A 57,671-nucleotide genomic window follows, 5' to 3' on the forward strand; every position below is an offset into this window, starting at 1 on the left:
TTAAGCGAAGCCGATTATCGTGCTTTATTGGTGTATCAGTTGGGTGCAACCAAAGCGCTCTGCGACTTAGTGGGTGTGTCATTAGACTACGTAAAACCGCATGGTGCGTTATATAACCAAGCCGCCATTGATGAAGACTTATCAGATATTTTGGTGAGCGAAATCAAACGATTTGATCCAAGCCTAAAGGTCATGGGTTTGTCCGGCGGATATTTGGTTAAATCAGCCAAGAAGCATGGTTTAGAAGCTATATCAGAAGTGTTTGCCGATAGAAACTATGAAAAAGACGGCTCATTGGTCTCTCGTAGCAAAGACAACGCCCTGATAACCGACACAGGCGATGCGGTCAAGCATGTGCTGCAGATGATCACTGAAGGGACGGTCACCAGTGTCTGTGGCCAAACTGTCCCCGTAGAAGCGCAAAGTATTTGCCTACATGGTGATGGTGAACACGCTATTTTATTTGCACAAGAAATCAAGAAACAACTAGAGCTCAAAGGTATCACTATATCTGCCTAATAAATATCCGCCTCCTAATCATTTGATTAAATAATCCCATACAGCACAAGGATGTTTATGAGTACCCTAAAAAAACACAATACCGCCATTTTAGGCGCGGCCTTTCTGATGGCCACATCAGCCGTAGGGCCAGGATTTTTGACCCAAACTGCCACATTCACCGAAAGCCTCATGGCAAGTTTCGGTTTCGTTATCTTAATATCTATTGTTATGGACATCGGCGTCCAGCTTAACGTTTGGCGAGTAGTTGCTGTCTCTAAAAAACGTGCACAGGAAATCGCCAACTTGGTGTTTCCTGGTGTCGGTTACTTGCTCGCTTTCTTAATCATTGCGGGTGGTCTGGCTTTCAATATTGGTAATATTGGCGGTGCAGGGCTTGGTATGCAGTCCATGTTCAACATGTCGCCTATCACAGGCGCTCTGATCAGTGGTGTGATTGCCGTAGCCATATTTCTAGGCCGAGAAACGGGGCCCATGATGGATAAGTTCGCTCAGTTAATGGGCTTTATCCTGATTGTATTGGTCATTTATGTGGTCTTTAAATCTGATCCGCCATTAGCAGAAGCCGTCAGCAAAACCATCATGCCTGACAAAATCGATGCAGTGGCTATCGTGACGCTAGTCGGCGGTACGGTTGGCGGTTATATTACTTTCTCAGGTGCGCATCGCTTATTAGAAGCAGGCGTCAGCGGAGAAGAGAATTTAAAATCAGTGACCAGAAGCTCGGTCTCTGGCATTTTGATTGCCTCTGTGATTCGCGTGTTTTTATTCCTTGCAGTATTAGGCGTGGTATCTCAAGGCTTTGCATTGGATCCCGCCAACCCAGCCATGTCACCGTTTCAGTACATTTTAGGAAATGCGGGTAAAGTTATTTTTGGTATGGTGATTTGGGCGGCTTCTGTGACCTCGGTGATTGGTGCTGCTTATACCTCTGTGTCTTTTATGACCAACTTCCATCCATTTATTGAAAAGCACAAACGCTACTTCATTATTGGTTTCATTGTGATCTCAACAATGGTGTTTGCCACTATCGGTAAACCGGCCCAAGTATTGGTATTGGTCGGTACGTTAAATGGTTTGGTATTACCTATCGCTATGGTCATCATTTTGATTGCCGCCTATAGAAAAAATATCGTTGGCAATTATAAGCATCCTATTTGGATTGCCGTATTTGGCTGGATCATCGCCATCGTCATGAGTATTTTGAGCGTCATGACCATTGCTAAATACCTTGGCATGAGCTAAACACTAATTTAAGGAATGTATGATGGATATAGAGCAAATAGCACGTGTGGTCAAACTGGTTGAAAGCAGTCAGCTGCATGAAGTCACGATTGCAGACAATGGGCAGTCTATTACGGTGGTTAATAATCTAGGTGCGCAGAATAATGTTAGCGCTAATCCTATAGAAGCCACGCCTACTCATGAGACTGAGCAGACTGGTAGTGATGTCTTGCAAGTAGGTGCCACTTACGTAGGGCAGGTCTACTTAAGTGAAGACGATGCAACAGACAACTTGATCAAAGAAGGCGACCATATTCAAAAAGGTCAGACCATTTGCTTCATTGATGAATTGACCCGTTTGCAGCCAGTAATTAGCAATAAAGAAGGTGTTGTCACGGCTGTCTTGGTTGAAAGTGGCCAGAACGTTGAATACGGACAGCCTATTTTTGAGTTAGCCCGTCGTTAAAGACCGTCAACGTGGTTTTGGTTAAATCAAAATATAAACCCTTTAAGCGTCATCTGTCGCTTAAAGGGTTTTTTATGTGCTGAGTATTATCATCGCTTGCGCAATATTTTATCGCTAACTCTGTGAAAACTGAATTTTTTACGGAAATCGTGGTTTAATAAGGTGTTAAATACGTATTTAATTACTTGTTTACAAAGGTAATTATTGGGTTATGTAATATACGCCGTTTTGAGGTGCTATTATGCCCCAAAATAATGTTCAATACGCTGTTACACATGATCAATATTCGAGAGGGGTTTAAGTTTGGAATCTTTTTATACCAAGGAAGATGGTGAGATTTATTATTACAAGCTTCGCGAAAAAAGCGGACCTGACACAATTTACGTATCAAAGCTTGTTGAATCTAAAAACAGTGTAACGGGAGAGCAAAACAGTCGACGGGTAATCCGTAAAGTATTTGGTGAGTCTGAGTCAAGCGAAATTGTTCGTGTGAAAGGTGAATTTATTCTCAGAAGTTCACCAACTGGGAGAGATCAGATTAAAGTTATTGTTCATGAAAATGACAATAATCGTCTCGGTTTCGTTCTTCAGAAGTTTAGAGGAGATACAGGGAACCCAACGAAAGAAACAAGCTTCAGCTTTTATGACAACGAATTCCATGAGCTATTAGAGTTTCTTAATCTTGTAAGATTTATCGACTTATCTAATACAAATAACTTCAAGCAAAGCCTATCTAACCTTAGAGATAAAATTCTAGTTAATAAAGAAGATAAAGAACTATTAGATTCATTTTTGCACCTTGATGGTGAACATCGCATTAACTTTCTCGAAAAAATGCGTGACAGTTCACTTACTAAACAGGATTTGGATATCCTAACCGGAAGAAAGGATGGACTAAGGCTTTTTCATCAGAAGCTATATATCGACAAAGATTGGAATGAGGCTCAATGGCAAGGATTCTTCACAGAAAACACTTGGATATTCGGTTATGGTCTCGATTATAGGTTTCTTTCTATTTTACAGAAAGAGGCTGCTGTATCTGGTGTTGATGTAGATGGGAAAAATACAGTAAATAGTGACTTTCTTATGGGAAGTACTGATTTTACAGTGCTTGTTGAGCTTAAAAGACCTGACACCTTGCTATTTGAACTAGGAAAGAACAGGTCGCATAGCTGGAGACTATCTCAATATCTAGTTCATGCAGTGTCACAAATATTGGCTCAGAAAGCAGCTTGGGAAATAAAGTCTCCGGTTACAAATTATGATCATCAGGGTTTCCCTATTCATCAAAAAACAAGTGATCCTAAAGCGATTCTAATTATAGGCCGGAAGGATGAGGTTTCTGGAAATCCTAGAGATTATGAAATCAAAATGAAAACATTTGAGTTGTACCGAAGAGATTCAAGAAATGTTGAAATACTCACTTATGATGAGTTATATGAGAGAGCATATTATATAGTTCATCAAGAGTTACCAAAAAATACATAACAAGGGCGTACAGTTTGACAGCTTACTACGCAGTTGATGCCAGTGCTAACGTCCGCTTCGGGCATTAAGCTGACCGTCAATACTTGAACAGTATGCATACTCACTTCTCTTTTAATGATGTGAGAAAATAACATAACCGAGAACGTTTTCATGGAGAAGTGCTCGTTAAAAGCTCTATTTGGCTTGCCCAAGATCCTCTAGGATAGCGCAATCTGCATTATCATCGCCTGCACAGTTATCAAAAGAATTCTGTAGCGAATTGACCATCTCCTGCAATTGAGTGATTTTTTGGTTTAACGTTTCGATATGCTCTTGTGTCAACTGCTTAACATCCGCGCTCTGACGGCTGGCATTTTTGCGCAGATATAGTAACTCTTTCATTTGCTTGGATGAGAACCCCAAGTCACGAGAATGTTTTAAAAAGCATAAGTCGTCTATATCGTCTTTAGAATACAAGCGATAACCTGAGTTCGAGCGATTTACGGTTTCTAGCAAGCCAATCTGCTCATAGTAGCGAATCATTTTGGTAGAGATGCCTGATTGCTTTGATGCTTGACCAATATTCATATTTATCATCCTAACTTAAAAAGGGACTTAAATAACAAAAGGGTTTAAATAACCTGTGTATTTAAACCCTATATGGATATCCTTTACGATTCTACATTCACTCTGTAGCGGTTTAGTAGTTCGCTGACTATGCTCTAAAGTACTTGAGGCGTAATGCATTACCCAGTACGAAAACAGAAGACAGTGCCATGGCGCCTGCCGCAAAAATAGGTGAGAGCAGGATACCAAAGGCGGGATACAAGACACCTGCGGCAATCGGAATCAAGGCGACATTATAAATAAATGCCCAAGCCAGATTTTGTCTGATATTACTGATAGTGGCTTTGCTCAATGCAATCGCGGTAGGCACGCCTTGCAGACTACCTGACATTAGCACCACTTCAGCCGCCTCAATCGCCACATCTGTGCCTGTACCAATGGCCAATCCAACATCGGATTGAGCCAATGCAGGGGCATCATTGATACCATCACCAACAAATGCCACTCGGCCATATTGCTCTTGCAACTGGCGTATTGCATCCACTTTTCCTTCGGGTAATACTTCTGCCACTACCTGATCGATATTTAATGTTGCGGCAATCGCTTGGGCGGTATGGCGATTATCGCCTGTAATCATGGCTACTTTTAAGCCCAACTGATGTAGTGCGGCGATGGCGGCATGAGTCGTCTCTTTAATAGGGTCGGCAACGGCAATGATAGCGGCCAATTGCTGATCAATCGATACATAGAGTGGGGTTTTACCTTCTTGACCCAAACGTAGCGCATCTTGTGCAAAAGGCGCGACATCAAGCCCCAATTGTTGCATATAACGATCCGCCCCAATGTGAATCACTTGTCCTGCCACGTTTGCTTGAATGCCCAAACCTGTCATCGCTTCAAAGTCAGCGATAGGTAGCAGCTGAATATTCTGTTGTTCTGCAGCTTGAACAATAGCTAAGCCAATGGGATGCTCAGACTTTGCTTCAACCGATGCCACCACACGTAAGACCTGTTCTTTCTCAAACCCTTGTTGGACTTGGAAATCCGTTAACGTAGGTTTGCCTTCAGTCAATGTGCCTGTTTTATCAACGGCAACCACGCTCACATCCTGAAGCATTTGTAGCGCTTCACCTTTACGGAATAGCACACCTAACTCTGCACCACGACCCGTACCGACCATAATAGAGGTGGGAGTGGCCAATCCCATTGCACAAGGGCAAGCCACAATGAGCACGGCAACCGCATTGATTAAGCCGAAGGTCAAGGCAGGGTCAGGGCCAAAAATTAACCAAACTATAAAGGTCAATGCTGATAAAAACATCACCGCTGGTACAAACCACATGGTGACTTTATCCACCAATGCTTGAATCGGTAATTTAGAGCCTTGGGCTTGTTCTACCATACGAATGATTTGTGCCAATACAGAATCTTCACCAATGGCCGTTGCTCGAATATTCACAGTGCCGTTTTGATTGATAGTACCACCGACCACTTGATCGCCTGCTTGTTTTTTCACAGGGACAGGTTCACCCGTAATCATAGATTCATCAATATAACTGTGACCGTCGACGACTTCGCCATCGATAGGCACACGCTCGCCTGGACGAATCTCAACTATCATTTGTGCGGTGACGTCTTCTACAGGGACTTCAATGACTTTGCCATCTTGTTGTACACGGGCCGTCTTTGCCTGCATGCCTACTAAATGCTGAATGGCTTGAGAAGTACGACCTTTAGCCTTTGCTTCAAAATAACGACCTAATAAAATCAAGCTTACAATCATGGCAGCGGCTTCGTAATAAACGTGCACCGTGCCTTCAGGTAACGCTTGCGGGATAAAGGTCGCTATGAGAGAAAAGCCATATGCTGCGATGGTACCAATCGCCACTAGCGAATTCATATCTGGCGCAAAACGCAATAAGGCTGGCACGCCTTTTTGATAAAAGCGTCGGCCTGGAAAGAGTAGTACCAATGTGGTCAAAACAAACTGTATCAGCCAACTTTGTTGAGTGCCGAGGTTATTCACCACCCACATATGAAAGGCGGGAATCATATGCGAGCCCATTGCGAGAATGAATACGGGCAGTGACAACAGTGCAGAAAGCCCTAAATCTCGTTTAAGCTGATTTTGCTCTGAGGCTTTTTTATCTTGTCGATCACTTTGATCTTGTTCTACCAGTTTGGCCTCGTAGCCCGCTTTTTTAACGGCATCAATCAATTCACTTGTTTGTATTTGAGCATCGCCTTTAATCCAAGCGCGTTCAGTCGCAAGGTTTACCGTAGCTTGTTGCACGCCAGCGACTTTGGCCAAGGATTTTTCTACTCGTCCAACGCAAGAGGCACAGCTCATGCCTTCTATAGATAGCTCGATAGGCTTGGTTTCAGTCACCTTATAACCTGCGCGCTCTACCGCTTTGTTTAACTGGGCAACATCTAAGGGCTGCGATGAATAAACAGTCGCCTGTTCAGTGGCAAGATTTACCTCGGCATTTTCAACGTGTTCAATATTTTTCAATTGTTTTTCGATACGCCCAACACAAGAGGCGCAACTCATGCCTTCAATGCTCAGCACTTTATGATAAATAGGGGCTTTAGTATTTTTTGTTTTCATAACAACCTCTGTCGTTTTTAATTCTATTTTTAATCTATAGTGACAGCATATAGGTTGACATCATGGTAAGGTCAAGCGTATTTCTATAATACTTTCAAAACATTACTCCTGAACCGTGTTGTGATGATGAAGTAAAGGTGCGGAAGGTTAAAATGAGAGGAGTGGTAGATAACAAAGAAAGGTATTGCCGATAACTTATCTCATGGAAACAAGGGCGGTTCCCTAGTGAAGATTTGAATACTTGGCTGTGTAAATGTAGTGAGCTTTTCGATGTTGAATCGCATTACTGCTACTTGTATTAAATAATTTAGCAGGTAGCCTGATAGGTACTACACTAGTAGTCACCGTAATTCATTTTCAAGAGCAATAAAAATGAGTAGCTTAGTCAATTATGATAAAAACATATCCATTCAGCTTGCACCAGTTTCTTATAATGAGTTTGGCGTAATGTGCAGCTTGGAAGTAAAAGCAGAGCTGATATGCTTGGATTTTAAAAATGTTAATGAAGTAAATAGATATATGTCATATGAGAATATAACTTATCTGAAAAAACAACTTACAAAGCTGGATAATTTAGATCAGTTTGAAGATGAGGATGAACTAGTCTTTTCTATCTATCCTATTGATATGTTCTTTACTATGGATATCTTTAAATCAAATGACTACTTGTTGTTTATCAAGCTAAGAGTGCCTGTTGGAGTTTATACAAACGGTAAAATTACAGGATATGACTTTGGTTTGGATTTTTCCGTTAGGGCAAGTGCTTTTAAATTATTTTTAGAGGATTTTCTCAATGAATGCCAAGAAATTTCGATTTCTTAATAATCTATCTGTAAGTGAGGTGTACTTATGGCGAAACAATCATGTGCTTTCACTGGTTTGGTGCGCTATACAGGCATCAAACTATATTATGAAAATTTTCCAAGTCAACTTCTACGAGATTAACGACATGGGTCAGATGTAAGGATAGTTATAATGAAATATATCAAACACTTTGTAAATTCTTATGGAGAGCATACTTGGGATTTTACGTATTACTATCATGAAGTAGTTCCTAAGATCCTTAAACGTAGGGAGGATTTGAGCCCGATTTTATCAAGTGATTTAAACGGAATAGATAATAGAGAGAAGACGCTTAATAAGGGCATAATCAAGACGATTTATTATGATTTAGAAAATGATAGGATTTCGTTGAAGATCGAGCAAAGACAAGGCAAAGATTTAATAGAAATCATCTATTCCGATATTGTGAATGTTAATATCAATTGTTGTATATTACCAATCACAATAATGGTACATGAAGTAGACGTAACGCCTGATAGTAATATCATACATTCACTATTTTTATTAGGTGATACAGAAATAGTTTTTGAATGCAAAAAAATAGAATTAAAGACTATACGTCTTGAAAAAGTCACAAGTTAAGCTAAAAATTAACCGCACTGTCTAATTGATTATGTCAATATCAAAGCATATATTTTGGGTTCAACTCATCAAAATATATAGCAAGAAACTTTGACTATACCCCAGCGGAACCAGCTATTTCACCCTTCAAACCTATTAACAGACTACTTAAAGCAGACTGTTAACATGGAATCACTTAAAAAATCCTAATAACCATGGGGGTTTTCTCTATGCAAAACATTAAGAAGCAGACCACAATATCGAGCCTAGACTTTAATAATCTACGCAAACTCATGGATGCCTTAATTAATCTAAAAAAAATTGATGATCTAGATTCTCTTGATGCAGATTACAGTTTTGAATGGCAAGAAGATGCCAACGAGATGATTGATAGTATCAATAAGTATGTAGAGCAAACGTTAGCTAGCCTAGAGGCGGAGAGCTACCAAAATGCCCACTGTAGTCTGACTTCTTTGAAAATACGCCTACAGGATTTAAATGGCACAATAAATGAAATCACTAACGATACTATCTTACTGCACTGTGATGATAAAGAATTCACTTGGCCACCATTGAATGAAGATTGTCGCCTTCTTGAGTGATGGCGCGAGCACTAATACTCTAAACAATCCTTAATTGAACGTTTCTCAAATTGTGAAGCGTCCTTAGATAATTATTTATTAATATTCTAAATTCATAGCATCACCTCATAACTCGTACTACGTCCTGAGGCATCAGATTTTTTTAACATGCCTTTTTCTACCAAGTCATTAATGTCTCTTAATGCCGTATCAGCCGAGCACTTGGTTATCGTTGCCCATTTTTTGGTGGTCAGTTTGCCATAAAAACTCGTTAGTAAGGTATTAAGCATAGCTACTTGTCTTGTGTTTAGAGCTTGTTGACGGTGTGTCTGCCAAAACTTTGCTTTGCTGATAATCTTATTGGTTGTGGTCTGAGCAGATAGCAGTGCTTGCTCTAGCGTCTGTAGAAACCAAGTTAGCCACTCAGTCACATCCGAGTCGCCTTTTTGTGTGCGCTCTAGTATTTTATAATAGTCATTGCGCTGCTGGAGTATCTGAGCCGACATACTATAGAAACGCTGCTGACTATTATCACTTTGCGCTAGCACCCGCTCAGTGATGGCACGAGTTAAGCGGCCATTGCCATCATCGAAAGGGTGCAAGGTGACAAACCACAAATGAGCGATACCTGCTTTGATTACCAGATCTAAATTGTCTTGCTCATCTGCTGCTGTATTGAACCATAACAAGAAACGCTCTAACTCTATAGGCAGCCTCTCAGCACTTGGCGCTACAAAATGAATCTGTTCGCGCCCATAGCCGCCAGATACCACTTGCATAGGGCCTTTTCTGTCATCACGGATTTCTCCTGTGTTAATACGATATAGACCGCTATATCCTGTTGGAAACAAAGCGTGATGCCATCCCAGCAAATCAGTCAGAGTCAGCGGCGATTGATAGCCATAGGTAGCGGCAAGCATCATCTCAACGATCGCATCAATCTCACGCGTCGCGGCTGGCATGTCACTAGTATCTATACCCAAGTGACGCGCGACAGAGGAGCGTACCTGCTCATTATTCAGCGTTTCACCTTCAATCTCAGACGTTTTAACCACTTCAAGCGTCACCGCATCCAACTGTGCTTCAACGTTTAACTCAAACCCTAGTGTCGATAGCTGCCCGAGCAGATGGCCTTGTAATATACGCACACGGCTAACCAATGGCAGCAACTGTTTATCTGACCAGTGCCACTGTGTCCAATCTGATCGCTCATGGTTGTATGTTACATATTTCATAACTTTCTCATAGATGCGGTGATTAATAATGCTATTCAATGCATATTATGCGGAGATTATCACGGTTATTCAATGCATTTAGGATAAAGTAAGACGAATATAGGTCAAATACACTGCTTATGTTTACACCATGCAAAGCATTGATGCAAAAAACTCAGTAAGGTTATCAATAACCTTGAAATAGGGTAGGATAAATGACTAAGAATAAGATAAACTGCCTCCGCGAGCGTTGACTCGGTTCAGCGCATTTCAGATTGAGCAGCGATATCTCATTACTAGAAAGCAAAACCCCAATAATAAAGAACGTTGATAGCAGTGACAGAGTCAGCTGTCATAAGCATTTTTGCTAGACTAATTATGAATGAACACTTTATATAAGACCATTGATATTAAGGCACATCACTATGGAAGACGCACCAAACACGATAGAACAAAGACCCGTATTCATGCCCAAAGTCAACAGTGACAATTTGGTAAAAACAGACATGGTTATGTTTGAGCGGCATGTGGGATTTGCGAGCAGACAAAAGAAAAAGTCCATCAATGACCTACAACAAGTCATTCGCAAAAAGTATGGATTTAAGCAAGTACTCGAGCTCTCTAGCAAGTCTGGCAATAAACTAAGTTTTCCGCTAAGCCCGTTCAGCTTACAGATTACAGATGAGCATGATGGCAATCCATACAGTGTCGAAAATGCCTTTCAAGCCAGCATGATATTTGAAGATGGTGGTCCTTATCTTGATTTGCTAACAGTAGCGCCAAGACAAGCCCGCAAAGATGAGCGACTCACGACATCAGGTGAGCTCATTGGCTATAATTATTTTGGTATGGAGTGGGGCGTAGAGCCATTGACGACGTTTTATGACTGGCTGTACGTGAATGCTCTAAAGCAAAACCCTCAGCTACATGAGGAAGTGATTCAATATCAAGGGTTCACTGATATTACTTTTAATCCTAAAAAATCCATCCATAGTGCGGCGTATGCGTTAGCGTTATTTGTGGCGCTGCATAAACGAGAGTTGCTCGAAAATATTGAGGATCCGATGACATTTTATGATTTATGCAACGGTTTCAAAGTCAGTAATACTGAGCATCTATTGGAAGATGGTTGGGTTTAATAGTTAGACTACTGCATCCGTTAGTAGTTAGTAGGCATTAGATAGCAGGCAGATATAATAAAAGAGCACAGAAGATATTCTGTGCTCTTTTTTCGTTTATCAATTCAACATTCGCGCTAATTTCCCCTCGTTTGACGGCCATTTATTTTATTTTTGTCTCTATTTTTGGAATGAGAACACACCCTAACATATCGAAAAAACCAATAAGTAGGGGTTGACAGAAAATAATCAGAGGTAGATACTACGCCTCATTAATAATAATGATTATCATTTACATTATTATTCAATATCAATAAGTAGTATTTTAAGAAGTAAACATCAACACTTACTTTTGAATGTTTATCCAAGACGACTGACAATAATAAGGCTGAAGCTATGGACACGATCCTTTTAGACAAACCACTTGATAACGAATGCTACTTACACCGTCAAGAACAATTTGAATCAAAGGTTCGTAGTTATCCACGTAAGCTACCCTTTGCGATTCAATCTGCTAAAGGGGCGTGGATTACCGATGTTGAAGGTAATGAGTATATCGACTGCCTATCAGGTGCTGGCACGCTGGCACTTGGGCACAACCATCCCGTAGTCATAGAAAGCATTAAAGCGCTATTAGACAGTAATTTACCGATGCATACATTGGACATTACCACCCCGTTAAAAGATAAATTCAGCGAGTTCATGTACAAACTGCTCGCTACCAATAGCGATGAGTATTGCTTGCAGTTTTGTGGCCCGACGGGTGCTGATGCGGTAGAAGCGGCTATTAAATTGGCCAAACAAGTCACGGGTCGTTCAGGTGTTGTAAGCTTCAGCGGTGGCTATCATGGCATGACACATGGCGCGCTGGCTGTTACGGGAAACTTGGCACCTAAACAAGGTATCGAAGGTCTGATGAGCTCGGTGCAATTCTTGCCTTATCCCAATATGTACCGCTGCGCGTTTGGCTTGCCTTTTGAGCAAAGTATCCACGCCCATATGCGCTATTTTGAAAATTTCTTAAAAGATGTAGAGAGCGGTGTGGTAAAACCGGCCGCGGTCATTTTAGAAGTCATACAAGGAGAAGGCGGTGTCAACCCTGCGCCAATAGAGTGGCTGAAGCATGTGCGCCGAGTGACAAAAGAGCTTGGCATTATGCTGATCATCGATGAAGTGCAAACAGGGTTTTGCCGCACAGGACGTTGGTTCGCCTATCAATACGCTGATATTGATCCCGATATGATTGTGATGTCAAAAGCAATCGGTGGTGGTCTGCCACTTGCGGTATTGGGTATCAAAAAACAATACGATGTATGGCAGGCGGGCAATCATTCTGGCACGTTTAGAGGCAACCAATTAGCCATGGCGACTGGCCTTGCCACTCTCAATTATTTAAAAGACAACGACGTTGCTGATTATGTTTTAGAAATAGGCACGTGGTTTATGGCGCAGTTAAAGCTACGCCAACAGCGCTATCCGAAAATAGGTCAAGTCAGAGGGCGTGGTCTCATGATTGGCATAGAAATCGTCAATCCCAGCTTACCTAAACAAAATGACGGTAGCTATCCAGCAGACAGTGATGTGGCTGCCAAAATTCAACAAGCGTGTTTTAAACATGGATTGGTGATTGAAAAAGGCGGGCGCGGTGGCACAGTACTCCGACTATTACCACCCCTTAATATAACCAAAGATGAGCTGCAGCAAGTCTTGCAGAGGCTTGATATGGCGCTAGAAGACAATCAATAGTCTTGCCAGCGCTTTAGCATGATTCACACATTTATAAAAAACTCTGATAACGACTCTAATAACGACTCTAATAATAAGTCACTTATTTGCGATTTATACCATCGTAGAATAAACAAGTGAGGACATTTTGCATTTATTAAACCAGCAAAGCAGTGAGCAATATGTCACGCATATGCAAAAAACCAGCGCTGTCATAAAACAGTGGCTAGACGACAATAACGTGTATTTGGGCGGCACGCCGCAACAAGTGCAAGCGACCAATGCCTTTAGCATCCGTGAGCAAGGCCGAGACATCGACACGATACTCGCTGATATTCAAAGTAAGTTTTTACCCAGTTGTGTGTCGACGGCCAATGCGAATTGCTTAGCCCACTTGCATCCGCCCACACTAGTCATCGGTCAGATTGCTGAGATGATTATCGCGGCCACCAACCAAAGTATGGACTCGTGGAATCAAAGCCCAGCAGCGACTTATATCGAAAAAGACTTAATCCATTGGCTGTGTCAACGTTGTGGGTTCGATGACATCTCTGGTGCCCTCTTTGATGAACAGACAGTCCATAACGCTGGTGGCGTCTTTACCAGTGGTGGTACGCAAAGTAATCTAATGGGTTTACTGCTGGCACGCAATCGATTCTATAAGGCTAAGGGCGTTGATGTGCAAAAGGATGGCCTGATGGGTCAGTCTGTTGGCAAAATCCTGTGCTCAGACCAAGCGCACTTTTCTATCGAAAAAAACGCCGCGCTACTAGGTTTAGGTCAAAAATCTGTCATTAAAGTAGCGACCGATGCATCAGGCGCCATGCTGATGTCTGACTTACAACATCAGATAGATAAGCTGGGTGCTGACAATGTGATGGCCATCATCGCAACGGCTGGCACCACCGACTTGGGTGCTATTGATCCTCTAATGACTATAGGCAAGATCTGTCGTGATTCACAGATATGGCTACATGTCGATGCAGCATGGGGCGGGGCATTGCTATTATCACAGCGCTATCAACACTTGATTGAGGGTCTGAATCAGGCTGACTCTATCACCTTAGATTTTCACAAACATTTCTTCTTACCGATTAGCTGTGGTGCTTTTCTCTTACGAGACAATCGAAATTTCGAGAGTATTCGCCATCATAGCGAATATCTAAACTCTGCTGATGACGAACAAGACAATATCCCAAACTTGGTGACGTACTCTTTACAGACCACACGCCGATTCGATGCCTTAAAACTGTGGATGGCGCTGGACTTACTGGGAACGGATGACTATGCAGCCTTGATTGATAATTGTTTGGATACTGCTAAGCAAGCGGCACAGCTGATTGATGCAAATGAAAATTTTGTACTGGTACATGAGCCTATTATCAGCAGTGTTTTATTTTACTTTACACCCAAAGATACCACTCTATCTGATGAGCAACTCGCACAGCTTAATCGTCACATTGCTCAAGCATTATTGGTCAATAATATTGCCAATGTGGCCACCACCCAGTTTGAGCAGCGCCTTTGCCTTAAATTCACCATTCTAAATCCCAATACCCAAATCAATGATATTGCAGACATCATTGAGCAGATGGCTATTGCTGGTTTTAACCGACTCAATTCTGACAACCTGAACGTTGATGGGAAAAAATAACATGATGCAGCATAAAACGCTTGATCGTCTCACACTACAAAATCTAATCAATGCTTACTGTTTTGAGACTGGGCACGGCGATATTATTGCCGTAGAGCAGCAGGATGATATACAGAAGCAGGCCTCACAAAACAAGCCTCTATTAGTGCTAATGCTATTGCCTTCGAACACGGTAATGGTCGTACCTGTCGACAGAGTGAGCCAATTGGGTCAACATCGTTTGGCGGGCACGCCGCTTATATTGAATAAGCAGGTAAGCATACGATCAGAATCAAAATTAGACACGCAACTGGACGACCCTTTGCAAAACAGCCGATGGATAAAATCATCTGCTATGAGTCTAGCGTCTTTGATTATTGAAGACATTGTGCATCGTTATAAAGACAAAGCGACGCTAGATGCCAATGGCGTATTAAAGCGCTGGATTGAGAGTTATGAAGGGCTACAGACTATCTTAGAGCACCGCAATGATGAGATTGATGACATCGTTGACTATCAGCAAGATTTTATTCAAACCGAACAAAACCTTATTTACGGTCATGCCATGCATCCTACACCCAAAGGCCGTGCCGGCTTTTATGGTGCCGAGTGGGCGAGGTATGCGCCCGAGACCAGTAGCAAAACCCAGTTGCATTATTGGCTAGTGCACCCCAGCTGTATTACGGAAGAATTCGTAGATGGCGAGAGTATTACCACAGCGCTCAAATCAAAGCTACAAGCTGATATGAGTGGCTATCAGCAGCAACTTGTGGATGAGCATCCCGACTATAAGCTGTTGCCATTGCACCCTTGGCAAGCAAGGTTTTTGCAGCAGCAGCCGTGGTATCAAAAGCTGCTAGAACAAGGCCAATTGTTTGATTTGGGTGATCTTGGTTGGTATCTGCATCCAACGACATCAGTACGCACACTGTCTGCCTTTGATGCGCCTTGGATGTTTAAACTGTCGTTGTCTGTGGCGATTACCAATTCTGTGCGGATTAACCTGCCCAAAGAATGCAAACGCGGTATGCATGCCTGCCGAATATGGCGTAGCGACTATGGTACTCAGCTCAAAACTCAGTATCCTACGATTGCCGTATTGAATGACCCTGCTTGGATCGCCTTACGTATTGATGGAAAAATCATTGATGAAACCATCTGTATCTTACGTGACAATCCTTTTACAGAGGATACGCAAGTCACCAATCTTGCCAGCTTAAGCCAAGACCATCCAACCCGTCTCACCAACCGTTTAGAGACATTGTTTAAGTCTATCCATAAACAGACAGATGAGCCTTTAGAACAGGTGGCTGTCCAGTGGTTTGACACTTATTTACAAGTTGGTTTTATACCGCTGGTTCATATGTATTATCAGCATGGTATTGGGTTTGAGGTACATCAGCAGAACAGTCTCATCGAGCTAAAAGATGGCTATCCTACTAAGTTTTGGGCCAGAGATAATCAAGGGTTTGGTTATATTGCTGAGTATGCCACGCCGCTCATTGATGCTTACCCCGAGCTTATTAGCGAAGGAGAGTGCGTCATTCCAGAAGACTTTGCCGACTCAAGATTTGCCTATTATTTAGTTGGTAACAGTATATTTGGCTTAATCACTGCCATTGCTCGTACTCAACTTGTAAGTGAGGATGCATTAATCACGACGTTTAAAGAGTGTTTAATGGCATTAGAGCAACAATACCCGCATCGTTCATTATTTGACTTGCTATTACGTAGCCCTACATTGCCGTTCAAGGGCAATCTACTCACCAGACTCTATGCGCTCGATGAGCTGACCGCACCTGTTGAGACCCAGTCTATTTATGTCGATATCCCAAACCCCATGGTGATGTAGCAAATCATATTGTGACGGCAAAGATAAGCACACAATAGAAATTAGGGTTCGATAGAGACGAACACCAGAATTAACGTAACTACCAAATCACTAAGGGGCGACCGTGTTAGATATTATTGGGATTGGCATAGGGCCGTTTAATTTAAGTTTGGCGGCATTACTGACAAAGACCGACGTAACCGCCAAGTTTTTTGAGCAAAAGGCTGAGTTTAATTGGCATAAAGGCATGATATTGCCGAGCACCACACTGCAAGTGCCTTTTATGGCAGACTTGGTGACGATGATAGACCCAACCAGTCCATATTCTTTTTTGAATTATTTGCATACTCAGCAGCGATTGCTTAAGTTTTACTTTTTAGAAGAGTTTAAAATTTATCGTAAAGAGTATAACCACTATTGCCAATGGGTAGCAGAGCAGCTAGATAGTCTGAATTTTGATGCGGCAGTGATCGACGTGGCGTTTAACGACAGTAATGATGGATTTGTTGTGACCGTCTGTGAACAGGGCATCCAAAACACCTATCATGCTAAAAACTTAGTCATAGGAACGGGCACACAGGCCATGCTACCACCATCGTTGCAAGACATTGCCAAACAAGCACCTAACCGCTGTATGCACACCGCCCATTTTGCAGATAATTTTGACTTGGATAGCCTCAATGCTAGTAGCCTTGATGTGAATAGCACCAAGGCTGAAGGAAAACTGACTAAAGTGTTGGTGTTGGGGTCTGGGCAGTCTTCAGCAGAGGTATATCGAACCTTATTCAATCAGCAGTTTGATGGCGATGATAGCACTGATGACAATCCTAAGTTTCAGTTAGATTGGATGACTCGCTCGGCAGGGTTTTTCCCTATGGAGTACTCCCCATTAGGCTTAGAGCATTTTAGCCCTGCGTATACAGATTACTTTTATCATTTAGACTCAGCAACCAAGCCACAAGTCACTGCCAAGCAAGATCTGCTTTATAAAGGCATGGGCTTTGAGACCATAAAGGGTATTTATCATCGTCTCTATGAGCGCAGTATCACTAATCAAGATCTGCATTCGACGTTGCTGTCCAATTGTGAAGTTGTTGAGGCAACTCTGACAACAATGCTAGAAGTGCCAGAGCCGACAGACACTATAAAACTGGTAGGTAGACAGCGTGAACAGAATCAACCGTTTACTGCTGAGTATGACTGTGTGATTGCTGGTACAGGCTATCGTTACGGTCTGCCTGAGTGTTTAAACACGATACTGCCTAGCATCGCACATGATGAGTTTGAGCAGCCAATCATTGATCGAGACTATGTGCTGAAATATGTGCTGACACATCAAAAAGATATCGCGACTGATGGCAAGATTTTCGTACAAAACCAGGAGGTGCATACCCATGGTGTTGGCGCACCAGACTTGGGGCTAGGCGCTTATAGAGCAGGATGCATCATCAATCAGCTAACAGGTGAGCAGACTTACGATACCGAGGCCTTAAAAGTGTTTCAAAAATTTGGCGCGTAGTGTTTTATAAAACTTATATTTAACAGAAACGATATTAATCATCTAACAAAATAATAATTAGGAGGAAGTCATGCCAACCATCACCCAGAACCTACCTGACACTTTTAGTATTGAAGCTTATCAAAAGACGTTTGCATTGAGACCTGTCAACTATCCAGAAGATATGCCATTGCTGTATAAGTGGATGCATGCTGAGCATGTGGTTGATCAGTGGCAACTACATCTCCCAATGCCGCAGCTAAAAACACACTTTGAAAAAATGCTGGCTGATGATCATCAGCGTCTCTACCTTATAATTTGTGACGATAAGCCGATTGGCTATACAGAGATTTATGAAACAGCTCGTGATCGGTTGTCTCATTATTACAAAGCCAAGGAGACGGACATGGGCTGGCATATTTTGCTTGGCGATCCAGCGGTGGTTGGTAAGGGCTATCTAAAGCCAACAGGTATGATGATTACCAAGTTTATATTTGAGCATACTGAGGCCAAAAAAATCGTGGGTGAGCCTGATAGCAAGGTTGAGGTATATCAGTGGGTGGCCGATAGCTTTGCCTATAGAGTGCAACGTCTGATTGAGATGCCAGAAAAGACCGCCGCCTTGTATTTTTGCAATCGCGATGAGTTTTTAGAATCTAGAGGTTATCTCAGTTTTTATGGTGCCACTGCTTAATGAGCAACACATCTATAAATAAGGCATCTACTAATGAATCGCCTACAAACGAAGCCTCGAATAGTAGTGGTAATAGCTTTACCGGCAAACAGGTACAGCAGGTATTACTGACATTACTACTCGGCGGTACGGTCGTCAGCTTTAGCAATAGCGCGCTTAATCCGGCTATTCCTGTCTTTATGTCGGTGTTTGATGTCGACATTGTGATGGGCGGCTGGGTGCTAAATGCGTATGTATTGGCCATGAGTGTGGGGCTGATGCTAAGCGGCTACTTAAACAAAAAGTTCCCTTTTAAACATGTTTATTTGGCGGCAATTTTTGGGTTTATGTTGGGCTCAGCCATTGGCATGCTGGCATCTAGTATGAGCTTTGTTATCATTGCCAGAGCCATACAAGGGCTGAGTGGTGGTCTGATTATTCCACTATCTATTGGTATGCTGTATCAGATTTATCCGCAGCAGCAGCATGGCAGAGTAATGGCGCTATGGGGCATTGTTATTATGATGTCGTTGGCGTTTGGCCCTTTGGTAGGGGCTTATTTGGTTGAGCAGTTTGCGTGGTGGACACTGTTTGCCATTACCTTGCCACTCAGTGCGGCAGTCATGGCGATGGTATGGCGGCTAATACCCGATATACGCTCACATGATAAAAGAAGCCCTTTCGATACCATCGGGTTTGTCAGTTTACTCATTTGGCTGCTGGCTATGATGGTTTGGCTGAGCACGCTGAAAATAGATTTTACTGGTGGGTTACTCAGCAGTGACGGCTTATTACAGATAGCCACATTGGGTTTATTGTCTGTCGGATTTTTACTGTCTGCGATGGTTTGGTGGGCATATGAGCGTCGTCAGCGTCACCCGTTATTGAACGTGCGCTTGTTTAACAATAAAACCTATTTGCACAGTAATATCATTAGCATTAGCCAAACAGTCGGTTTGATGCTGTGTCTCTTGTTATTACCCGTGTTGATACAAGATGTGATGGGTGAGAGTGCGTTATGGACAGGCATTGTCCTGATGGTCGCGACGCTCGTGGCCAGTATCACCACGCATTACGCTGGCAAGAAGGTAGATAAGCAAGGTGCCAGAGGGATTGGCATCGTGGGCATTGGGATTAGCGCTCTATCTACCTTGATGCTGGCATGGTGCTTGTATCAGCCCACGCTTTGGCTATTAATGCTAATTATGAGTGTGCGAGGTATTGGGGTAGGTTTGGCGTATCTGCCGACCACGACGGTTGGTTTTAGTAGTTTACCCAAAGAATCAGTCACTGAAGGTGCCGCACTTAATAATATCAGTCGCCGCATCATCTCTACCATATTTATCACGCTGTCCACCATTTATATAGACAGTCGAGGTGCGCAGTTATTAGCAGCAGGCAGTAGCCAAGGTATGGCGAGCGCGATCCAAGAAATATTGGTAGTAATCGCGGTGCTTTTATTGCTCACGATTCCTTCAGCGTGCAAATTACCACGATCCCCATAAATAAATACCCCGTATAGGGGTTTACTTTAACTTATTAACGTAAATAATTATCATTCGCTTTGAATTTATACTTTTATTTGATTCGATTCGATTTTTAGACAGGAAGCTTATATCTATGACCAATAATCTAGCAAACTCTACCAAAAACAATAATAGCCATCATAGTGCTGACGTCACTTGTGCGACTAAACCGTGGCAAGTGCCTGTAGATTCTAAAATCATGGCACGCGCTGAGCAACGAGTGATTAAGCAATTGCTACAGGCATTGTTATATGAAAATATCATTGATTTTAAATTTGAGAGTGCTAGCAACACTCATGAAAGTACTGGTAACGAGACGCTGCTGAATTTTGTCATACAAGCAAGTGATGATGTCCGTTATACCGCGCAAGGTTATATTCATTACAGTTTTGACATCATCCGTTTAAATGACTTGAATGTGCAGCGAGTGGTTAATGGTGTTGCCCAAGACGCCATTCTTGAGCATGTAATCAGTGATATCTTGCTCAATATTGAAGGTGCAGAGCTCAAAGACAGCTTTATCAAAGAGCTGCGCCATACCTTAGTGAACGAAATACAAGCTCAGATACTGGCTTCTAATATACCTGTGCCTATTGATACGCTCACTTATGAGCAACTCGAAGGCTATTTGACGGCAGGGCATCCTTATCATCCGTGTTTTAAGTCTCGTATTGGTTTTGATTTGCAAGATAACTATGACTATGGCCCAGAGTTTGAGCAAAATATCGGCGTGGTGTGGTTGGCGGTCAAAAAAGAGCTACTGGCGAGCAATACCACTACCGGCATCGATATAAATGAATGGGTAAAAGGCTATGTAGGTGCTGATGAATTTGATGCACTCAATGCCAAACTCATAGAAGTACTTGCAATCGAAAATAAGCAAGACGAAGGTACGGCTAATAATTATTGTCTGATACCTGCGCATCCTTGGCAATGGCAAAATACCTTAATTCAAGCATTACAACCATTGATTGCCACGCAAGAAGTTATCTACTTAGGTAGTGCAGGTCATCAATATCGTGCTCAGCAGTCCATTCGCTCACTGACGATGCTTGGTAATGCTGACGCCAGTAATAATAAAGCCTACTTAAAGCTGAGTATGCACCTGATTAATACCTCAAGCACGCGAATACTAGCAAAGCATACCGTGATGAATGCGGCTGTTGTCACTACTTGGTTAAATAAACTTATTGCAGATGACAAGACCGCTCAAGCACTACCCATTGCATTTTTAGGTGAGACCGTTGGCGTTAGTTTAGACCATGAGGTGCTACGCACACGTGGCTACCAGCATCCAAATATGTATGGCGGGCTAGCTGCGATTTGGCGAGAAAACGTCAGTCAGTATCTATCAGAAGGGCAAACCGCATTTCCGCTCAATGGTGTCAGCTATGTCAATGCTGATGGCTCGCATCTGATAGCACCTTGGCTTGATAAATATGGCGTAGAGACATGGATTGCGCAGTTAATTAAGGTCACTGTCACTCCTTTATTACATGTCTTATTTGGTTATGGTGTGGCATTAGAGTGCCATGCGCAAAACATCGTCTTGGTACATGAAAATGGCTATCCCATAAAAATATTATTAAAAGATTTGCATGACGGGGTTCGCTATTCACCCACGCACTTAACCCAACAACACTTGCGTCCGGATTTTTATAGCTTGCCGCCTGCACATGCAGCCTTAAATAGAGGCTCATTCATCGAGACCGAAGATACCGATGGCATTCGGGATATGACGGTTGCTTGCTTGTTTTTTGTGGCGTTGTCAGATATTGCGATTTTTATGCAGACGCATCATAACTATACTGAAGTGGCGTTTTGGCAACAGGTTGCTGACTGCGTGACTGACTATCAAACCTCTCATCCAGAGCATCAAGTACGGTTCGACTTGTTTGATGTATTCGCTGAACAAACGCGCATTGAGTCATTGGCTAAGCGCCGATTATTCGGAGACAAAGCATTCCCGATTAAATACATCAATAACCCATTGTTTAAAAGTCAGGGGTAAGACGATGCATACATTATTCCCTGTGCAAGCTTCTGCGAAAAACAGCCACCTTGATGCAAACCCTGAGCCAGATATAGAGGCCATTCAATGGTCGCTGATTAGTCATTTGGTAGAGTGCTTTCTATTAGAGCAGTGGGTGGATGAGCATTTTATTCAAGTGACAACTACCACTGAGTACTTGGCAAATCATCAGACGACTCAAGCTCAAAATGTACGTCAATCTTTAAAAATGCTATCAGAGCAATATCGAGATTTCTTTGACCAAAATAACCCGTTAATGGTGATGCAAGTTGACCAAGATAGACAGTTATTACTACTGGTCGAGCCTGCTTATTCTTCACCATGGCGACTATCTAAATCCTGTTTGCCTGTCATACACAGTGTCAATGACAGTCGTAATAACAACTTTAATAACGATCTTAATAGCATCCTCAATAACAAGCATCACAAAGATAGCGCTTTGCTCAAGCCAGTAAGCTCAGCACAGCACTTGTTAGACATCTTTTTATTAATGATGGATAGTGCCACGTTGTCTGATGTCGGTGTCTTAAAGCTAAAAGAGAGCTTAGAGGCTTCTTTTATAGCTCAGAAACAATCAGCAACTGCAAATATCGCGACTACAGTATGTCAGCATACGCATTGGCATCAAACCTTGATTGCAGCGGAGCAGTGGGCCTCGCTCATGGATCGTCCTTTTCATCCATTGGCAAAAGGTAAATTGGGCTTTACTGCACAAGAATATAAACGCTATATGGCAGAGTTTAACCAGCCCATTACGCTGGTATGGGTCGCCATTGCCAAAAGCCATGTCATGGTGGCAGAGCATATTCAAGACACAACAACGCAAAATCCAGCGAAATATCTTTTGGATACTACGCAGCAGCAGAAATTGATGCGAGAGCTAGACGATAAAGGTATTACGCAGACGCACATTGCGATGCCCGTACACCCTTGGCAAATGACTCATGTGGTTGATGACATATATGCCGACGATCTTGCCAATGGCACAGTTGTCGCCCTGACTTTTGATGCACTCATCACTTATGCCAGCTCATCCATGCGCAGTATGTTAATTGATGCTGATACGCCAAATAGCATTAAGCTGCCTATAGGTGTGTACGCACTAAACTCAAAACGCTACTTGCCAGCCCTCAAGCTGATCAATGGTGAAAAAAACCAAGCCATATTGATGCAGGCAAGAACGTTAGACCCTGTACTATCAGCACAGTTACGGTTATGGGATGAGCGCCTATGGTGGGGCTATATGTCTCCGTCTCATTTGCATGATAAAAGCGCTATCAATCCGCAATTTTATCAAGAAAAACCCACGCATTTAGGCGCGATGCTACGTCAACCGCCAGCAGATCTTTGTGACGATACGATTCGACTGTTACCAATGGCAAGCTTGGGTATGTTGGTATATCAGCAAGGTGTCAGTCATCATGTTTTTGATGGGATTGTTCAGGAGGGTATTCATAGTACTAGCCAAAACAGTGCTCAAGAAAGCGCGCCACAGAACAAAAAACTCGCTGTCATAGCGTGTTTTAAAAATCTTTGTGACGTATTTTTGGGGACGATGCTGCGCTGCTTACGCCTAGGGTTTGCGCCTGAGATGCATGGACAGAATATAGTCATCGTATTAAGGGATAATCGTTTTACCAGTCTGTTACTACGTGACCATGATTCCGTACGCATCCATCTACCATGGCTGGCACGTTATCAAATAGCAGATCCTGAGTATTTAAGCCCGCCAGATTTTAAAAACCGTCTATATCGAGAGACGCCGCAAGCGCTGATATTTTATCTACAGTCGCTAGGGTTGTTAGTTAATCTTCGGGCGATTATTGAGTCATTGGTTGAGCACTATCATATCAATGAAGAGACTCTGTGGCACGAGGCAATGGCCAGCATCGAGGAGTCCTTAGTGACTATCGATTTTGATGATGATCAGCGTCAGATACTTCGTGATGAGCTATTAAGCAATTCACATTATCCGCATAAAACATTGCTATTGCCTGTGATTGGGCGTGGTTCTGATCCTCATGGCAGCATGCCAGCTGGTGAAAGCAAAACAATAAATCCGTTTATGCGTGTTAAGAAAAGCCGCTAGCCCATTAATCCATTTAACTAATAGCTACTTAGCAATACGACAAAGGTGATCGAAAAAGTAGTCACGAGCTAAAAGTATGATAGTGAGAACATAATGAATGACATCGATATTCACGACCTTATAGATAGCTATAAAGAGATAGGTACTTCAACTATTGGTCATCTGACTGAGGAAGGGTATTTACCAGATATAAAACCACTTAATCCTTGCGCAAATACCATAGTCGGCCGAGTGTTAACAGTGCAACTAACCTCGGACAACACGGATGTGATCAATCAGGCATTGATTCAAGCAGCGCCTAATGATGTGTTATGTATTGATGCTCAAGTATTAGGCATCAAAGCATGTTGGGGAGCACTGCGAACTTGCGCGGCTATCTATGAGAAGATATCGGCCGTCATTGTCATTGGACAGGCAACGGACTCAGTACAGATTCAACAATTGGGATTTCCTGTATTTGCACAAGGTATCAGTGCTGTGACCACATTTAAAAGCGATCACATACAAGGCACGCTAGCATCCGATATTGTCTATCGCTTTGGTGAGCAGACAACGATTATCCGTTCAGGCGATATCGCTATGATGGATAACGATGGTGTGTTTATATTGCCTATTGATGTAGCGCAGAAGTTATTACCAGATTGTCAAAAAAAGCACAAAGAAGATGAGGTGAAGTTTCAGATATTTTTTGAGTCTTACCGTAATAATCAGTTGGATAAGTTGTTTGAAAGCCAGTGAAGTTATTAATAATAGAACGACTCAAGCGCACCTAAAATTGGCATATATTACTACTTACAACAAGGTAAAAATTCATCTGGAAATAAAAACAATTATCATTTACAATGCTATTCACAAAGTTAGTACACACAGTATTATTAGCTAAATATAACTGATACCACTATTTGACGACCCAACTAAGTGAAGTAAATATGAAAAGCCATCATCAAGTTGCTCTATCCGTTCTTACCCTCTGTATTAGCCAGCAGTTATATGCACAAACCAATGATAATACGGCATCTGTGGCCGAAGATACTTCAGCAGAGCTGGCGTCGAGTGCAGCATCAACTGAGACGCCTAATGTGACTTTAGATACCATTAAAGTCACTGCTAGTGCCAGAACAGGTACTGCACTGGCTCAGAAGATTAGTGAGATGCCAGCCGTCACGCAAGTGATTACTGAAAGCGAAATTCAGATGCAGGCGACGGGCAACCGTACCACTGGTGACGTATTGGCACAGCTGATTCCGAGCTTGGGTACTAGTAGTGGTTCGACCAGTAACTATGGCACCACCATGCATGGCCGCCCAGTACAGTTTTTGCTAAATGGTGTACCGTTAAGCGGTTCACGCAGTCTTTCACGTGAGCTCAACAGTATTGATACGTCACAGCTTGAGCGGGTAGAGGTGCTTTCGGGTGCCACCAGTATCTATGGTGCTGGCGCGTCAGGCGGTCTGATTAACCTTGTGACTAAATCTCTGGTGGGTTATGGCCCTATTAGACAAACCAGAGTGGGCGTTAGTAGCAGTCGTGACTTTGATTCAGATTCATTTGGCTATAATGTAGGGCAATCTTTAGGATATGGCGGCGAGCGGGTTTATGGGCGCCTAGATGTTGATTATGAGACCAAAGGTGGTAAGTTTGATAGCAAAGGCGACCGAGTTAGCCCTGATGTCAACCAAACGGATCAACAAGATACCGAATCACTAAGTGTGAACGGCAGCTTAGGTGTAGAGCTAACGGACACCCAACGTCTTGATCTCGCAGTGACTTATTATAAAGATAAGCAAGATACTGACTACGGCCCAGACTACAGTGATGGTTTAGCAGTGTTATATGGTGCCAGCCCATCTTTAGTAGCCATTGATGGCGCCAACGTAGAAAACCAGCCTTATACCGAAAAAAGCTCGGTAAATTTAAATTATAGTGATGATGATTTTGTAGGCTCAGGTTCTAGCTTAAGCTTGACTGGTTACTACAGAAACGAAAAAGGTCGTTTTTACCCTTCCGTTAAAGCTGTAACAGAGCAAGATGATTATGTTTATTATGCAAATGGTAATCCATATTTTATCACTCAGTCAGAAGCAGAAATTGATGTCATGGGTCTGCGTGCCGCTATGCAAACAGAAACTGAACTTGCTGGTAAAAAGACATTATTTAGCTACGGCGCTGATTTTGAACGTGAAAACAGCGAGCAAACCTACGATGGACAAGACTTTACGGCATTTTATGTTAGCAATGGCTTAACGGCTAAAACAAACGGTCTCACCTATAATGCTGGACCAGATACCACCATTGATAAACTGGGTGCCTTTGTCAATGCAGATGTGGATTTGACTGATAAGTGGCATACCAGTGCTGGCGTGCGTTATCAAAAGCTGTCATCAGATACTGATGCCTTTGTACCGGTCTACGAACAAATGATGGAAGAGTATTACGCTAACGATCCTACAAATAATTATGAAGCAGGAACGGTAGAAGCAGGCAGTACCGACCATGACAAAGTACTCTTTAATCTTGGTACCAGCTATCAGATAACACCGAAAGATCAATTGTTTGCCAATTTTTCACAAGGTCTTGACACCGCAGATATACAGCGAGCGCTGCGAGATGTGCGTGCCGGCTTCGTGGTTAATTCAGACAATGTTCAACCGATTGCAACCAATAACTACGAGTTTGGTTGGCAGGGAAAACACGGTGATACAGCAGCACGCTTGAGCGGTTTTTATAACGAATCAGATAAAGTAGTACGCTTTACAGACAGCTATACTGTCGAGGTTGTGGATACTGATGAGCGTGTTTATGGCGTAGAAGGTTCACTTACTCATGACCTTAGCGATCAGTGGCAAGTAGGTGGTAGTGTGGCATATACCCGTGGTCAATATGACTATAATGGCGACTGGTTGGAGCTAGATGCTGTGCGCCTAACACCACTAAAAGGCACTGCATTTGCTCAGTATAACTTTGATGAAGGCAGCAATATACGTCTGCAAGCATTGGCCGTTGGCGGTGATGACAGAGCTTCTAAAGATCAACAAAAAGACCCTGATTCTAGTGCATTGCCAGTTACGGGTTACATGACACTGGATGTGTTGGGACAAGTAGAAATGCCAGTAGGCCGAGTGGGTTATGGTATTTATAACCTACTTAATAAAGACTATTTAACGGTTTATCATCAAACCACTTACGGAGACCTGAACCGCTTACCAGCAGCAGGCACCACTTATGGTTTAAGCTATACCGTCGATTACTAAAAATAGAACGTATAAAAACCCTTCACGCTATGAAAATTTAGCGTGAAGGGTTTTTTATGTTTTGATTGTCAGTAATACGGCTACCTACACGTCGTAAAAATGACATCATTACTTTTTAGAGCTATTTCGGAGCTCATCTATATAATTTGCCCAATCCTGCATCATATCTACTCTGATATCTATCTCATCGAGTCTATTGTAAGCACCACCATGCGTGTCTTTGATTCTATGACCCAGCTGCAATTCTGTGACGATATCCGAATAACGTAACTCTGGCTGTTCCATCAGCAATGTTTTAGCCGATGCCCGAAATCCATGAGCACATTGCACATCTTTGTATCCCAACCGATGAAATATCTGCACTAGCGTCGCTTTACTAATATAAGCATTGCTTGAACCGCGCATCGAAGCAAATACATATTCCTTATGGCCTGTGATGGACTGCATATTTCTTAGACGTGCAATCACTTGTGTCGCCAATGGTACGACCAAATGCGAGACCATATCATCACGACCTTCACCTTTAATGGGGGAGAATGACCACAAATTATTGTCCCAATCTATATCATCCCAACGCATAGACCGTAAATCGATACTACGTACAAACACATAAGGTAATAAGTTCATCGCCTCTAATGTAATCTTACTTGCACCTCTAAAATCAGACATATCCTTTAAGAGAGTCGCAAATTGATCTGGCTTGGTAATGGCTGGCAAATGACTGCCTGAGTTGGCAGGTGCAAGCTCACCACGTGTATCAATCGCCACATTTCTATCACACAGTCCTCGTGCGACAGCGAATGAAAATACTTTTTCAGTGTATAGCCGAGTGCTTGCACCAACGAAAGTCGCTTGGTTTTCATTGTTTTGAATCGACTCACACACGCTTAGTATCATCTCACTGGTGATATCGTTCATTCTCAAGTCGCCAATTTCACGACACATATATCCGAGACATAAATCCCAAAACTTAAGAGTCGACTCACTAAATGATGGTTTTTTAGATTTACCTTGATTGCGACCTGATGTTTTGTGATCTCGCCACGCTTTTGCAATCTCAGCAAACGGTGCGTTTTTTAGATGAGCATATTTATTGGTTTGCTCTTTTTGATGGATGGCTTTAGGGTCAGAGCCTTTTGCTACCGTATTAAGTATGGTCTCTGCTTTATATTTAACTTCATACAGACTGATATCTTCAACTTTACCCAACATCATCCTAGGTCGCTTACCATCGATGTGCGGATGAGAATATCGCAGGTAGTATTCCTTTTTACCATTTGGATAAATACGAAGACTTAGACCTGCCACACCTGAGATGCTGACCGAATAGTCTTTATCTCGGCATTCAAGTTTGTTGATGTCATTTGCATTGTCGACAGCCATGATGTGTATCCATAAATATAATAAGTAAGGCGAATGATAGGTTTAAGGTTTATAACTTATGAGAAGTCTCTTATCTACAAATATAGAGAACTATTGGACACTGGTATGGACACTAGTATTTAGAATAATAATTAAAAAACCCTTTATTCATAAAACTTCTGACACTAAATTATCCCCAAGGTTCACTTGGGGATGATTATAGCATAATGGCTAAAATAAGGAGTAGGCCATGTCACTGTTGGTCTACACACCATTTTTGCTAGTTATTTTGATAGATAATTAAACGCCATTTTGGTGTAGACAGTCGATTTGGTAAGCAGTTGAGAGGATTTTCTACAAAACGCATGCTCCTGTACTCGCATAGAATATATAAAACAGGGTCATAGTCCTGTTCTGTGCAAATTTGAAAGATGTAAATTTAGCGGGTAGTATATAAAATACATAACAAAAAGAGATATACGTTAAAAATTATCAATGAATCATTTATTGGTCTTAAAATTTGCTTAACGACAGGAAGTAAAGAGCAATTATTATCGTGATAGATAAAATATATAAAAGCATAAAAAACATTCAAGTCAGTGCTAACCAATACTCCAATCCGGTTTTTAATTGAAATATGAAAAAGGATGGGTACGATGGCTTGGATGGATAATACTCAAGAGCGATATAAAACTAAGAGCATTCGAGGGAGTTATGCCGTTTAGTGCAATTTTTGCAATTAAACTTAGATTGGTGATATCAGCACATATCCAGATTAATAAATGATAGATACCGTTAATAGGTTATTAAGGTGTCTATACTAGGAATTTAGTCAGCGAATACATCTAATCAATAAATGAGTTAGCAGTCATGATCATGAAGAATAAAAAGCTAACTGTATGTTCAGATATAAATAGATAATCGATACTGTAGAGAGATTTAAAATCTCTATGAGTGGTTGTATAAAACTTTTGAATTTAAATATTTGATAAAAGATAAAAGTGGCCGTTCCAACAATGCATCTATAAAAGACTTTTGGAAATAATCCTCAATACGCGAGATAGTCAAAGATATTTCTGAATAATCAAACAGGATGACGTTGGTCGGTGAGAGCTGGGAAACTGGATAAGAATTCGATGGTTAAAAATATGATGAGAAGTACAAGATTGCTGTAATTCTATAGTTGATACGCCATAAACCTAATGCTCAATAGATTATATTTAACATAATATACATTATGCGAAAACAAACCAATGGTTTGAGTAGTTAGGTAAATAATAATTCATATCGTTTTTCATCTAAAATTTATCTTATCTCAGATATTTTTATATCATGTTTGATTGTTTGTTAACGACAATTTTCAAGCAAATGCTTACGCAAAGTTTTACCGTCTTGATCTAAGATTACATCCGCGACTTGGCAATCAGTACTATTTTTATTATTGCCATCACATGACAACTCATAATAAATATCACTCCCTTGGGCTAAGCTGACTAGAACAAATCCTTGTTCAGTTATTGAAAACTTTTTGTCCTGCGTATAATCAGGATCTTGAGAATTCCAAAGTACATCGTAATCTATATTGCAGGACATTTGATTCTTATCAAAATACGCTTGCTCAAGCTGCATGGCTACTTGTAAGTCAGCATTTGCATACTGCTGTAGTACCACAGGATTGCTCATCCCTTGATCATCAATATCTTGTTGATACATCTTTTTGATGGTCGTAAGCTTTATATCAGCCATCGTAGCTTGTTTCTGATCTGATTTTTCCACATCCGCTGTAGCAGCACCGACAGTCGTCAGTCCTATGGTTAATAACAATGTCAGCGATTTATATGTTGGCATGCTTTTCTCTGCGAGCTTTTATCCTATAAGTGTTACGCTCTATTACATCATACCTATATTCGGACTCTGCTGTATTATCGTATCATTCAGGTTTACTTGCCAAAATATCAATGATATAGCGCTTTTATGATATTTTCTTATTAGTTCTCATGACAATTTATAGGGTTTTATCAATGACTTATTAGTTAGTGATTTAGTTAGTGATGTTTCTTTTGCTAATAACTTTCGATAATAACTGTTGCAAGGATGCTTTTATGACTATATTACCTAGTTTTTTTAAGGAAAAATCTGCCAAATTGACCTATAGTAGCCTATTATTGCTTACTCTGAGTGCAACTGGTTGCCAGTCTGCTTCTGAGTCCAGTGAGGTTATCGTCTCTCAACCCACCAACAGCTCATCAACACCTATTAGTGCTGATATCAGTCAACAAACCCTTAGACAGCAAGCCCTACGCATACAACGTGCACTGGCTAATAAGGACTTTGCTAGAATAGCCAACGATATTCATCCCACACGTGGTGTTCGTTTTTCAATGTATGCTTATGTGCGTCCTGAGTCTGATAAGATTTTTAGTCGCGAGCAATATGAAAAGTACCTACAACAGTCCAGCATTCAATTTACTTGGGGTGAAAAAGACGGCACTGGTGATTTATTAATCACGCCGCTGCCGACATACTTGGATACTTGGGTAGATAGCAAGAAATTCAATAGCGAAAACATCAGGGTCAACGAGTTAACCAATAACAGCAATTCGATCAATAATCTAAAAGAAATATCTCAAAGGTCAGACGTTGTAGAGTTTTACTATAAAGGCACTGAAGAGTATGCTGGTATGGACTGGCGCGTACTACGTTTGGTGTTTGATGAGTACCAAGGTAAGCGTTATCTAGTGGCCATTATTAATGACCAATGGACGGTTTAGATGAGAGAATAAGTATTTGATTTATTAAATAAATTGTATTAAAAAGGGCAATGTGTCATATATGATGCACTGCCCTTTCTGCTTAGCTACTCATCTTATTTTCAGGTAAAAATAAGATGTATCAAAAAGCGATTTTTTACTCATGAACATGCCCGTGCTCAAGATCATGACTATGTTCAGGCGCGCCCTCAGTCTCGCCTTCAAGACTGTTTTCATTTTCTTCCTCTTCTATATAACCCTTTTCACCCATAAAGCAGCCAAAGATTTTATTTTCACCTGGCGCTGATGCATGGTAATGGTATCCGCGAATAGCATCTGTTTCACCGCCACACTGATCAACACCTTCTGATGTGATAGTCGTTTTGTCTGATTTTGCGTAAATAGCATAACCATCTAACGCATATCCTATCATGGCAGGATGTCCATCCTTTTGAATACCAAGCTCAGTACAACCAGTTGCTGCATGATAATGATAGCCTTCGTGAGGATTGGCATGTGCGCCGCAGTCATCAAGGACTCCTAGCGTATGAGAGCTGATGATTAAGTCTAACGGTGCTGGCGGACCAAATAACACACCATTTAACGCAACACCTGTATTGTCACGACCTTCAATAGCGATAGGCTCGGCAACGGGAACTGGTGTTTTAGGTATCAATACGGTTTTTTTGACCCCACCATCAAGTTCTTTGATCGAACAAGAGAGACAAAAATTATTAAACCCTGGAATTGGACGAGGATCCCCTGCTACTTCACAACCTCTCGCACCATCTATAACTGTTACTTTTCCCGTTTTCACATTATACATTTGCCATTCTTTATCTTTATACAATGTTGATAAATTCTGAATAAACGCCCCATCAACTTGATATAAAGTGCCTTTTCCATCAATCCACGTACCACCCTCTTTTGCACTCGACTCAATGGTAGGTGGGCAATAAGGCCCTTCTGGCGACGTGTCTGGATCGGCAGGTGCACCAGCAATTGTTATACGATAACAACTGGTTTTAGTGCCACCGCTCAGCGTGCAATCAACTGTTTCGATGTCACCGATAACAGCACCGTCAATAAATAATGCAGGATCAACTGGCATGCTAACAACTTTGCTAACAGGTTCGACGTGCGTAGAAGCACAGCCATATAATAAAACCGAAAACAATAAAGCAGGAACGAACGTTAAGCTTCTATTCATTATGATTACCAAAATTTATGAAAATAAAACGCATGCCTTAACAGGGTCAATTATTATCTATTACAACACTGTATATTGCATCATAATACGATAAAGTTTGGTTTTTCTAAAGTATTTATTTCATATATCTACATAGTAAGATTCTATCTGTTTTTCTAGTTATGATGAACCTGGTCTTTTGAATCTACCAACATGCAGCAGGACAAGCCATCTATAATTACCTATCAAGAAAGGCTTACTGACCACTTTTATTTTGATAATAAAACTGTTTATCAGCCTTCTAACGACAACATATTCATAATCAATTTAATCAAAGTCTCTTTTTGATTTGGGTCAGATTCAGCGACCAATAAGGTTAATGCCGCAAGCCCGGTATTATTGATGACCATGTCGCCTTTATCATTCAGCAGTCGGTGGTTACGGCGTAAAAAATCCACGAATAGAAACGCACCGCTACGTTTATTACCATCAGTAAAAGGATGGTTTTTTACCATAAAGTACAATAGATGTGCCGCTTTACTTTCGATAGTTGGGTACGCAGGCTCACCAAAGACCGTTTGTTGTAAGTTACCCAATACACTATCCAAACCATCACCACGAGGTTTAGCAAATAATTCAGTCGCCTCGCCCCTATCCATTAGCTGCGATTTCAAGTTCGTCAGCGCTGCCATCGCCTCAGCCGTACTAGGCAAGACACCACCATCTTGTCCTGCAGGATTATCCAGTAGACCTTCGTCATAGCGCTGTAACCATAAAAACGTCTGCGTATAACGGCTGATAATCTCAACCAGTCCGCGTCCTTCGTCGGTGTTAAGCTTGGGACTTTGTGCGGTTTTTTTGATTAGTTTTAATGCTTGTTGCAATTCAGTAGAGTTTTTATCGAAGCGCTGTTGATTGAGCGTATAGCCTTGTACCAAGTATTCACGTAAGCGCTGCGTTGCCCAACGTCTAAACTGTATACCTTTTTTGGAGTTAACTCGATAACTTACCGAAATAATCATATCTAAATCATAAAACGTCACCAGGCGATCAGAATTTTCAATACGCATCTTTTTCGTATTATTTGTTTTAGAAACTTCTTCATCTTTTATGGCATTGGCGATATGACGAGAAACCACTGATTGGTCACGACCAAATAACTCGGTCATTTGTGCTTGCGACAACCAGACTGTCTCTTGCTCAAAACGTACATCTACTTGCGCCTTTCCATCGGCACTTTCATAGATTTCTACTGTTGCCATATCATCATTTATAGCGTTAATCATCTCAGCTTCCCCAATTCCAATATGCTTATGCTGTCTTAAATACAGCTTACTATCACCATCTATATAAATATCATTTATAACGGCGTCTGACGAAAGAATTTCACCATAATCTCATAAATATCCGGATAAGCATCGATGAGCTTTTGCGGCGTTTCAAAAAACACTTCACTCAGAACCGCAAAAAACTCCGCAGGATTGGTCGAACCATAACGATCAAGTCCTGACTTGCGATGGGTTTGAAAATCTTCAAAATCGCGACTCATGACCTGTGTCCACCGAGCAGGATCCATATCAGGTTGCAGTGGTGGAAAGCCATTGGCACGGCCATTCATCATATCTAGCTTATGCACAAACTCATGAATGACAACGTTATGCCCGTCACGCTCACCTGAATGTTTGGCGTCCTTCCACGATAGAATAACAGGTCCTCGCAGCCACGCTTCCCCGCTACGGTGCTGAGTGCCTTCGTGGACGATACCAAACTCATCTACCGTAGTGCTGTCACTTTTGTACGAGCCAGAATAGATAATAATCGATGACCAGCCAGCATACCAATCGAGACTTAGGTTTAATATTGGCAGACAAGCTTGCAAGGCAATAGATTGTTTGACTGCATCGGTAATCTCAAACCCTTGCGCACCTGTGATGGATTTGTCAGCCAAAAATAACGTTGCTAGCTCAAATAAATGCTTCATTTCGTCAACACTCAATCTGTCGAGTATCACGATACGCTCAGCCGCCTGCTCCCAATCGGCATGGGTAAACTCGCTATTATCTAGTATGCGCTGCTCACGCCAGTCTTTTATGATGCCAAACATACACGCCACCCCTATTCTTTTAATATTTCGCACACATTGGTATTACTGAATTTGAGTACTGTAACGGTAATCAATAATACGCACTTATAATTAATATATTGACATGCATAAGCAAAAAACGCTGCTCATAAATGAATTATTGAGCAGCGCAGTCTGACATTCACACATTGAGATTTAAAATTGATATTGCAAGCCTAGTTGTACTGAGCTGTCTTTATCATCACGTGCAAAGGTGGTATCGCCATTCAGATACGCATAAACGTTTTTATGAACCTTATTACTCACACTCAGCTCAAAACGTCCATAGTCGTCATCTTTATCTGCTTGAGTGATGCTAACCTCTCTTGTTTGACCATCAGCTAAAGACGTTGTCGATAAATTATCTGTTAAACCATCGTCGATAACATGCACGTAAGCGATTTTACTTTGAAGTTTGGCAGGTGTGCCCATCAAATCAAAGCCATATTGTAACTGGTAACCAAGCTCTGAATTCCATGCCTCGCTAGAGGTGCTATCAACCTTTAATGCAGTGCGAGAATCAGCATTGCCACTGGTATAACCATCTATATCTGTATCACTGTAATTCAGACCCAAAAAGGCGCCATGCGCGACGTATTTCTTGATAAGAAAGTTATATCCAAGCTCATTGTATGCGCTAAACACATCGGCATCCGTATCACCGCGTTCGCTATTGTTGATAATGTTTATGCCGTCATTACCATCCAGTTTTACCGTTCTATTAACGTCCAAGTCATGTTTAGATAAGCTCAGAGATGTGGTATTCCACCAAGCCGTGTCTTTTCCGCCCAGTAACGAGTAGGCTTGTATACCATAGCTCCTATCTTTTTCAATGCCGTTTTCTACGCTTTTATTGTTTTGATTGCCGGCTTGCACACCTGCACCAACACGCCAGCTAGGCTGCACAATATACTCACCATATAGACCAATATTGGCGCGAGTGCCCTCTTGCACCTCATCAGCATCCACGTAGCTTTGGGAGCCATCTACCCAAACCTGAGTACGCGACTCGGAATCAAAAGGCTCCGCATCATCAAGAGTATGTAATGCCAAAGCATTGGCGCGCTCAAGCACCGCTGAGTGCGAGTCGGTAGCATTGTCCTGTAAAGCTAAGCCCATCGTATTTTGAAGATTGAGCGCACTTTTGGTTGATGCGATGATATCAGCATTGGTTTGCTCCACAATCAATCTACTGATGATACGAGAATAGTCACGCATTCTTTGCGCTATACGTTCTTCACCAAAGGCGGCAGTAAGCACTTCCTCATTGTCTAATGCAGGGTTATGCCACGTATAGCCACCTGGAATATCCGGGTTTTCAGTTTGCGTGTAACCATCATAATCAGGCCCAAGGCCCCAGTTGGTTGCCTCAAATCCGGCGACCTGCATGACACTATCAAAAGATTCCTGATCGCTGCAGCACCCAACACCATAAGGCTCGTAGGGTTCGGTCTCACCTGGTGCAATAATGGCTGTATTGACCTCTAGTGTAATACCAAGCTCTTTAGCAATGCGCAGCGCATTTTCACGCAAACTTACATTGGCAGCTACTTCGTTGCCATCATCGTCGTAAGCATTTCGCCCTGCATTGGCATACATTTTGTCGCCTGTAATCAGACTGTCTAGGTTAATCATACCCAACGCTGTTGATTTTTCCGTGTCCGTGAGCTGATCAACAAACGCCTTTGAACCATTGAGACCACCCTCCTCTGCACCAAATGCCACAAACTGAATGTCGTGCTCTGTCTCAATGCCCGTCAGGTTTTTTGTCAACTCAGTTAAGACGCCAGACCCAGAAGCGTTATCGTCTAATGCTTCTAGATTTGCATAGTTTGGATAGGCGACGGCAGAATCATAATGTGCCCCGACAAATAGCGTTCTGTTGGTATCAGCACTGCCCTTCTGAGTCACGACAACGTTATTACTCGTTAACGTCTGACCTCTGAATAAACCACGAGGTGCTACGAAATCAAAAGTTTGACGATTGATCTGGTTGTTACTGCCATCGATGTTCATGCGCTGCTGCATATAATCAGCAGCTTGGATTTCTTTATCAGAACCTGTATAACGACCAGCATAGTCGCGGGCAAGCGTCAGCGCCGTTTCTGTCCCATAATCACCATACTTGGCCTCTGCAAATACTTGCGAGCCTGTAAGCAGTGTCAGAGCGGCAACCACTGAAATCTTAAGCGTTGATAATTTAGTATCCAAACTGCTTCTCCTTGGTTAAAGAAATGTAATCGATGTTAAAAAGTAACCTAAAGTAATGCAGTTTACAAGATAAAAGACATATGTTTGCTTACTTGATTTTTAAGTAAAGCAATGGATTATTTAAACGCTATGTACCTACCTGCGAGCAATATTTACGAATCGCTGTTTAATATTTATTGTCACCTTCATACTGCTGATTTACCGGGTTGTTCAGAAAGGCTTTATTAATGCTTAGCGTTGGTTAGGTCAATGGCATCCAACTGTACTCCAACCACACGAAGTGCCATCGTCTTCCAGTCTAGCTCCAGTCCATCGGCGAACACCACATGGTGACTGATACTGACGTACCCATGTACGATTGCCCAGATATCTAACGCTATTTGTCGACGTTCCGTTGCGCTAGCATCCTCTGACAAATAAGAACCCGCCACTCGTACCAATTTTGCAAAGGCGCTATCTCTGGCAGCAATGGCCTCGATTGAGGGCTGATATCCTGCATCAGACTCCCCAAAGATCAGCCGATAATGCGCCTCATATTTTTCTCCGACGTTGAGATACCCTAGGCACGCCTCTAGTACTTGTTCTTTATTTGCCTTACCATCCGGAATGATATTCATGGCTTCACGAACGAGATTGAATCCCTCTATGTACAGTGCATCTAGTATGCCTTGCTTACCTTGGAAGTGACTGTATATACCAATAGTGGACAATCCTGCACGTTTGGAGATGGCTCGCACGCTTAAGGCATCCCCGCCACCTTCTAGAAAAAGCTCAGATGCGGCATTTAGTATTTTGGTTCTGGCATCCATTAGGTTCTCACTATGTCTTGACAATTATAACAGTGTTATTTTAGTATATAACACTGTTATGTACAAACAATTATGGATTGATTGTATTGGTAAAATTTAACTTGAGAGTAAGGACGCTATGAGTATTCAACAGCTAGAAACAGATTATCTAATCATTGGTAGTGGCGCGGTGGGCATGGCTTTTGCCGACGTACTACTTACAGAGACAGATGCTAATATTATTATCGTCGATAAACATCATAAGCCAGGTGGTCATTGGAATGACGCTTATTCATTTGTCACCTTACATCAGCCATCATCGTTTTACGGTGTTAGCTCACGTGAGCTTTGCGGCGGTATGATTGATAAGATTGGTTTAAACAAAGGCTTGTCCGAGCTGGCATCAGGCGCAGAAGTCATGTCGTACTTTGATAAAGTCATGAAGCATACGTTTTTACCGAGTGGCCGTGTGACATACTTCCCGATGTGTGAGTATCAAGGCGATGGTAAATTTTCATCGTTACTGTCTGATGCTAGCTATGAGGTTAAGGTCAATAAGAAGATCATTGATGGCACTTATTTTAAAACCTCAGTACCAGCGACCCATACCCCAAACTTTGAGATTACTGAAGGCGTGAAGTTTGAGCCATTGAACAACCTACCAAATTTAAATAAGCCACGTGATGGTTACGTTATCATTGGTGGCGGCAAAACCAGTATTGACGCAGTATTATGGCTTCTAGAGAACCATGTTGATCCAGACGATATAACATGGATTATGCCTAGAGACGCTTGGCTGATCGATCGTCAGAACACCCAGCCTTCTCGTGATTTTTTTGTGAACACTATAGGTGCGCAGGCTACTCAGGCAGAAGCGATTGCTGAGGCAGAAAGCATCGAAGACCTTTTTGATCGTTTAGAAAAAGGCGGCGTATTAATGCGTATTGATCCAAATGTACGCCCGCAGATGTTTCATGGCGCTACCATTAGTAGTGAAGAGCTTACGCAGTTACGTAGGGTTAAAAACATTGTGCGCAAAGGGCGCGTGACCCGTTTAGATACTGACAAGATTTATTTTGGTGATGACAGTATTGCTACCACGCCCAACACGATGCATATTGATTGCTCTGCACGCGCAGTACCAGTGACCGAGACGCACGATGTGTTCAAAGGCAATACGGTGGTCATTCAAACCGTACGTACCTACCAGCCCATATTTAGTGCTGCGTTTACCGCTCATGTCGAGGCTAACTATGATGACGAAACGATAAAAAACGAGTTATGCCGGGTGGTACCAATACCAAACCATGATACAGATTGGTTGGTTGGTGCTGTGGCACAAATGCAAAACCAGATGCGCTGGTCAAAAGAGCCTGAGCTACGTGAATGGATGATTGGCAATCGCTTAGATGGTTTCACCAAATTGGTACAAGCCAGCGAAAACACAACACCTGAAGAGCTGGCCATCCTTAAGCGTCTAAAAGCAGCAGGACCAAAAGCAGCTGCCAATATGCCTAAACTAATGGGTGAAGTTATGCAAATAACGGCAGCACGCAAAGCCAACACCGCTAATACCTAAAAAGTGACTAGTAATAATAACTATCAAGAACAACAGCCAAGGAAGCTACTATGCAAGAATTTCAAACCAACAAAGCAAACCTAACCCAAGCTCGCCTGCAAGAGACGCCTGTACATACCCTAGATGATGGCGAAGTACGTGTAAAAGTTGATCGCTTTGCCTTTACCGCCAACAACATTACTTATGCAGTTATGGGTGACCAATTACGCTATTGGCAGTTTTTTCCGCCAAATGGGGATGATCCTAAGAAATGGGGCATTATTCCAGTCTGGGGCTTTGGCGATGTGATCGAATCAAATAGTGAGGCGCTGCCGGCCGGTGAACGACTATTTGGTTACTTCCCGCCTGCCAATGAGTTAATCATAACACCCAAGCGAGTCACGCAAACCAGCCTGCTCGATGGTAGTGCCCATCGTGCCGAGCTGCCATCAGGCTATAACCTATATCAGCGTGTCAATCATGAACCTGGTTATGACCGTGCCAATGACAATCAGCGCATGCTGTTGTTCGTATTGCACTTAACCTCGTTCTGCTTGCATGATTTATTAAAGCGCAATGATTGGTTTGGTGCAGAGCAAGTGGTGATTATCAGCGCCTCTAGTAAGACCAGTATTGGCCTAGCTTATGGCCTCACTGATGATAAAGACGCACCGCACGTTATCGGTCTCACATCAAACCGTCATATAGATTTCGTCAATTCAATCAACGCCTATGACAGCGTATTGAGCTACGACACGCTTGAGCAGATTGACGCCAGCAAACCAACAGTCATTGTCGATATGTCGGCCAATACCGATGTACTCAGCAGGCTGCATAGACACTTAGGTGATAACATGCGCTATACCAGTAATGTCGGTCTCACGCATTGGGACGAACCGCGCCATGTAGACGGTATTATTCAAGAACGTAGTCAGCAGTTTTTTGCACCCAGCCATATACAGCAATGCATGAAAGAATGGGGCCCTGAAGAGTTTAATAAACGCTCTATGCGCTATATCATGAGTAGCACTGCAAAAACCAATGCATGGCTAAAAATTAAAGAGCTTGACGGGGTCAATGGTTTATTAGAGGTTTATAAAGACATTTGCGCAGGCAAAGTAGCTGCTGATGAAGGTTTGGTAGTAGTCATGGGTGACAATGAATAAAATCGTTTATTCGTCATTAGCAAAATGAAAAAGCAGAGAGCCCAGTTAATAAGCTCTCTGCTTTTTCTTATTCTTTATCCTGAAGATATGCGCCTTACTTACGATTTCTAAGGTTAATATTCACGGCTTAATATACCCAACCTTCCTCTTTTAAATAACCATGTAGTCCTTCGGCGAACTGTCTGTAACCTGCCGCATTGGCATGAATTCTATCCGATTTTAATGCGTCATCTGACAGAATAGTCGACCAGCCATCAGAGTATAGCGGTATGTTTTCAGCTTCCGCAATATCTTTATACACTGGATTATCACTGGCTTTGCCAAACAAGGCACTAGTACTCAGATGCGGCTCAGCGATTAGAACAACGTCGATATTTTTGGACTGCAAGGTATCGATAGTCGCGATGATATTAGCTCGCGTGGTATCAGGTGCAATGCGCTGCAATACATCATTACCACCCACACCTAGTAATACTAAATCAGGATTTTGCTCAGTGATCTCATGCACGCGAGTAAGCACATCTGCAGAAGTGTCACCATTGACACCCGAATTGATAACTTTCCATTTGCTTAGCTCTGCCAGTACCGTAGGATACGCTGTTTCAGTACTTGCTCCATAGCCATACGTAAGCGAATCCCCCAAAGCTATCACCGTACTGCCCGCCAGCAAAGCGGTTTGCGTTGGCTCATTACCGCAGCCTGTCATACTAATGGCAGCAGCAAACCCTATACTTGCTAGCCCTAAAATCTGCTTACGAAACTTCATGCACACCTTCTCACTTTATTTTTACATCAGTGTTGTTTATCTCAATGGTTTTATATCAATTGGCTATTGGCTAATCGTTGAATTAAATTTATTACAATTGATTTAAGTTTATTTAAAATCTACTGCCTAACGCTTGTTGTATATCAATCAGTATACGTTGTATAGTTAATACCGGAGATAGATTACCTGTTGGGCGCAATACCATTGCTACGCGGCTTAGCATAGACAGTGTATTCATCATAAAGTATAACTTTACCAAGGATACGTGAGGTATTTATGAATAAAACAGCATCTCAAAGTCAGTCTACCAATAAAACCCAGAATAAAGAAGACTCTGAAAATCAAACCCAGAGTCAATCCATAAAATCACCAAATACCAAAAATCCTGCCCCAACAACGGTAAAAGACACTTTAGAAAAACCCGAGAAAAGCACACAAAGTTTCGACGAGCTGCAGATAAGTAAGGGCAAGTATCGCCCAGTAGCACAATCCGTTGGCAACTGGCTTGATAATATCAACATGGATGCCCTCAATTATTTAAACGAACAAGCCGAAAATATCTTTTATCGTAAAGGCGTCACCTTTACCGTCTACAGCGATGCCAAAAACATCGAGCGAATGATACCGTTTGACATTATCCCCCGAATTATCGCTGCCAGTGAGTGGCGACAGATAGAAGCTGGTTGTAAGCAGCGCATCACCGCCCTCAATGCATTCTTGCATGACATCTATCACAACCAAGCCATTATGAAAGCCGACATCGTGCCTGCCAGCTATGTCTATGCCAGTGGTTGCTACGAGCCTTGGATGATGGGTATTAATCTGGACAAACCAATCTACTCACATATCAGCGGTATCGACCTGATCCGTGATGAGTCTGGTAAGTTCTGTGTATTAGAGGATAATCTACGTACTCCGTCTGGCGTCTCGTACATGCTTGAGAGCCGTAACATATCAGAGACACTCTTGTCTGATATGTTTTCTGACACGCCCATCATGGGCATCAGTGATTACCCCAATCGCCTCAAAGCCTGTCTTGCCAGCTCAACGTCCAAATATGATCCACAAATCGTTATCTTGACGCCTGGCCGCTTCAATAGCGCCTACTATGAACATGCATTTTTAGCACACGAGATGAGCGTGCCACTCGTACATGGTTATGATTTGGTGGTTGAGGACAGTAAAGTCTATATGCAGGGTATCCGTGGCAAGGTGCAAGTCGATGTTATCTACCGACGCATTGATGACCCATATATCGACCCTTTAGCCTTTCAGTCTGACTCGATATTGGGCGTCTCAGGACTGATGAGTGCTTACCGTGCTGGTAATGTCGTGATTGTGAATGCGCCAGGTACAGGTGTGGCTGATGATAAGAGCCTATATCCTTTTGTACCAGATATGATTAAATTCTATCTAAATGAAGAGCCTATTCTACCCAATATAGAAACCTATCAATGCCGTAAGCCTGATGAGCTCAAATACGTGCTTGATAATTTAGATAAGCTGGTCGTAAAAGAAACCCAAGGCTCAGGTGGCTACGGCATGCTCATCGGTCCAACCTCCACTAAACAAGAGATTGAAGACTACCGTCTGCGCCTACTTGAAAATCCAGCCGGCTTTATTGCCCAGCCGACTATCTCGCTATCTACCAACCCTACTGCTGTCAGCGAGGGCATCGCACCGCGCCACATTGATTTGCGTCCCTTTATCTTAAGCCATGGAGATGGTTCGGTAGATATTGTGCCAGGGGGTTTGACTCGTGTGGCCATGGTGGAGGGCTCCTTAGTCGTCAACTCATCTCAAGGTGGCGGTATCAAGGACACTTGGGTCGTCGATGACAGTCACCTGCAGTCTACGACCAAAAAACCAAACGGCAATGGTGAATCGGGTAAATGCTCGCCTTTATCATCAGAGACCAATACCTCAGATCACACCAACTATTATGATCGTGTACAGCCTAAAGAAGCCGGTTATGAGATGCTAGATGATGCACCGATGATCCTGCTACTTTCCACCGCCAGCCACCTCATATGGCTAGGCCGATACAGCGAGCGCCTGTATTACTATGATGATGTCATGAAAAAATTGGTCAAAGACGATCTTAAAAAATCACAGCTTAAGCATTTGATTAGCCACTTAGGTTTTGACGTGGATGCAGATGAATCGTTTAAGACCATAAAAGCGCAGATGATGTCTGATTTGGAACAAAACATCATACCAAACATCGTTCAATCGATAGAAGACAATGTGCAAGAGGCAAAAGGCGTCATTGGTAAAGACACCGCTGAGTTATATAACTTGATTAAGCGGCTCTCAAGTGCTGGTACTTATCGTGCTGCGACCTTGCAGCTACACGCATGTAATGCCGCTATGAAACAAGAACACCCAACTGTGACTTGTTTCTGGCAACTAGGGCGTCATTTTGAACAGCTTGAACGGGCTGTACTGCTGGAAGAGGACTCAATAGAAGTCAGTCTTGAATTCAAATACTGGATCAATGAATTACCAGAGAACACGCGCTGGCGTGAGCTGACACGTCTGGCCAATCAGATGATCCGATCGAAGAAATTTAGTGATTTTGAGCTGATTAGCAAAGAGTTTAATATCATTTTGCGTCAAGGTGTCTAGCCGCAAGATGATGATATATGCTAAGGCGTGACCTCTCTCCAAAACAGAAAAATAGGAAGCTATTATGAAACTTCAAATCAGCCATCAAACCAATTATTATTACGGCGAGCTTGCACAGCGCAGTGTCCAGTATATACGTATGACCCCAATGCAAATGCCGCACCAAATCATTCATAAATGGGAGGTAATGCTCCCTAAAGTGGCGACCAATCAAAAGGACGGCTTTGGTAATGATTGGCTTACTCTAAGCCGTAATGAGGCGCATAATAATTTGCAAATGCAAGCATCAGGTATCGTGGAGATTGATACAGAGACCAAACGTTTAGAGGATATGGCACATGTCCCGTACCTGCTGTTTACTGTACAAACGCCATTGACCAAATGTTCACAAGAGATGCGTGAATTTGCAGCGCCCTATCTAAAAAAACCTACCCATGACAGCCTAAAATCGATGGCCAACGCCCTCATCATGAAGATGCCGTTTGTGAAAGATGTGACCCATGTAGGTACGACGGCGACTGAGTCTTTTGCGACAAGCGCTGGCGTGTGCCAAGATCACACCCATGTATTTTTGGGCTGCTTACGTGATCAACAGATTCCAGCCCGCTATGTGTCAGGCTATCTGTATGACGATACCGAAAACCATATGGCCAGTCACGCATGGGCAGAGGTGTGGCTGGACGGTTACTGGTATACCTTTGATATCTCAAATCAGCTGTTCCAACCAAGCTCTCATGTCTACGTTGCCATTGGTCGAGACTATTTAGACACAGCTCCTGTCCGCGGTGTTAGAATGGGCGGCGGTTACGAAAATCTTTACAGTCAAGTACTGGTTTCGAGATTATCATAGGCTATTTTTAAGCCTATTCCACTAAGGATAAGTTATGACTTACTGTGCCGCTATACGCCTGAAAGAAGGGATGGTTTTTGCTAGCGACACGCGTACCAATGCTGGGGTTGATCACATCTCAACCTTCAGAAAGCTCTATCAGTATGGCATTGAAGGCGAGCGTTTTATAGTATTGCAAACAGCTGGCAGCTTAGCGACATCGCAGGCGGTCTTTAACAAACTGCAAAACGATATTGATCAGCGCCTTGAGAGTAATCTTAATACAGTAGCCACTTTATTTGATGCCGCCCAAATGGTTGGTGAATGTATGCGTGACATTATGAATCATGCAAAAGCAGTCGCTAATGCTAATGTCGATGGCGCGTTTACCAGCTCTTTTATGCTCGGTGGTCAAATCAAAGGGCAGCCGCCTGAGCTTTACATGATTTATCCTGCAGGTAATTGTATTAAAGCCACTGAAGACACACCGTTTTTCCAATTGGGTGAAAGTAAGTACGGCAAACCAATTCTAGATCGTTCTGTCAGCTACAATACGGATGTGAGGCATGCAGCACGTGCGTTGATGCTGTCATTTGATTCAACCATTCAATCCAACTTGTCAGTAGGCATGCCCATAGATTTTGTACTTTATGACAATGACAGCCTAACCCTGCCTAATGGCCGACGTATTGATGAGAATGATGAATATTTCAATAGCATTCGTCGTCAATGGTCAGAGGAGCTCCGCCGTATTTTGGTTGAATTGCCTAAATGTCCTGATGGTTATTGGGGATAAAAGTTCCGTATAAAATCATATTCTCTGCACTAAAAAGCCCTTTGTCTAATGCAAAGGGCTTTTTTATTATCAACTAATAATTAGGCAATAAAAAACCGGAGTATGACTGAATAAACAGCACTACTCCGGTTTTGCTTTAAAGACCTTGAATGCCATCATAGTGATGTCAAACTCAATTGTTGTGTAATCTACCTCATGACCTGGTACATGGAAGACTCACTGGACTGCACCTAGATAAAGGCCCTAGTGCATTAGCTCAATCACGATTGCGTGATTGCGCCAGCGAGCTAATGACACTAGGGCCTTTATCTAGGTATTAGCAGGACTGAAACAGCCTTCCTTGGGTAAAATGTAATGGCTTGACTCGTGGACGACGCAACGTCGCCCATCACCGTAAACGGTGAAACGCTAAATCTCACAACCCGTTAAGTGTGCCTCATAACAGTTAGTACTGTCAATACATAATTGCCCACTTTCTTTGCTTGCGACATCTGTTGTCGCCAGCTATTTATTTTGTGACAAAAGTCCTTGATGTTTTTTGTAAAACGCGGTTACATAGGGCATACAAATACATCGTAAGCTGACAAAATAAAAATTAAGGCAAATTTCTATGAGTCTGTCCTTCGCACAAATTCAGCAAGCTTGGCAAGCCCAAGACCCTAGCTTGGTTGATAAGTTATGTTTATTAGCAACACAAGTTGATGATATTCCTGAGTCGCCCATCCCCGAGCACGAACTGACATTTGAGCGATTTTTGGACAAAATTCTAAGTCATCAGTTCCGAGAGCAAAACCCCGAAGTACAGTTTGCAGAGCGTGTGGCAATGATTGCCAAGCTTGAGGCAGACGAAGGCGTCTACCCTCTCCCTGATCGCTACAAAATCCATTTAATATTAACCGCACTGTGGGAAGATGGCAGCGCCTATTCTAGAACTATTCTAAAACAAGCCATTACGGCTTTGCCAGTCAGCTATGGTGTGTGGAAAGGTTTGAAGCGTATTTACAAGCAAGCGGAATTTTCTCAAGATTATGAGATATTTGGACAAATTTCCGCCAAGATTGATTTACAACGCTTCAATCAAACCGCTAATTCTACTGTCAGCCTAGCCACCAAAACCTATATGAGCCTCAGAGCATGGCGTTATCTGCGGCAATTGGGTCAGCAGATGCCAATTGGCTATATTGATGCTGCCCTCTCTGTACTCGCCAGCTATGACGAAACCATGACAGCTGGCAGCCCTGAACAAACGAGCAGCTGGGTACTCAATCACATCTGCTTCCATAACAGCCTTGATTATGGCGTCAATCGATTCAGCAGCCGCTCACCTCGCAAGCTCTTTGATGCAAAAGGTCGCGCTTTCGCTGAGGCGTGGCAACGAGACCCTGAACCACTTATCCAGCTATTGGCTATCGCCAAAAATGAGGCTGTCAGACAGTTCGCAACCGATAGCCTAAAACACGATTTTAAGACCCAATTACGTGATGTGAGTGGTGAGACGCTACAATATTTATCTGCCGGACAAGCGCATAGCAAAGCGCGTGATGAGATGATTGTTTGGCTATTAGAGAACGCACCACATTTTGAAAAGTCTAAATTTCAAACATTGGGCTTGCATCAAGTCGTACTGCAACTACTCCATTCACACTATCCTGCCGCCTATCAATATGCGATTGGCTATGCCAAAAGCTACGCTCAGGACTTATCGCTCACTGAGCTGATGCTACTAGCCATGTCAGATTATGAGCCTGTTAGAGTATTTGCCATCAACAGTATCTTGAGTCGTGACCCTGTTTCTGATATCGGTGTCAACGGTTGGGGTCAGTTATTAGACACAGAGCATCACTATCAAACCGCGAGCAAACAACTTAGCAAACATTTTACGAGGCGCGATTTAACCCCTGAGTGGTTTTTTGAACGACTGACTAGTGGCAGAACACACAGCGTAAAATTTGCCATAAAAAAACTGCCTGAGCTTTATAGTGCCAAAGAGCTAGGGACTGAATATTTTATACGCGTTGCCCAGCAATTAGATATACCAGAGCAACAGGACTTCTCTGCTCATAATTGCAGTTACTGTAATGATAGCGACTGCATGGACTTTGCGTTGGATCAGCTCAGACGTTTGGATTTGAGCCAAGTAAACGCTGCCGTGTGGCAAATGCTGTTATTACATCCACTATCGCAATCCACTATTACCGATTGGTTTGATGAAGATGTACTGTCAGCAGCAACGCTTGATATGAGCTATTGGCATGCACTTGCCTATGAGCCTGATTGGCAAGTGAGCGAATATGTTGAACAATTAAAATCTGCTGACACTCCTATTAAAAACTGGCAAAAGCACTTGGCCTTTGATGAGTACTTAGCAGAAAACGTGCGGGACTGGCTATCTGATGTGCGTCGTTTTGCACCAATAGATTTAGGTTTCGACTGGCTTATGAACCTTGCGCATAGCGAACAAGTACTCTATCGTGAATTTGCTATTGAGCGCATTAACAAAGGGTTCTTGCCTGCCGACTTTATCGCATATCTTGACAGTAATGAAGGCGCCTCTACTGACAACGCTTTCAGTAACGCTTCCATTAATGGCACTGACAATAAAGACTCGAATAGCGATGCTGCTACTGAAGTAGATTTAACCGGCCAACGCTATTTATTCACAGGCAAAATGCAAAGTATGACTCGTGGCGAGGCCGAAAAAGTTGTGAAAGCGGCTAATGGTGCCATCAGTGGCGCTGTCAACGGCAAGTTAGATTACTTGGTCATCGGTGATGATGGTTCACCGTTATACGGTAATGGCCGTAAAGGTAGCAAGCAAGTTAAAGCCGAAAGCTTAATCGCCGATGGTGCGCCGCTAAAGATTATTTCCGAAACCGCCTTTTTACAGATGCTGAGTGGTCAATCGAGAGAGGTGTCTGAAGACGATACTTTTGCAGGTGCCAACGCACTGTGGCATATGGCAACAGATGACGCTACTGCACCTATCAGTGAGCTTGCGATTAGCTACCTCAGTCATCATCATGAACAGATCTGCATGGCACTGACAGACAGACCAGTCGATCCCGATGCGATTATCCCTTCTTCGTTCTTTGATGCAGAGCGTGTCATTCCTTTACTGCAACACCGTAACAGCCAGCTACGAGAATTTGGCTTATTACTGAGTGAGTATGAGATGGCGACGTGGCAACCAACGCCAGCCCTATGGCTGATGATGGCAGAATCTCCCTATACGGATATCACGCAACTACTGAAGCGTGCGCTATTGGACAAGCCATCCGTTGCCAATCGACGTTACCATGTTCAGTCAGCACAATTGAATACTGACATGTTGAATGCGTTGATTGAAAGCAAAGCGCGAGTCGCTCGCCAAATCGGCATCACCTTGCTGCAGCGTCATGCCAATTTCCAAGATGTGCAGTCTTTATATCGATTGACCCAAAGCACAGACCGCGAAGTACGCTATGCCGCCGTGACCATGCTATGGAAACACTATAAGGCGCGTCACGTGTCGCCAAACTGGCAACCAACCAGTAGCGATAGTAAAGATAAAGATGCTGCGCAAGATAAAGATAGCAGCGCTCAACCAGTCATAACAGAGCAGACAGATAAACGTTTGGCAAGCTTGCCTGCAGAAGTTGATCAGCTACTAATGCTGCTACGCCGTGGCCTCTTTGAGCTACCACCTGGCCGTCTAGGCGGTTCGCAAGAGCCAAGTACTAGTGACAGCAGTAAGCATAAGCAACAACGTTACTCAGATAAAAACTCATCAGAGCAAACTGAGTCAGATAGCAACATCACGCTAAAACCCATATCTGCGAGTCGTGCCAAATTGGCTTTGATTGAGACTTTTCGTGATGTGGCATTAGCTGACAGCACCTTTGCAGCGCTCATTATGCCCACACTGTTCACCTTTACGCACTCTGCAGGCAAGATGGAGCGTCATGCGTGTTTGGTTGCCGTCACACGGTTATTGCATCGCTATCCTGAGCTATCTAAAAATCTGCAGCCAGTGGCATCGGCTTAACGGCTTTGGCAAACAGATATAGATAAAAGATACTTAAAAAATATGACGTCACCTCAACTGAGATAACAACATGAAAACAATAACACTCCCCTATTGGGGTCAAATTATTGGCTTAGTCAGTAAGGCCAACAGCACCCAAGCGGCAACTCAAAAGACAACCAAGCAAGATGGGCGCAGTATTTTTATTACTCGCCAGCAGCAAGCATCTACTACGGTCTTATACGTCCTTGATCAACAAGGTGAGCAATTTAGCTTATCGACAACTGCGCTGCCTTGTGCGATGCAAGCCATCACCGAAATAGATGACAGCACTATTGTGATGATTGGTGATGATGGTCATCTTTACCAAACGGATTGGCAAGCCAAGAAAGTTAAGAAGACCAGTGCCAAATCCTTACTCGATGCACCTGAAAATAATAACAGTACTATAGGCCGTGCCGTAGCAATGGCACCACTACAAGATGCACTGGCTATTTTATATCCGAAACACATCGTGGTATGGCCTTATCAGGACAGCCAAGCCAGCAGTACTGTCATCATTGAGCCTTATTCGTCTTCTATAGCAACATCAAGTAAGGAGTCTGCATTAACAGCGCTAGCAACCTCAAGTGATGGCTCGTGGCTCGTGGTGGCAGATAAAATAGGAGATGTTAGTAGCTATCAATGGACTTCAGGTGAAACAAAGCTCAATCTAAGTAGCCGCAAACAGCTCCACCAAGGTAAGGTAAACGCGCTTTGTTTTGAGCCGGTCGGTCAGTACTTTTTCTCAGCAGGCGCAGATAAGTGCTTATACCGTACTCATGTCCAAGGCGATCTGCATCCTGTTGATAGAGCCAAGTCTAGCCAACACAGTGAAATGATCACGGCGCTTTGTGTCTCAGACACACGGTTATTTACCGCTGCCGATGACAAGAGTGTTAAGTCATGGGCATTTGATAAAGGTCAGCCAAACAGCTGTAAAGAGGATCTGACCAAGGCTCGACAGATCGTCTTATCTTCTTATGCTGAACAACCAACGCTCATCGTCGTCAGTGCCGATCAGAGCTTACGTTTCATACCTATTGACCATACTCAAAGTACGTCACAGAATAGCACCTCACAAAATAGTACGGCAAAAAATAGCAAGCTGCTGCCAGTTACTTATATCATCAAAGACGGCTATCAGAGAATCAGCCAGTTACTGACAGATGCCTCAAACAATAACGATGTGTCTTTTAAAGAAGGCTTGGCGCTGCTACAGGCGCAAGCAGATAACCAAACATTAGAGCTGGTTAAAAAATTACTTGCTGATAGCGACACACTCACGGCCAATCAAGCATTGCAACTGGTACAGTGGATTGCGACAACAAAACTGGATAAAACTGCACAGGTTTTAGAGCAGCAACTAAGCTCGGCTCACAGTGCAAAAGTACGCCTTGCTGCTTTTCATGCCTTGGCCGACCGCGCAAGTACGGCGAAGCGCCCGCTGCATTATCTAGAAGAAGCCTTTAAAAACCGTTACTACGAAGAAGTGGTGGCTTCTGCGTTACAAGGTTACCTAAAGGTCGCGATGACCGATGCTACGAGCCAGCGCCGCATCTTACCTATTTTAAGAGAAGCGTTGTCACACAGTTTTGCGAATATTCGTAAGCAAGCATTGGCCTCGCTTGAGACACTATTGCCTGACAACAGCCCGCAAGCAGACTTAATGGCATTAGACTGCAATCAGTCAGACATTGTCCAATCAGGGTTAATTCGTCTGTATCAGCGCGGTATGCTAAACCATCTTGAAGTCTCGCGTCAGTTGATGCTGCTACAGAATCATCGTAATATAGAGATTAGGCAAACGGCGTTTTACGTCTCATTACTGTCTCAACCCAAGTTGATAGAGGCGTTAAAACAGCAAGGCGACACGCAAACATTACGTACCTTAACTGATTTTGATGACTTTCGCTTACTACGTGGCACGCTACTAGATAACGCTAGTAGCACAGCGGCGAATGATAATAATGTTAAACAATCCGATGAGGCGATCCGTTTAACCTTATCCACGCAAGACTTTATCTCGCAAGCAGATAATACCCAAGCATCTGAGAGTAAGGCTAAAACGGTAAAATCCAAGAAGCCTGATACTGAATCTATAAAGCTAAGCAATGACACGTTAGAGCCCTTATTACAAAGCTTAAGCAATAGTCACGAAGATATCAGTTTCCGAGCGGCTTATGCGCTGGCTTGTCTACAAGACAAACGGGCGTTTGGCACTTTGATTAGTCTGATGAGCCATGAAGACAGTGCCATCATCCGTGCTGGTGTCGCCACCGCGCTTGGTCATTTAAATATAGAAGATGCCAAAGCAGTCCTACCGACATTACTAGACGATAAGGACGCTGGCGTGCGCCAAGTCGCCATGCAAGCCTATGGTAAGTTGTCAGACAATGTCTTGTCTTGGGCAGCGACAGGTTTTGCTTCTAAACATCAAGACATTCATGAGCAGTCTTTAGCACTGTTTTTAAAGCATGTAACGCCAGATGGCTTAAATAGTGGTGATAGCAGTGATAAAAGCGCACAGATGTCGTCAGAGATGACAGACTTACTGCTACAAGCGTTAAACAACCCTTTTACCAGTATTCGGTTAGAAGTGGTTAAAGTTCTATTAAACCGCCAATTTAAGCAGTCATCTGACAATATTTCTAAAAACGTTTCTGACAGTGCTATCGTTGACATTATCAAGCTATTGCAGCAAAGCCTCTTTGAAGATGTGCATCAAGTGGCGATAGAAGAATGGCAACGACTGTTGCTATCGATGACATCGAAGCATAAAACAAATAAAGTTGAAGAAACTGATAGTCAAAAGACCAATCAAGCTGTTCTGCCCCTATTCTTTGCAGATACGTTTGCCGCTATCCGTAAGCAAGCCTTTGATATTGCACTCAAGCAAAGCAAGCATTTAGGGTTTGCTGACGTCATGTTAAGCGCGCTTGCCAGCCCTTATGCTGATACCAAGCAACTGGCCCTTACGACAGTGCAAGCCAGAGCGAATACGACTCAGCTGATACAGTTGATGCCAGCTCTCGTGGCCATGTTCGCTGATGACAGTATTGAGCTGCGTAAGCAAGCCTTGACGGTTGCTTTGGCACTAACAGACTTGCAGCCCACTATTTTAGCGAATAAAAACAGCACTGATGATCAACCGAATCAACACGAAGCATTAATTACCGCAGCCCTCAACAGCCCTTATCCTGACATCCAGCTAACAGTCGCTCAACTACTGGCCAGCCAATCACGCCTATATGCTGACGAAAAACAGGCACAGCGGAGTGATGAACAAGCGTATCAAGTCTTTAAACACTATCTAGAACTGCCTATGCCCTCTCAAGGCAAGAAAAGTGACAGCTATACCCAGTGGCACAGTCATGTAAGCCAAGCACTGTCTGGCTTGTCTAAACTGGCATATCCATCAAAGCATGATGCACTAGGTTGGTATGCTAAATATCTACACCACCCTGATGCTGATTTTAAACCCCTTGCACCAAAGATTACGCAGATAGTTTCTTTTGAAGACGTTGATCTACTGGTGAAATGGCAAAAAGATGAGCGCGACATTATCAGTCAATCAGCCAGTTTGTGTTTGGCTATTTTGGGTGATGCTCGCGGGCAGTACTTCCTTACTCATGACATAAGAGACGAAACAGACAATCTGAGTACGCTTGTCGCACCGATGACACCTACGCATTGGCTTCAAGCACAGCACGGTTTAGGTGTTACACATGCACGGCAATTACAGCCTTTATTTGAGTCAGAGCCCTATGCAGTAGCAGCTAGACTGTTATTGATATTTAATGACTTACAGAATGGCTTGCAAGATAGCCTGCAAGCTCCTGAAAAGACCGCTACTAGCACTGGTCGACCCAACCGACTGATAGAAGCCCTAAGCTTTGCCGATAATGACACGGCAGTAGTCTATGCCAACATACTCGCTCGTTATCCTATTGACGTACAACACCCTAATAACCAAAAAGCCCTATCGTTAACGTGGCAGTACCTAAGTGATTACTTGTCACGTCAATTAGGCAGTATTTTATCTTCTCACTCTGAAGTCATCACAATGATGATGGATGCCATGCCAAACACGGCAGATAAAGGTGGTGTTAAAGGACAGTCGAATAATACGGCCTCTATCCGAGTAAGTATCCTGACAACCGTCAGTACCGAAAAATTACTACAGCTCGCCAACCTCAGTCGCCATCAGCAGCCATTGGTACGCGCACAAACCATTAGTGTCATTTGCCACTTATCTGAATTACTCGCCCATGACTATTATGACGATGAGGACGATGTTTTTGAGACACTACAAAAATGGCAACGCAGTTTGCAGGCATTGCTAAGTGCTCACCCTGTATCAGCCTCTATTCAGGATGTTGCAAACGACAATATGCAAGCATCATGTGACTCTTCTACTGACAAACAAGACAGTCAGGAAGTACATTATCCTTACCAGTCTCTTGCCTTTGGCGCTTGGATTGGCGTCATACGCGTAAGCGATGATTATTATGCGAATAGCAGCACCACAGACCAAGCCATTCGAGGGCTAATGTGGCTTGCTACTCAATCATCGCAGCTTAACACCAATAACAACACTAATAACGATGAGGACTGGCGAGACAGTACCAGTCGCGTGCTACTGCCACTACTCAACCACAGTAGTTTTGACACTCGTGAGTTGGCTTGGGCATGCTTGTATAAGCTGGACATGCCTGCCAACAAGCTGGCTGACTATGCCATGAGCACGCCCTACCGTGATATGGTCAAACGCGGCTTGGATCTATTGCTAGATACCGTAAATAACAATGCCGTACAGCAGCAAAGCAAACCATCGGATACAGCTACTGTCAGTAGCGCTGATCAACAACTCATTGATTTGTTAAAAACCAATAATCACACCTTAGCAGAAGAGACCTATCAGCTGCTAAAAGGCCGACTGGGCCATCTGCCAGCCAGCTTGCTTGGGCTACAGACCTATTGTCAGTCGCTGCTGCCTCAAATCGTTGCTGAGTGGAAACAAGTCATCGTCACACCCTTTGCAAACAGTCAAACGCCATCAGTGCAACGTCAAGATAAACTGACGTTTTTGCTGCAGGCCGTCAAGAGTGATGACTGGAGTGCTAAGTATCAAGCACTGGAGCAACTGGTCGAGTTTTATGACGTACTGTTTGCAGACAGTACGCTATTTGATAACTTATTTGATTTTGCTGAAGATGCTCGGACCAGTGGAGAAAAATATCGTAGCTCGAAGCTACTGTCTGATGCACTCATATCGTACCAATACCTCAATAAGAATACTTTAGAAGGGCGTTTAGAGAGCAGCTTTGATATCACCACTGCTGAACAGGTTGCCAATGCGGCGCACTTTCGATTATTAGCCTTACTTGATGACCCTCACAACAAAAAACCTAAACAGATTATTTATTGGGATATTGCTGACCTACGTAACAAAAAATTGGTTGAACCCTTACTGCAGCGTTTAGAAAATCTGTTTGAGCACACGCCAGAAAAAAATAAAGAAGAGCGTAAATACTTATTTACTACTCTCTTAAAAATCAGCGGTTACGATCAAAAAATTGAGGATTATTTGGAGGAGCGTGAAGACACGCGTTGGTTGCAACGTCAGCATCCAAGAGACCCGCAAGTGCTACTGTCGCTGTTTATCACGCTTATGAATCATAATGATTATGAGCTTGCCACGCAGCTATTGCCATCACTTGCATGGGTACAATCGGACGACAGCGACCTATCCTCACGCATTGATACCGCTTTAGCACTCGCCTATGAGCAAATACCAGCCAACCATACCTTTAAGTTGGTTGAAGCACTGGCATATCGAGCCAAAAGACGTCACGGAAGCATTGCTTCATTACAAAACGCCCTACGCAATAAAGACGCCGATGTGCAGTTTGCCGCGGCTGAAGGACTCGCTAAATGCGGTCATGCTGATGGGGTCAATATCTTGATGGCCACGATCGATTATAACCCTGATGCTGAGTTCCGCAGCTGCAGTGTGTTAGCCATTGGCGAGCTACTAGGCAGCAATAATAATCAAAATGCTAACTCGCCTACGGACAATGCTGATAAAAACTTACAGGTTCATACTCTGTACAAAGCCTATGATAAGTTAATCAAACTGGCCGAAGACGATGAGCACTACTTACAAGACGTGGCCAGTGAAGCCTTGGGTCGCCTTGCACAAGGTGGTGACTTTGAGCATAGTCCGCATATTTTTGAGCTATTAAAATCGCACTTGTCAGACCCCGTAGTCCATTTCACCAATCCCGCCATTGTCCATTGGTTAAATGGACTGCGCTGGCTCAACACAACGCCTGCTTGGGAGCAAATACGCAGCTATATACGCACTCATATCGATAAAGCCATATTCTTCCGTCCACAAAGACATGCGGTATGGCTACTGCAGATGAATAATAGCGATGCCAATAAAGCATTAATTTTAGATATCTTAAAGCAAAACAATCTAGATCGTGATGTGCTCATGGTGGCTTATACTGCGGCACAGAAAACGTGGGGCAGTCTGGCGTCGCAGATTTATCCTTATGATTGGGCAGCCATCCAAAGCCATAATGATGACTTTGCAGAAGAGACGGAGCGTTTGAGCCTAAAGCGTATTATTGATAATAGTAGCATCGATGAGCTGGCAGTGTTCATCACGCAGCATGGTGCGCACTTGCCAGCCGATACCCTGATGGCACTGCAAAATGCCATTATGGCCAAGCAAGATATGCCAACATCACAGCTTACCGCGTTAATTACCAGTAACAACACACTGACACAGCATATTGGACTGTGCTATCTGACTCAGTATCCAACCAGCTATCTAGACAAAGAACTGGTTGCGACATTGCAGCAACGTTTTGAAACCGCCAGTGAGAAATGGCATACACTGATCGATACCATCAACCGCAGTCCGACTACTATCAGTAACAACCAGTGGATCGAGATGGTTGAACAAGTGGGTAACACTATCAAACAACTGGTTTGGCTAATCATGCGTCATGTGGCCATCAAAACTGCCAAAGGGGCTGTCGATAAAGTGGCGGTTAAGCAGATATCAGCAATGTTTGATTGGCTCAACGATGCGCGTCAACCATTGACTACCACCTCTATTCCATTACTGTCTACTACCGTCAGCGATTGGTGGCAGCAAGCACTGCTTGCGTTACTGGCCAGACCTGTCGCCGAAGATAAGATGCTGTCAGGTATCGTGGCGACGTTGAGCGCTGTATCGACAGCAACTCAATCGCAGCTCACTTATGACAATCAAACCTTGCTAGAAACGTTGCTTGCTCGTATTGAACAAAGCGGTACATCTACCCAAAAATCCATAATAACTGTGGTAAAGAATGCGCTGAAAAATAAGAGCTCGTTTACCGAGATGCCAATCAATCAGCAGCTACTACAGTGGGTCAGAGCAAAAGATGCCGATGCACTTTATCATTGTGCGAGTAATGACAACATGGAGATGACCGTTCGTATCCGTGCCATCGAGGCGCTTGGACAACTACATGATCCAAATATCGAGCAGTGGCTGACGACACTCATGACGCATGAAAATGCAGATATTCAAAAGCTTGCTTATAAAGTAATGCGTCGCTGGCAGCGTGCCATGGTACGAGCGCAGCAAAAGCGTCCATTATCACCTGGCAACTTGTCATCTGGCAATACAGAGTCACAACCTAGCTCGACCCAAGCAACACAAAATAGTCAGGACAGCAGTCAAAAAAGCAATCAGGGTGAAGGAGACAGTCAATGACTATAGATAACCAATTGGACCAAGCGTCAGAAACAAAGTCAGAAGTAGTAGTAAACACTGATGGCTTGATGATGCAATTAGACTACGCTGCACCTAGTCAAATCAGTCAAGTTAACGAATCGTCAGACTCATTGTCGGAGGCGCAAACAAGCGAACACACTCAGCATGTAGCACTATTTGCTCAGCTGAATCGATCTGACGTTAACTTCCACGGTAAGGTCAAGTCTCCTCTTGTTTTTCGTGACAGTTTGCTAG

Annotated in this window: 37 protein-coding genes and 1 pseudogene (2 of these 38 running past the window's edge); 27 read left to right on the top strand and 11 right to left on the bottom strand. The window is 43.0% G+C overall.

Going from position 1 to position 57,671, the window contains the following annotated elements; genetic code table 11:
* The 4 genes from pxpA to IPZ60_RS03775 form a co-directional block, all read left to right on the top strand.
* On the top strand, positions 1-519 hold the 3' portion of the coding sequence (gene pxpA, locus IPZ60_RS03760) for a 5-oxoprolinase subunit PxpA (protein ID WP_194196525.1). Its footprint begins 216 nt before the window's first position; only the last 519 of its 735 coding nucleotides appear in the window; its start codon lies off the left edge, out of view; the stop codon is at positions 517-519.
* 57 nt (positions 520-576) lie between these two features.
* Entirely contained in the window at positions 577-1,764 is a 1,188-nt protein-coding gene (locus IPZ60_RS03765; RefSeq protein ID WP_194196526.1) for an NRAMP family divalent metal transporter, read from the top strand.
* Positions 1,765-1,783: 19 nt separating this feature from the next.
* Entirely contained in the window at positions 1,784-2,209 is a 426-nt protein-coding gene (locus IPZ60_RS03770) for an acetyl-CoA carboxylase biotin carboxyl carrier protein subunit (RefSeq protein ID WP_227669213.1), read from the top strand.
* A gap of 303 nt (positions 2,210-2,512) precedes the next feature.
* Positions 2,513-3,697 (top strand): Shedu immune nuclease family protein, encoded by a 1,185-nt coding sequence (locus IPZ60_RS03775; protein WP_194196527.1) that lies wholly within the window; start codon positions 2,513-2,515, stop codon positions 3,695-3,697.
* Between the two features lie 174 nt (positions 3,698-3,871).
* Here the strand turns inward: IPZ60_RS03775 and cueR are convergent, their stop codons facing one another.
* Complete coding sequence (gene cueR / locus IPZ60_RS03780; protein ID WP_194196528.1) at positions 3,872-4,264, bottom strand: Cu(I)-responsive transcriptional regulator; 393 nt, start codon at positions 4,262-4,264, stop codon at positions 3,872-3,874.
* Positions 4,265-4,391: 127 nt separating this feature from the next.
* Entirely contained in the window at positions 4,392-6,854 is a 2,463-nt protein-coding gene (locus IPZ60_RS03785; protein ID WP_194196529.1) for a heavy metal translocating P-type ATPase, read from the bottom strand.
* 372 nt (positions 6,855-7,226) lie between these two features.
* Between IPZ60_RS03785 and IPZ60_RS03790 the strand changes: the two genes are divergently transcribed.
* The 3 genes from IPZ60_RS03790 to IPZ60_RS03800 all read left to right on the top strand — a co-directional run bounded on the left by IPZ60_RS03790 (position 7,227) and on the right by IPZ60_RS03800 (position 8,860).
* Positions 7,227-7,676 carry a hypothetical protein gene (locus IPZ60_RS03790; RefSeq protein ID WP_194196530.1) on the top strand — a complete coding sequence of 150 codons (450 nt, stop codon included), beginning with the start codon at positions 7,227-7,229 and terminating at the stop codon, positions 7,674-7,676.
* 153 nt (positions 7,677-7,829) lie between these two features.
* Positions 7,830-8,279, top strand: a complete 450-nt coding sequence (locus IPZ60_RS03795) for a hypothetical protein (RefSeq protein WP_194196531.1) — start codon at positions 7,830-7,832, stop codon at positions 8,277-8,279.
* 209 nt (positions 8,280-8,488) lie between these two features.
* A complete protein-coding gene (locus IPZ60_RS03800) occupies positions 8,489-8,860 on the top strand; it encodes a hypothetical protein (RefSeq protein WP_194196532.1) in 372 nt (123 codons plus the stop codon).
* A gap of 92 nt (positions 8,861-8,952) precedes the next feature.
* Here the strand turns inward: IPZ60_RS03800 and IPZ60_RS03805 are convergent, their stop codons facing one another.
* Positions 8,953-10,074: a Fic family protein gene (locus tag IPZ60_RS03805; RefSeq protein WP_194196533.1), complete on the bottom strand. Its 1,122-nt coding sequence runs from the start codon at positions 10,072-10,074 to the stop codon at positions 8,953-8,955.
* Between the two features lie 404 nt (positions 10,075-10,478).
* Here IPZ60_RS03805 and IPZ60_RS03810 point away from each other — a divergent pair, with 404 nt between their 5' ends.
* The 11 genes from IPZ60_RS03810 (at position 10,479) to IPZ60_RS03860 (ending at position 27,429) form a co-directional block, all read left to right on the top strand.
* Positions 10,479-11,192, top strand: a complete 714-nt coding sequence (locus IPZ60_RS03810) for a hypothetical protein (RefSeq protein WP_194196534.1) — start codon at positions 10,479-10,481, stop codon at positions 11,190-11,192.
* Between the two features lie 375 nt (positions 11,193-11,567).
* Positions 11,568-12,917 carry a diaminobutyrate--2-oxoglutarate transaminase family protein gene (locus IPZ60_RS03815; protein WP_194196535.1) on the top strand — a complete coding sequence of 450 codons (1,350 nt, stop codon included), beginning with the start codon at positions 11,568-11,570 and terminating at the stop codon, positions 12,915-12,917.
* 127 nt (positions 12,918-13,044) lie between these two features.
* Entirely contained in the window at positions 13,045-14,550 is a 1,506-nt protein-coding gene (locus IPZ60_RS03820; protein WP_194196536.1) for an aspartate aminotransferase family protein, read from the top strand.
* Between the two features lies 1 nt (position 14,551).
* Positions 14,552-16,381 carry an IucA/IucC family siderophore biosynthesis protein gene (locus tag IPZ60_RS03825; protein ID WP_194196537.1) on the top strand — a complete coding sequence of 610 codons (1,830 nt, stop codon included), beginning with the start codon at positions 14,552-14,554 and terminating at the stop codon, positions 16,379-16,381.
* 103 nt (positions 16,382-16,484) lie between these two features.
* Positions 16,485-17,879: a lysine N(6)-hydroxylase/L-ornithine N(5)-oxygenase family protein gene (locus IPZ60_RS03830; protein ID WP_194196538.1), complete on the top strand. Its 1,395-nt coding sequence runs from the start codon at positions 16,485-16,487 to the stop codon at positions 17,877-17,879.
* Between the two features lie 70 nt (positions 17,880-17,949).
* Positions 17,950-18,552, top strand: a complete 603-nt coding sequence (locus IPZ60_RS03835; RefSeq protein WP_194196539.1) for a GNAT family N-acetyltransferase — start codon at positions 17,950-17,952, stop codon at positions 18,550-18,552.
* Positions 18,552-20,036: an MFS transporter gene (locus tag IPZ60_RS03840; RefSeq protein WP_194196540.1), complete on the top strand. Its 1,485-nt coding sequence runs from the start codon at positions 18,552-18,554 to the stop codon at positions 20,034-20,036. The genes IPZ60_RS03835 and IPZ60_RS03840 overlap by 1 nt, the downstream gene beginning before the upstream one ends.
* A gap of 115 nt (positions 20,037-20,151) precedes the next feature.
* Positions 20,152-22,068 carry an IucA/IucC family siderophore biosynthesis protein gene (locus IPZ60_RS03845; RefSeq protein WP_194196541.1) on the top strand — a complete coding sequence of 639 codons (1,917 nt, stop codon included), beginning with the start codon at positions 20,152-20,154 and terminating at the stop codon, positions 22,066-22,068.
* Between the two features lie 4 nt (positions 22,069-22,072).
* Positions 22,073-24,178 (top strand): IucA/IucC family protein, encoded by a 2,106-nt coding sequence (locus IPZ60_RS03850; RefSeq protein ID WP_194196542.1) that lies wholly within the window; start codon positions 22,073-22,075, stop codon positions 24,176-24,178.
* 93 nt (positions 24,179-24,271) lie between these two features.
* Entirely contained in the window at positions 24,272-24,916 is a 645-nt protein-coding gene (locus IPZ60_RS03855; protein ID WP_194196543.1) for an RraA family protein, read from the top strand.
* A 191-nt stretch (positions 24,917-25,107) separates the two neighbouring features.
* Positions 25,108-27,429: a TonB-dependent receptor gene (locus IPZ60_RS03860; protein ID WP_194196544.1), complete on the top strand. Its 2,322-nt coding sequence runs from the start codon at positions 25,108-25,110 to the stop codon at positions 27,427-27,429.
* A gap of 108 nt (positions 27,430-27,537) precedes the next feature.
* Here IPZ60_RS03860 and IPZ60_RS03865 read toward each other — a convergent pair whose 3' ends face one another.
* A complete protein-coding gene (locus IPZ60_RS03865) occupies positions 27,538-28,812 on the bottom strand; it encodes a site-specific integrase (protein WP_194196545.1) in 1,275 nt (424 codons plus the stop codon).
* 1,326 nt (positions 28,813-30,138) lie between these two features.
* Complete coding sequence (locus tag IPZ60_RS03870) at positions 30,139-30,639, bottom strand: hypothetical protein (protein WP_194196546.1); 501 nt, start codon at positions 30,637-30,639, stop codon at positions 30,139-30,141.
* A gap of 254 nt (positions 30,640-30,893) precedes the next feature.
* Here IPZ60_RS03870 and IPZ60_RS03875 point away from each other — a divergent pair, with 254 nt between their 5' ends.
* Entirely contained in the window at positions 30,894-31,562 is a 669-nt protein-coding gene (locus IPZ60_RS03875; protein ID WP_194196547.1) for a hypothetical protein, read from the top strand.
* A 136-nt stretch (positions 31,563-31,698) separates the two neighbouring features.
* Here the strand turns inward: IPZ60_RS03875 and IPZ60_RS03880 are convergent, their stop codons facing one another.
* The 5 genes from IPZ60_RS03880 to IPZ60_RS03900 form a co-directional block, all read right to left on the bottom strand.
* Complete coding sequence (locus tag IPZ60_RS03880; RefSeq protein WP_194196548.1) at positions 31,699-32,751, bottom strand: YHYH protein; 1,053 nt, start codon at positions 32,749-32,751, stop codon at positions 31,699-31,701.
* Positions 32,752-33,023: 272 nt separating this feature from the next.
* On the bottom strand, positions 33,024-34,016 hold the full coding sequence (gene rhuM, locus IPZ60_RS03885; RefSeq protein WP_194196549.1) for a virulence protein RhuM/Fic/DOC family protein: 993 nt from the start codon (positions 34,014-34,016) through the stop codon (positions 33,024-33,026).
* Positions 34,017-34,090: 74 nt separating this feature from the next.
* On the bottom strand, positions 34,091-34,834 hold the full coding sequence (locus IPZ60_RS03890; RefSeq protein ID WP_194196550.1) for a zinc-dependent peptidase: 744 nt from the start codon (positions 34,832-34,834) through the stop codon (positions 34,091-34,093).
* Between the two features lie 174 nt (positions 34,835-35,008).
* Positions 35,009-37,063: an autotransporter domain-containing protein gene (locus tag IPZ60_RS03895; RefSeq protein ID WP_194196551.1), complete on the bottom strand. Its 2,055-nt coding sequence runs from the start codon at positions 37,061-37,063 to the stop codon at positions 35,009-35,011.
* 224 nt (positions 37,064-37,287) lie between these two features.
* Positions 37,288-37,872: a TetR/AcrR family transcriptional regulator gene (locus IPZ60_RS03900; protein ID WP_194196552.1), complete on the bottom strand. Its 585-nt coding sequence runs from the start codon at positions 37,870-37,872 to the stop codon at positions 37,288-37,290.
* Between the two features lie 118 nt (positions 37,873-37,990).
* Between IPZ60_RS03900 and IPZ60_RS03905 the strand changes: the two genes are divergently transcribed.
* Complete coding sequence (locus tag IPZ60_RS03905) at positions 37,991-39,430, top strand: FAD/NAD(P)-binding protein (RefSeq protein WP_194196553.1); 1,440 nt, start codon at positions 37,991-37,993, stop codon at positions 39,428-39,430.
* Positions 39,431-39,480: 50 nt separating this feature from the next.
* Positions 39,481-40,575 (top strand): DUF2855 family protein, encoded by a 1,095-nt coding sequence (locus tag IPZ60_RS03910; RefSeq protein ID WP_194196554.1) that lies wholly within the window; start codon positions 39,481-39,483, stop codon positions 40,573-40,575.
* A gap of 127 nt (positions 40,576-40,702) precedes the next feature.
* Here IPZ60_RS03910 and IPZ60_RS03915 read toward each other — a convergent pair whose 3' ends face one another.
* On the bottom strand, positions 40,703-41,341 hold the full coding sequence (locus IPZ60_RS03915; RefSeq protein ID WP_194196555.1) for a GDSL-type esterase/lipase family protein: 639 nt from the start codon (positions 41,339-41,341) through the stop codon (positions 40,703-40,705).
* A 276-nt stretch (positions 41,342-41,617) separates the two neighbouring features.
* Here IPZ60_RS03915 and IPZ60_RS03920 point away from each other — a divergent pair.
* The 6 genes and pseudogenes from IPZ60_RS03920 to IPZ60_RS03945 form a co-directional block, all read left to right on the top strand.
* Positions 41,618-43,180, top strand: a pseudogene (locus IPZ60_RS03920) (circularly permuted type 2 ATP-grasp protein); the annotation flags it as partial.
* Positions 43,181-44,033: 853 nt separating this feature from the next.
* Positions 44,034-44,819 (top strand): transglutaminase family protein, encoded by a 786-nt coding sequence (locus IPZ60_RS03925; RefSeq protein WP_194196557.1) that lies wholly within the window; start codon positions 44,034-44,036, stop codon positions 44,817-44,819.
* A gap of 34 nt (positions 44,820-44,853) precedes the next feature.
* On the top strand, positions 44,854-45,594 hold the full coding sequence (locus IPZ60_RS03930; RefSeq protein WP_194196558.1) for a peptidase: 741 nt from the start codon (positions 44,854-44,856) through the stop codon (positions 45,592-45,594).
* Positions 45,595-46,204: 610 nt separating this feature from the next.
* Entirely contained in the window at positions 46,205-49,618 is a 3,414-nt protein-coding gene (locus tag IPZ60_RS03935; RefSeq protein WP_194196559.1) for a BRCT domain-containing protein, read from the top strand.
* 70 nt (positions 49,619-49,688) lie between these two features.
* Positions 49,689-57,416: a HEAT repeat domain-containing protein gene (locus IPZ60_RS03940; protein ID WP_194196560.1), complete on the top strand. Its 7,728-nt coding sequence runs from the start codon at positions 49,689-49,691 to the stop codon at positions 57,414-57,416.
* Positions 57,413-57,671, top strand: the beginning of a protein-coding gene (locus IPZ60_RS03945; protein WP_194196561.1) for a hypothetical protein. The gene runs 1,997 nt beyond the window's last position; the window shows 259 of its 2,256 coding nt (coding positions 1-259); its start codon is at positions 57,413-57,415; its stop codon lies off the right edge, out of view. The genes IPZ60_RS03940 and IPZ60_RS03945 overlap by 4 nt, the downstream gene beginning before the upstream one ends.

It is taken from the genome of Psychrobacter sp. NG25, from assembly GCF_015234355.1.
Classification (GTDB): Bacteria; Pseudomonadota; Gammaproteobacteria; order Pseudomonadales; family Moraxellaceae; genus Psychrobacter.

What these genes read in the sequence shown, in the direction of transcription:
- IPZ60_RS03765 (WP_194196526.1), top strand. Translation starts at nt 577, where the DNA reads ATGAGTACCCTAAAAAAACACAATACCGCCATTTTAGGCGCGGCCTTT.
- IPZ60_RS03770 (WP_227669213.1), top strand. Translation starts at nt 1,784, where the DNA reads ATGATGGATATAGAGCAAATAGCACGTGTGGTCAAACTGGTTGAAAGC.
- cueR (WP_194196528.1), bottom strand. Translation starts at nt 4,264, where the DNA reads ATGAATATTGGTCAAGCATCAAAGCAATCAGGCATCTCTACCAAAATG.
- IPZ60_RS03785 (WP_194196529.1), bottom strand. Translation starts at nt 6,854, where the DNA reads ATGAAAACAAAAAATACTAAAGCCCCTATTTATCATAAAGTGCTGAGC.
- IPZ60_RS03790 (WP_194196530.1), top strand. Translation starts at nt 7,227, where the DNA reads ATGAGTAGCTTAGTCAATTATGATAAAAACATATCCATTCAGCTTGCA.
- IPZ60_RS03795 (WP_194196531.1), top strand. Translation starts at nt 7,830, where the DNA reads ATGAAATATATCAAACACTTTGTAAATTCTTATGGAGAGCATACTTGG.
- IPZ60_RS03800 (WP_194196532.1), top strand. Translation starts at nt 8,489, where the DNA reads ATGCAAAACATTAAGAAGCAGACCACAATATCGAGCCTAGACTTTAAT.
- IPZ60_RS03805 (WP_194196533.1), bottom strand. Translation starts at nt 10,074, where the DNA reads ATGAAATATGTAACATACAACCATGAGCGATCAGATTGGACACAGTGG.
- IPZ60_RS03810 (WP_194196534.1), top strand. Translation starts at nt 10,479, where the DNA reads ATGGAAGACGCACCAAACACGATAGAACAAAGACCCGTATTCATGCCC.
- IPZ60_RS03815 (WP_194196535.1), top strand. Translation starts at nt 11,568, where the DNA reads ATGGACACGATCCTTTTAGACAAACCACTTGATAACGAATGCTACTTA.
- IPZ60_RS03825 (WP_194196537.1), top strand. Translation starts at nt 14,552, where the DNA reads ATGATGCAGCATAAAACGCTTGATCGTCTCACACTACAAAATCTAATC.
- IPZ60_RS03835 (WP_194196539.1), top strand. Translation starts at nt 17,950, where the DNA reads ATGCCAACCATCACCCAGAACCTACCTGACACTTTTAGTATTGAAGCT.
- IPZ60_RS03840 (WP_194196540.1), top strand. Translation starts at nt 18,552, where the DNA reads ATGAGCAACACATCTATAAATAAGGCATCTACTAATGAATCGCCTACA.
- IPZ60_RS03845 (WP_194196541.1), top strand. Translation starts at nt 20,152, where the DNA reads ATGACCAATAATCTAGCAAACTCTACCAAAAACAATAATAGCCATCAT.
- IPZ60_RS03850 (WP_194196542.1), top strand. Translation starts at nt 22,073, where the DNA reads ATGCATACATTATTCCCTGTGCAAGCTTCTGCGAAAAACAGCCACCTT.
- IPZ60_RS03855 (WP_194196543.1), top strand. Translation starts at nt 24,272, where the DNA reads ATGAATGACATCGATATTCACGACCTTATAGATAGCTATAAAGAGATA.
- IPZ60_RS03860 (WP_194196544.1), top strand. Translation starts at nt 25,108, where the DNA reads ATGAAAAGCCATCATCAAGTTGCTCTATCCGTTCTTACCCTCTGTATT.
- IPZ60_RS03865 (WP_194196545.1), bottom strand. Translation starts at nt 28,812, where the DNA reads ATGGCTGTCGACAATGCAAATGACATCAACAAACTTGAATGCCGAGAT.
- IPZ60_RS03870 (WP_194196546.1), bottom strand. Translation starts at nt 30,639, where the DNA reads ATGCCAACATATAAATCGCTGACATTGTTATTAACCATAGGACTGACG.
- IPZ60_RS03875 (WP_194196547.1), top strand. Translation starts at nt 30,894, where the DNA reads ATGACTATATTACCTAGTTTTTTTAAGGAAAAATCTGCCAAATTGACC.
- IPZ60_RS03880 (WP_194196548.1), bottom strand. Translation starts at nt 32,751, where the DNA reads ATGAATAGAAGCTTAACGTTCGTTCCTGCTTTATTGTTTTCGGTTTTA.
- rhuM (WP_194196549.1), bottom strand. Translation starts at nt 34,016, where the DNA reads ATGATTAACGCTATAAATGATGATATGGCAACAGTAGAAATCTATGAA.
- IPZ60_RS03890 (WP_194196550.1), bottom strand. Translation starts at nt 34,834, where the DNA reads ATGTTTGGCATCATAAAAGACTGGCGTGAGCAGCGCATACTAGATAAT.
- IPZ60_RS03900 (WP_194196552.1), bottom strand. Translation starts at nt 37,872, where the DNA reads ATGGATGCCAGAACCAAAATACTAAATGCCGCATCTGAGCTTTTTCTA.
- IPZ60_RS03905 (WP_194196553.1), top strand. Translation starts at nt 37,991, where the DNA reads ATGAGTATTCAACAGCTAGAAACAGATTATCTAATCATTGGTAGTGGC.
- IPZ60_RS03910 (WP_194196554.1), top strand. Translation starts at nt 39,481, where the DNA reads ATGCAAGAATTTCAAACCAACAAAGCAAACCTAACCCAAGCTCGCCTG.
- IPZ60_RS03915 (WP_194196555.1), bottom strand. Translation starts at nt 41,341, where the DNA reads ATGAAGTTTCGTAAGCAGATTTTAGGGCTAGCAAGTATAGGGTTTGCT.
- IPZ60_RS03925 (WP_194196557.1), top strand. Translation starts at nt 44,034, where the DNA reads ATGAAACTTCAAATCAGCCATCAAACCAATTATTATTACGGCGAGCTT.
- IPZ60_RS03930 (WP_194196558.1), top strand. Translation starts at nt 44,854, where the DNA reads ATGACTTACTGTGCCGCTATACGCCTGAAAGAAGGGATGGTTTTTGCT.
- IPZ60_RS03935 (WP_194196559.1), top strand. Translation starts at nt 46,205, where the DNA reads ATGAGTCTGTCCTTCGCACAAATTCAGCAAGCTTGGCAAGCCCAAGAC.
- IPZ60_RS03940 (WP_194196560.1), top strand. Translation starts at nt 49,689, where the DNA reads ATGAAAACAATAACACTCCCCTATTGGGGTCAAATTATTGGCTTAGTC.